Genomic DNA, 42,606 nt, shown 5'->3' on the forward strand with positions numbered 1-42,606 from the left:
CCCCCACCGGCCGCCGGCCCCCCGATCCGCGCCTCCGGCGGGGCGGCCGGCGTGCCCCCGCCGACCACCGCCGGCGTCCCACCAGGCCCCGCCGGGAACCGCCGGTCCGTGGCCATGCCCGGCGCCGGGCCCGCCGCCACCGGGGCGGCGGCGGGACCGGACGGCACGCCGCCGGGCCCGGACGGCCCGGCCGGTGCCCCGGACCGGCGGCGCAGCGCGACCACCACCACGAGGTCGAGCAGCGCCACCGCGAGCAGGACCAGGGTCCACCCGCCGGCCCCGGGCCGGGCCTGGACCACGGCCAGCGGCAGCACCGGCTGCGCGACGACGAGCGCCGCGAACCAGGGCACGGTCAACCGGCTGAGCCGCGCGTACCCGGCGGCGACCGCCGCGCTGGCCCCCCCGACCAGCGCGGCGTACCGGGTGCCCGGCCAGCCGGCCACGCCGAACAGGTCCACCGCCCAGGCGGCGTACCCGTCGAGGACCACCAGCAGCAGCCCCACCGCGGCGAAGGTCTCCGCGGTGCCCCGCAGCCCGCGCCGGGCCGCGACCAGCGGCGCGGCCAGGGCCAGCACGGTGAACCCGGCCAGGATCGCCGCCCGCCCGGCGACCCCCACGGCGGCCCAGGCGACGGCGGTGAAGACCACCGCCGCGGTGCCGAGGAGCAGCCCACCGAGGACGAACAGCAGCCCCTGCACCGTCCGGGTCGAAGTCTCCGGCCGCCCGGGCGGCGCCGGGACCGGGACGGGTCGGACCGCGACCGGCGGCACCGGCCCGGCCGGCACCGGCACCGGCCGGGCCATCTCCGCGCGGACCCGGGCCGCCAGCTCCGCCCGCCGCCGCTGCGCCGCGAGCAGCCGGCCGGACAGACCCTGGTACGCCTCGCGGGCCCGCTCCAGCTCCGGGCCGAGCGCGCGGATCTCCGCGTCCAGCCGGATCACCTCCGCCGCGGGCGGGTACGGCGGCCGGCGGCAGCCGGAGCACCCGCGGACGAGATCGGCGGGCGCGTCGCAGCCGGGGCAGGGATAGCCGGTGTTCTCCACCCGGCCATCCTCACGGCCCGGGCGCGGCCCGCCCAGAGTGCGCGTACCTAGGTACGGGTGTTCTCGTGCACCCAGGCGGCGTACGCCGGCTCCCCGCACTCCACCCGGGACACCAGGATCTCCGGCACCTCGTACGGGTGACCGGCGCGGATCCGGTCGACCAGCGCGGCCACCCGGTCGGGGGCGGTCTTGAACTGCACCGACCACTCGGTGCCGGTCTCCACCCCGGAACGCCACCAGTAGGTGCTGTCGACCTGGCCGCCGACCTGCGCGCAGGCGGCCAGCCGCCCGGCGACCATCTCGGCCGCCAGCGCGTCCGCGACCCGGCGCGCGTCCACCACCGTCGTGACCACGCAGAGCTCTTCCATCAGCGCACCCTACGCGGCGTCGCCACGGGCGGCGCCGGCCGAGCGGCTACCCGTGGGGTCGCCGTCGCGGTTGGCCGCGATCCACGTGTCGATCCGGCCCCACCAGTCGAAGAGCCAGTCGATGCGCTCCTGGCGTCCGGTCGGGATCTCCTCCGGCGGCACCGACCAGAACCGCATCACGATCCGCTTGTCCATCGGCAGCTCCCGCCAGACATCGCCCACGGTGAGCATCCGGTCCAGACCGGTATGCGCCACGAAGATCACCCCGGCGTCCGGGGCGGCGTCCAGCGCGGCGAGCAGACCACCGGGCTGCGGGGCGAGCACGTGCTGCATCCGCTCGGCGCGCAGCGCCATTCGCTCCAACCCGAGCGCGCGGAGCCGGGCGATGGCCCGCAGCCGGCGGCCGGGGGTGAAGTTGCCGCCCTCCGGGAAGATCACGAACGCGTCGTCGTCGTCCAGGTCGGTGGCGAGCTGGCCGATCTGCCGGACCACCGAGTCACGACCGTCCGGGCCGGGCGCGATGAACCGGTTGGGCAGCCGGTTGAGCAGCACGTCGATCGCCGGGTCCCACTGCAGGCTCTTTTTGAGCACGATCCGCGGCTCGCGGTGGAACCAGTTGACCAGCGAGTGGATCAGGATGAACGAATCACCCGGCCCGGCGTGCCGGCAGAGCACCAGCTCGGGCCGGCCGGGCAGGGCGGTGTCCGGGTCGGTGCCGACCACGTCGATGCTCAGCCGCAGCGTCCAACGGGCCTGCCAGAAGAGCACCCGCAGGAAGTGGCCGGCGAGCACGTAGTGCGCCCGCTGGAAGGCCGGCGAACGCTTGCGCAGCCCGAACCCCGAGGCCACCCAGAGCACGAAGAGCGCGGCCAGCGCCGCCGCGTCCCAGACCAGGTAGACGCAGCCGATCCAGAGCAGGCGCAGCGGGCGCAGCCGGCCGGGCACGAAGGGCGACAGCGCCAGGCCGAGCAGCGCCCAGAGCGGCACCGTGGTCAACACCACGACCGCGAGCAGCACCACGCCGGGCGCCAGCAGCATCCGGCGTACCCACCTGGGTGGCAGCGGCATCAGCGGTCCAGCTGGGTCGCCAGGTAGTGCCGGGAGGCGGTGTAGGCGCGGCTGATCCGCCGCCCCACCGCCGCCGTGTCCCGGTACGCCCACGGGCTGTCGTCCCGGGGCTTCAGCCCGCCGGTCGGCAGCACGTGCACCTCCACCCCCTCGGGCAGCGCCGCCATCTCCCGGGCGAACCGGTGCCGCCGGGCGATCTCGAACGCGACCTGGGCGATCTCCCAGGGCCGCCGGGGCGGCGCCAGCTCCCGCTCGATCCGGCCCACCTGGAGTACGAAGATCCGCCGCGCGCCCACCGCGACCGCCTCGCCGATCGGGATCGAGTTGACGATCCCCCCGTCGATGTAGTGCTGGTCGTCGATCCGGGCCGGCGGCAGCAGCCCCGGTACGGAGGCCGAGGCGAGCACCGCCGGCACCAGCGGCCCGCTGACGAACCAGTGCTCGGCGGCCCGCTCGATGTTCGCCGCGCAGCAGCGGAACGGCACCTTCAGGTCGGCGAAGGTGGTCTCCGCGCCCAGCTCCTTCTCCAGCAGCTTGCGCAGCGGCCGGGGCGAGTGCAGGTGGGTACGGGCGGCGAACCGGCGCAGCTGGCGGGCCACCGAGTCGCCGTACACCTCGTTCGCCTCCGGCGAGGCCCAGAGCCGGACCAGCCGGTCGGTGACCGCCTCGGACGGGTCGGCGGCGACCAGCGCGCCGTTGACCGCGCCGATCGAGGTGCCGAGCACCACGTCCGGGCGGATCCGGGCGCGGAACAAGGCGCGCAGCATGCCCACCTCGACCGCGCCGAGCACTCCCCCGCCGCCGAGCACGAACGCCACCGGACCGCCACCCATGTGGTTCATCCTGGCATGTGCCCGCCGCCCGCCCGGGCCCAGCCGCTGGTCACCCCGCTCCGGCCTGCGGGTGGTAGCGGCGCGCGAGGCGTCCACGGCGGAGGGTGAGCGCGGAATCATCGTGGACCTCGGCGCCACCCGGGTCTGACTCCGGTCCGCCGGGCGGCGGATCCGGCGGCGGCCAGTCAGCGGGTGGCGATCGGTGTCGGCTCCCAGGCCGCCTCCGTCGTGCCGAACGCGAACTGCCGGTACACCGCCTCGTAGCCCTGCGCCATACGGTCTCTGGAGAAGTTTCGTGCCGCGTGCGCGACGCACGCCGCCGGGTCGAGCCGGATCGCCGCGCGCAACGCCTCCGGCAGCTCCTCGGCGCGATCCCGGACCAGCCCGGTCACCCCGTCCACCACCAGCTCCGGCACGGCCCCGCGGCGCAGCGCCACGACCGGCGTGCCGGTCGCCATCGCCTCCACCATCACCATGCCGAACGGCTCATCCCACTGGATCGGCATGATCAGGCATCGCGCGTCCACCAGCAGCCGCAGGGTCGCCTCCCGGTCAGCGTTGAACACCACGTTGACGTCCTCGTCCAGCAGCGGCTCGACGACCTCGCCGAAGTAGCGCCACTCGGGGGGCTCGTTGCACTTGCCGGCCAGGGTCAGCGGCAGGCCGGCCGCCCGGCAGGCGCGGATCGCCACGTCCGGGCCCTTGTCGGGGCTGAACCGGGCCAGCCAGAGCACCGGGCCGCGGCCGGGGGCCAGCTTGTGCGGAAAATCCTGCATGTCCATCGCGTTGTGCACGGTCCCCACCCAGGGCAGGTCCGGGTTCAACCGGCGCTGGGCGTGCGAGATGGCCACCAGCCCCACGCCCTGGTCGGTGTCGCTGAGCACAGTGCCGTACTCCCCGACCGGGTTGCCGTGCACGGTCGCCACCGTCGGCACCGCCCGCCGGCCGGCGACCAGCGGGCCGATGGTGGTGTGGTCGTGGATCACGTCGAAGTCCGCCGGGGAGATCAGGTGGTTCACCCGGGCCAGGTGGGCCAGCTCCGGCAGCGCCTCGCCGAGCCGGGGGTACTGGAGGTCCCCGACGGTGGAGACGAAGTCGGCGGCGGTGCCGTGCTGCCGGCCCGCGCCGAAGAGGGTCACCGCGTGTCCATGCTCCACCAGCCCGTCCACCAGCCCCCACACCACCTGCTCCAGCCCGCCGTAGCCGGGTGGCGGCACCGACAGCCACGGCGGGACCACCATCGCGATCCGCAGCGGCCGTCCGGGCGGGCTCTCCGACACACGGTGGGTCACGGCCACAGGTCCTCCCCGTTGCTTCCCCGGTGAGCGGGATCGGCGGCGATTTCCCCGCCCCGGCCGCGCTAAACGGACAACCATCGGGCGCGGCGGGCGTTTCACCCGGTGACCACCAGGCGGTCGTCAACGGCCCGTACGCCCGGGGCCGACCAGGCGACCCGCTCCGCCTCGTCCCGCTCCCACCAGGAACGGACGGTACCGCCGAGGACCACGGTGTCGCCGGCCAGTTCGACGGTGACCGCCTCGGTGCCGGCCCGCCGGCGCAGCGCCCGGCGCAGGTCCAGGGCGGTCTGCTCGGCGCTCGGCGCGGTAGGCGGCACCACCTCGACCAGGTTGGTCAACCCCCGTACGCCCCGCAGCCGGCGCAGCTCCTGCTCGGCGGTGCGCCGCTGGTAGCCGAACTCCACCTCGCCGCGCAGCATCAGCCAGCCGGCGGACACCGTCACGTCCAGCCGCTCGGCGGGCACGAAGCTGTCCCACTCCAGCGCCCGTACGGCGGCGAGGGCGAGGTCGCCGTCGTCCTGGCCGTCGAGGCCGGGCAGGCGTACCTCGATGTCGTCGGCGACCGCGCGCACGCCCCGTACCCGGTGCGCGCAGCGCTGCGCCGCCCACTTGCGGGCGTAGCTGTCCACCCGGCCGGTCAGGGTGACCACGCCGTCGGCGACGCTCACCCCGATCTCGTTCGGCTGGGCCTGCGGGTCCCAGGCCAGCTCGTCCAGCACGTCGCGCTGGATGTCCGGATCGGTGCGGGTGGCCGCTGCCGTCGTCATGGCGTCCCCTCCCGTGCGGTCGGCTCCTGGCGAGGATGCCGACGGATCGGGTGACCCTGGTTCACCCCACCCGGGTGAACCGGTGCCGGGCGGGCCGGGGCGGTGGGGGCACGAGAAAGGCGGCGGGCGACGGAGCCAACCTCCTTGGCTCCGCCACCCGCCGCCCGGTAGGAGGCAGGTCTGGTGTTATGACGTCTCGGCGAGCGTGACGGTTGCCTTCACCTCGGCACCATTTCGCTTGTAGGTCACCTCGACCCGGTCGCCGACCTTGCCGGCCTGCACGGCGCCGACCAGGTCGTTGGAGTCGTTGACCACCTTGTCGCCGAACTTGGTGATCACGTCGCCCCGCTGCAGGCCGGCCTTCTCGGCGGCGCTGCCCGGCACGATCGCGGCGACCAGCGCCCCGCCGTTCTCGGCGGCGTTGACGCTGACCCCGAGGGACGGGTGGCTGACCTTCTCGCCGCGCTGGAGCTTCTCGGCGACGTCCTTGGCCTTGTTGCTGGGGATGGCGAAGCCGACCCCGATGTTGCCGCTGCTGCCCTGCCCGGCGGTGGCGATGGCGGTGTTGATGCCGATCACCTCGCCCCGGGTGTTGACCAGCGCGCCCCCGGAGTTGCCGGGATTGATCGGCGCGTCGGTCTGGAGCAGCCCGGAGATCGAGCTGACGCCCTGCTGCGGGGTCTGCTGCTGCCCGTTCTCGCCGGCCTGGATGGTCCGGTCCCGGGCGCTGAGGATGCCGGCGGTGACCGAGCCCTGCAGGCCCAGCGGGCTGCCCAGGGCGAGCACCTGGTCGCCGACCTGCATCCCGTCGCTGTCGCCGAACGTGGCGGCCTTCAGGCCGCTGACGCCGCTGGCCTTGACCACCGCGAGGTCGGTCTTCGGGTCGGTGCCGACGATCTTGGCCTGGGCGGTCTTGCCGTCGGCGAAGACCACCCGGACGGTGTCGCCGGAGGCGGAGGCGACCACGTGGTTGTTGGTGAGCACGTAGCCGTCGGCGCTGAGGATCACGCCGGAGCCCTCGCCGTTGCCCGTCATGATCGAGACCACGCTGTCCTGCACGGCGGCGGCGATCTTCGGCAGGTCGGCGCTGTTGATCACCGGGGCGGCCGAGTAGGTGCGGGTGATGCCGCCCGAGTCGCCGTTCACGGCCAGGGCGAGCGCGCCGCCGGCCACGCCGGAGCCGAGCATCAGGGCGAAGACCGCGACGCCCGCGCCGACGAACTTGGCGACCTTGGAGGGGCGGGGGCCCGCGGCCCAGGGCGGCACCGGCTGCCCGTCGTGCTGCGGCGGCACCGGCCCATCGGGCCCCTGCGCCCCCGGGTAGCCGGCCGTCCAGCCAGACTGCTGCCCCGGCTGCCCCGGCTGGTAGCCGGCGGCCGGGTACTGACCGGAGGACGGGTAAGGCTGGTAGCCGGGGCGGTAGCCCTGGTCGCCACCGTGCGCCCCACCGGCCGGGTACGGCGCGGCGGACGTCTGGGCGGTGCCCGGGTACGCGGCGCCGGAGGTCTGGCCCGCGCCGGCGTACGGCGCGGCGGAAGTCTGGCCCACCTCGGCGTATTGCGTGGTGGTGGTCTGGCCCGCCCCGGCGTACGGCGTGGTGGGGGCCTGGGCGTCGGGCCCGTACGGCGTGGTGGGGGCGCCCGGGGTGCCGGCCGGCTCCCCCACGGTGCCGGCGGCGTCGCCCGGAGTGGCCGGGCGGGCTTCGGTGGAGTCGGACTGCCCGCGCTCGACGCGGGACAGCTCGGCGGTGGGATGCGACGGCTCCGCGTCGGGGGCGGCCGGCCGCCGCTGCGGGTCGGACTCGAACTCGGTCATGGATCCACTTTCTCCCCTCGCACTGGCACCAGCCTGGAACCGGCCTGAATGTTCTCTGAAAGTCAGTCGGCCTCGCCGTCGGCGTCGGGCAGCAGCGGCAGCCGGACCCGGAAGGTCGCCCCGCCGCCCGGGGTCTCGGCGACCTGCACGGTGCCGTGGTGGGCGGAGACCAGGGCGGCGACGATGGCCAGGCCCAGCCCGGTGCTGGTGATCCCGCTCGCCAGGCGGGTCCGGGCCGGGTCGGCCCGGTAGAAGCGCTCGAACACCCGCTCGGCCTGGTCCGGGCTGAGTCCCGGACCGGTGTCCGCCACCTCGACCACGGCCAGGTTCCCCGGCTCGCTGCGCAGGCGCAGCGTCACCGACGCCTCGGGCGGGGTGTGGGTGAGGGCGTTGGTCATCAGGTTGCCGATCACCTGCCGCAACCGGGCGTCGTCCCCGTGCACCACCAGCGGGCCCGAGCCGGGCTCGATGTCCAGCTCGATGCGCCGGTCGGGGGTGACCACCCGCGCGGCCTGCACGGCGTCGGAGGCGAGCACCGGCAGCTCGACCGGGGCCAGCGAGAGAGGCCGTTCCCGGTCCAGCCGGGCCAGCAGCAGCAGGTCCTCCACCAGCAGCCCCATCCGGGCCGCCTCGTCCTCGATGCGCCGCAGCAGGTCGGCGGTCCGCTCGGGCGCGCGGGCCGCGCCCTGCCGGTACAGCTCGGCGAAGCCCCGGATGGTGGTCAGCGGGGTACGCAGCTCGTGCGAGGCGTCCGCGACGAACTGCCGCATCCGCTCCTCGGAGCGGCGGGCCCGCGCCTCGGAGGCCTGGGCGGCATACGCGGCGTCCCGGGCGCCGGCCTCGGCCGAGCGGGCGGCCGTCTCCGACGCGGCCCGGGCGGTGAACGCGGCCTCGATCTGGGCCAGCATCGCGTTCAGCGCGCGGGAGAGCCGGCCCAGCTCGGAGGTGGCACACTCCCGCCCCTCCTCCGGGTCGGGCACCCGCCTGGTGAGGTCACCTCCGGCGATCGCGCCGGCCGTGCGCTCGATCTCCACCAGCGGTCTGAGGCTGGTCCGCACGATCGCCGCGCCGATCGAGGCCAGCAGGATCAGCACCGCGCCACCGACCAGGAGGTCTATCCAGACCAGCCGCTTGACGGCCAGGTCGACGTCGGTGAGGTGCTGCCCGACCGCCAGCGCCCGGCCGTCCGGCAGCTCTCGGTAGAGCATCCGCCAGCGGTTGTGGCCGTCCTTGGAGCGGACGGTGAACGGCTCGCCCTCCGCGGCCCGGAAGCCGGCCACGTCGGCCGGGACCGGCGGCAGGTCGTCCGGTTCGAGGATCAGGTCGTACCCGATGATCCTGGCCTGGTTGTCGTCGGCCAGCGCCACGACGTAGTCGGTGGGCAGCGAGGCCCGCACCCGGCCCGCCTCCAGGTCGGGCAGCACCCCGCCGACCTGGACGCTCGCCACCTGGAGCTCGGCGTCGACCTGGCCGACCAGGTAGTCGCGCAGGAAGTACGTGGTCAGCGAGCTGATCACCACCAGCGCGGCGGCGACCAGCGCCAGCACCGACGCGACCAGCTTGATCCGCAACGGGACGCTGCGGAGCCGGCCCTTCGCCTCGTGGACGACGCTCACGCCGCCGGCTTGCGGAGCACGTAGCCCACCCCGCGCAGGGTGTGGATCAGCCGGGGCTGGGTGTTGTCCACCTTGCGGCGCAGGTAGGAAATGTAGGACTCGACGATGTTGTCGTCGCCGCGGAAGTCGTAGTTCCAGACGTGGTCGAGGATCTGCGCCTTGCTGAGCACCCGGTTGGCGTTGAGCATCAGGTAGCGCAGCAGCTTGAACTCGGTCGGCGAGAGCTGCACCCGCTGGCCGGCGCGGTGCACCTCGTGGGTCTCCTCGTCCAGCTCCAGGTCGGCGAAGGTGAGCCGGGAGGGGGCGTGCTCGCCGGTGGCCGTACGCCGCAGCACCGCGCGGATCCGGGCGGTCAGCTCCTCCAGGCTGAACGGCTTGGTGACGTAGTCGTCGCCGCCCAGGGTGAGCCCGCGGATCTTGTCGTCGGTGGCGTCCCGGGCGGTCAGGAAGACCACCGGGGTGCGGGTGCCGCCCTCGCGGAGCATCCGGATGACCTCGAAGCCGTCCAGGTCGGGCAGCATCACGTCGAGGACCACGAGGTCGGGGCGGTGGTCCTTGGCGGCGCTCAACGCCGCGCTGCCGCTGGTGGCGGTCGCCACGTCGAAACCGGCGAAGCGCAGGCTGGCGGAGAGCAGTTCGAGGATGTTGGGATCGTCCTCGACGACGAGCAGTCGCGCCTCGGTCTGGGTAGCGGCCATGCCAGCCATCATCCGTGACCCGGCTGCACCAGCGCTGGACGCTCCCTGGAAATACCCTGTGAGCTGCTCAGCGCAGCAGCCGGCGCAGCCCGTCGAGCGCGCCGTCGAGGACCCGGATCGCGGTGCGCAGCTGGTTGTCGGAGAGCCGCTGCGCCCGGACCAGCCCGCCGGCCTCCATGGTGAAGGCGGCCAGCCGCTGGTCGAACTCGGTCAGCAGCGGTGCGGCGGCGGGGGCGGGCGCCGGCGGCGGCACCGGCCGCTCCCAGCGGGTCTGCCGAGTCTGCCGGGCCGCCTCGCGCAGCTCGCGCTTGAGGTCCCGTACCGAGCCGCGCACCTCGGTCTGGATCTCCCCGGCGAGGGCGGAGAGATCCTGCACCGAGGTGGTGATGTCGGCTTCCAGGGTGGCCAGCTCGTCGGCCCGCTGCCCCAGCTCCCCCCGGCCCGCCTCGGTGATCTCGTAGACCTTGCGACCGCCGGCCGCGGTGTGGGTGACCAGCCCCTCCACCTCCAGCCGTTGCAGCCGGGGGTAGATGGTGCCGGCGCTCGGGGCGTACAGGCCGAGGAAGCGATCCTCCAGCAGCCGGATCAGCTCGTAGCCGTGCTTCGGGCCGTCGTCGAGCAGCTTGAGCAGGTAGAGCCGGAGCCGCCCGTGACTGAACACGGCGGTCACGGCAGCTCCTCCTGGTCGTCGTCCACCGGGCGGGCGAGCAGCGCGATACTGCCCGACGTCGCGGACGCCCAGAGCTTACCCTCGCCGGCGCCGAGGACTCCCTCGCTGTCGCGCACCGCGGCGAGCCCACGGCTCGCCAGCACCTGGGGGAAGCCGCTGGTGATGCGGCCGGAGGCGGTGTGCAGCCGGACGGCGAGGTCGCTGTCCTCCCGGACCCGGACGGTGATGCTGCCGGAGATGGTGCTGAGCCGGATCTCGCTGCGCCGGGGGTTGTCGAAGTCGCAGGTGATCGGGCCGGAGACGGTGTGCGCGCGGACCTGGCCCGGGGCGCTGTCGGCCAGGATGACCTCGCCGGAGACGGTCTCCAGGATGAGCTCGCCGGCCACCCCGAGCGCCTCCACCGGGCCCGAGACGATCTTCGCCGCGGTGGTGCCGCGCAGCCCCATCAGGGTGATCTGGCCGGACGTCACGTCGGCCCGGGTGCGCCCGCGCAGCCCGGACGCGACCAGCGAGCCGTCGATCAGGTTGAGGGTGGCGGACACCTGGGCGGGGACCGCGACGGAGACGTCGACGCGGGGCCAGCGGGCCAACGGGCCGGCCCACCGGAGCACCTGCGACCAGCGGAACTTCCGATCCTGGGCGATGGTGAGCCGCCCGTCGCGGTGCTCGACGTGGATCGGCCGGCGCTCACCGCCGGCCTGGGTGATGTCGACCCGGGCCGGGCCCTCGGTGGCGACCACGTTGAGCCGGCCGCTGATCAGCCGCACATCCAACTCGGTGACCGGGTCGTCCAGGGTGAAGCGGCGCGGCTCCTCGACCGTCCAGTTGGTCATGGCGTCCTCCCCTCGGTGCGCGGGACCCCGGCCCGCGCTCAGGAGAGGAGCGTAACGCGATACATCGCGATAGAACAAGACTGTCGCGAGTCGGGTAGGCGTCAGGCCGCCAACGTCAGCTCCCGCCCGTCCGTCGGACCGGCGACGTCCGCCCCGCCGAGACGGTCCGCGCCGGCCCGGAGGCCGGCCCCGGCCCGCACCTCGGCCGCGCCACCCGGGTCGGCCGCCGACGCCGGACCGGCAGCCGCCGGGCGGACCGGGAGGACCACCCCGACGGGACCGGGGCCGGACAGCGCCGCCACCGGGCGGGACGCGGCCGGCACGAGATGGACCGCCGACTCGGCGGCCCGGGCCAGCGCCCGCCGGTCCGCGTCCGGGGCCGGGTGCAGGGCCGCGGCCACCCGCACGGTGACCACCAGGTCGCGGGCGGCCAGCACCCGGCGTACCGACTGCCAGAGGGTGTCGTCACCGAGGAAGGCGGCCGCCGTGGTGGCCTCGCCGGTCGCGGCGCAGCGGTAGCCGACCCGCAGCGGCACCACCGGGGCCCCGGCGTCGATCGCCGCCTGGAACACCGCCGGCCGGAACCCCCGCCCCGGCCGGCAGTCGCCCGCCGTCGGGGTGCCGCACCAGGTCGTACCCTCCGGGAAGACCGCGACCGGATCACCCGCCCGCAGCGCCCCGGCGATCCGGGCGACCGTCGCCGGCAACTCGCGGGGCCGGGCCCGGTCGACGAAGAGCGCGCCGGCCGCGCGGGCCAGCGGCCCGACCAGCGGCCAGGCCCGGACCTCCCGCTTGGCCAGCATCCGGGCCGGCGCGACGGCCAGCACCGCCAGCACGTCCAGCCAGGAGACGTGGTTGGCGACCAGCAGCGCCCGCCGGCGCGGCGGCCGGCCCCGCACCTCCAGCCGCACCCCGAGGGCGCGGGCCGTCAACCGGGCCCACCCCCGGACCGCCGCCGCGCCCGGCGCCGCCGGCAGCACCGGCAGCAGCGCGACCACACCGGCCCCGGCCAGCAGCATCCCGAGTACGCCCAGCAGCCGGGCCGCCTGCCGGGCCAGGGGTACGGCGGGCACCTGCCCCGGCACCGGCAGGCAGTCCGGCCCGCAACCGGAGGTGGGCCGCCACAGCTCGGCGCTCACTCCTGCGCCCCGCCCAGGAAGTGCCGCAGGTAGCGCGGGTTCATCCGGTCCAGGGAGAAGAGCACGTAGAAGTCGGCCACCCCGAAGTCCGGGTCGTACGCCGGCTCCCCGGCGACCCAGGCGCCCAGCCGCAGGTAGCCGCGCAGCAGCGGCGGGATCAGCGCCTGCCCGGCGGCGCCGCCCTCGGCGGTGTCCAGCGGGACCGCCCCCGGCTCGGCGAACCAGGGGCGCAGCGGGCGGACCCGCAGCAGCGGCGGGGACAGGTGCCTGGCCCGCGCCCGGCCCCACACCTCGGCGGCGGTCCGGCCCCCGTCGGCCACCGGCACCGAGGCGCAGCCGCCCAGCCAGCGGGAGCCGCGCAGGTGCAGGTAGCGGGTGATGCCCGCCCACATCAGGTTGATCACGGCGCCGGAGCGGTGGTCGGGGTGGACGCAGGAGCGGCCCGCCTCGACCAGCACGTCACGCAGCGGGTCGAGTGCGGTCAGGTCGAACTCGCCCTCGGCGTACCGGCGGTCGGTACGTCCCGGCGGCAGCAGCCGGTACGTGCCGACCACCGCGCCGGTGCGCTCCTCGCGCACGATCAGGTGGTCGCAGTGGGTGTCGAGATCGTCGACGTCCAGCCCGGCACCGCCGGGGCGCAGGGTCGCGCCGAGCTCGGTGGCGAAGACCTCGTGGCGCAGGCGTTGCGCGGCCGCGACCTGGGTCGGGTCGTCGGCGATCAGCAGGGTGTATCCGCTGGTCGTCAGGGGTGCGCCAGCGGCATGCAGAACGGCCATGGGACCTGTCTAGGTGCCCGGGGTTGCCGGCCACCCGGCGACGGGTGTCGATCCGGTGAACGCCGGCCGGCGTTCGGCCCCGAACCGCCGACCGGGTGGGCTCCCCGACATTCCGCCGAAGCCGGCGTGCGAGGCTGCCCGGGCGGACCCGGCGTGCGAGGCTGCCCGGGCGGACCCGGCGACGGCGCCGGGCACGACGGAGGTGCGTCGATGATCATCGAGTCCCGGTTCAACGGGCCGCCCGGATCGGGCAACGGCGGGTGGAGCGCCGGGCTCTTCGCCGAGGCGTACGGGGGTGACCGGCCGGTCGAGGTGACGCTGCGCCGCCCGCCACCGCTGGAGACCCCGCTGACCATGGCCGACGGCGACGTCCTCGACCCGGACGGGCAGCTCGTCGCCCAGGTCCGCCCGACCGACGACCTGCCCCCGGCGGTCGCCCCGGTGGATCCGGCGGCGGCGGCCGCCGCCGCCGGCGCGTACCCCGGCCTGCGGGACCACCCCTTCCCCGGCTGCTACGTCTGCGGCCCGGACCGCCCGGACGGGTTGCGGATCTTCCCCGGCCGGCTGCTGGACGGCCGGACCGCCGCGCCGTTCCGCGCGCCAGACCGGGTGCTGGCGGCGACGGTCTGGGCGGCGTTGGACTGCCCGGGCGGCTGGGCGGTCATCGCCCCGGGCCGGCCGTACGTCCTCGGCCGGGTCGCCGCGGTCCTCGACGCGCTGCCCCGGCCCGGCGACGAGTGCGTGGTGACCGGCGAGCTGGTGGCCGGCGAGGGGCGCAAGGCGCTGGTGCACACCAGCCTGTACGGCCCGACCGGCGCGCTGCTCGGCCGGGCCCGGTCCACCTGGATCGCGCTGCCCCGCCAGCCGGGGTCTCGTCCCTGAGGACGACCGCCTCCTGCCTGAGTCGGAGCCGAGAGTAGGGACCGCGCCTGTTTGACCCGGTTGCGCGCCCTTGTCAGGCTGTGCCACGGCGCCCTGGAGCAACGGCGCCGCACACCGCGGGGCGTGACGCGCCGCCGCACGAGAGGAGCACGATGTCCGACGGGCAGTGGAGCCCCAGCACCGGGACCGGCCAGATCGTGGTGTCCGGACTGACGAAGCAGTACAAGAACGTCCGGGCGGTCGACAACCTGTCCTTCACCGTCGAACCGGGGCGGGTGACCGGCTTCCTCGGCCCGAACGGCGCCGGCAAGACCACCACGCTGCGCATGCTGCTGAACCTGGTCACGCCGACCAGCGGCGGGGCCACCGTCGACGGTGTCCGCTACGCCGACCTGACCGACCCGCTGCGGCACGTGGGCGCGGTGCTGGAGGCATCCAGCGCGCACAAGGGCCGCACCGGCATCAACCACCTGCGGGTGATCTGCGCGGCGGCCGGGCTGCCCCGGCAGCGCGCCGAGGAGGCGCTCGCCCTGGTCGGGCTGACCCCGGCCGCCCGGCGCAAGTTCAAGGGCTACTCGTTGGGCATGAAGCAGCGCCTCGGCATCGCCGCCGCGATGCTCGGTGACCCGCGGGTGCTGATCCTGGACGAGCCGGCCAACGGGCTGGACCCGGAGGGCATCCGGTGGATGCGCGGGTTCCTCAAGAGCCTGGCCCACGAGGGCCGCACCGTGCTGGTCTCCAGCCACCTGCTCTCGGAGATGCAGCTGCTCGCCGACGACGTGGTGATCATCGCCGCCGGCCAGCTGGTCCGGCAGGGGCCGGTGGAGCAGGTGATCGGTTCGATGGCCCAGGGGGTACGGGTGCGGGTGCGCACCCCGCAGGCCGACGAGCTCACCGCCGCGCTGAAGGCGCAGTCGGCCACCGTCACCCCGGACGAGCACGGCGTGCTGCTGGTGGACGGGGCGGACGCCCCGACCGTCGGCCGGGTCGCCCTGGCCGCCGGCGTGGAACTGCACGAACTCACCACGGAACGACCCGACCTGGAACGGGTCTTCCTGGAGCTGACGGCCGGGAAGGCGGGCATCCGATGAACCTGGTCCGATCCGAGCTGCTCAAGATCCGTACGACCAACACCTGGTGGCTGTTCGGCCTCGGCGCGCTGGTCACGCTGGCGCTGGCGTTCCTGGTCAACGCGGTGAACGCGGCCATGTACCTCAGCGGACCGCAGGACCTGGAGGGCGTGCCGGCGGAGCAGGCCGAGCAGCTCCGGGCCTCGGCGAACGAGGTCTACCAGGCGGCGAACCTGTTCACCTCGGGGCAGTACTTCGGGCTGCTCTTCGTGCTGCTGCTCGGCATCATCGTGGTGACGAACGAGTTCTACCACCAGACCGCGACGACCACCTTCCTCACCACTCCGCACCGGACGGTGGTGGTCACCGCCAAGCTCGTCACCTCGGCGCTGATCGGCGCGTTCTTCTGGCTGGTCACCACCGTGCTGACCGTGCCGGCGACGTTGATCTTCTTCGCGGTGAAGGGGTGGGACGCGCACCTGGGCGACTGGGACATCACCCGGGCGATGCTGCTCAACCTGCTGGCGTACGTGCTCTGGGGCATCTTCGGCGTCGGCTTCGGCGTGCTGATCCGCAGCCAGATCGGGGCGACCATCACCGCCGTGGTGCTCTACCTGGTCGGCACGACCGCGGCGAACGTGATCTTCTTCCTGCTCCAGCAGTGGCTGGAATGGGACTGGATCGGCAAGCTGGCGGTGATCGTGCCGTCCACCGCGTCCGCGCTGATGATCAGCGGCACCGAACTGCCCGGCAACCCGCCACAGTGGGTGGGCGCGGTGGTCCTGATCGCGTACGCCGTGGTGACCACGGCGGCCGGCAGCCTGATCATGCGACGCCGCGACATCGCCTGAGCGGACCCGGCGACGGCCCCGGCCGGTGGCGACCACGTCACCGGCCGGGGCCGTCGGCGTTTAGCAGGAGGCGACCAGACACGCACCGTTTGCCGAAGATCTGGCATCTTCTGTGAAACAGGCCACCCGCCGGAGGCGGAAATGCCTGCGGCATTCGTACGGCGTAGCCTGGGAGCCGTCTTCCCACGCCCGTAACCGGGCATGGGTGCCGAACCCGCGTGAAAGAGGCGATTACCGGCCGTGTCGACCCAGCAGACTTCGCAGGAGAACCCGTTGGCGGGTTTCGGCCCGAACGAGTGGATCGTCGAAGAGATGTACCAGCGCTACCTCGCCGACCCGTCGAGCGTCGACTCGGCCTGGCACGACTTCTTCGCCGACTACCGGCCGGCCCCGGGCGCCGCGACGCCGCGCCCGGCCGAGGAGAAGGCCCCCGCCAAGCCCGCCCCCGCCGAGCCGGCCGGGCAACAGGAGGCCGCCGCGACCGTGACCCAGCCGGCCGCCCCCGCCAAGCCGGCCGCCCCCGCCGCCAAGGCCGCGCCCGCCAAGCCGGCGCCCGCCAAGGCCGCCCCGGCCAGGCCGGCCGCGAAGGCTCCGACCGCGGGCGGCGCGGGCACCACCCCGCTGCGCGGCGTGGCCGCCAAGATCGTGCAGAACATGGACGCCTCGCTGGCCGTCCCGACCGCGACCAGCGTGCGCGCCGTCCCGGCCAAGCTGCTGGTCGACAACCGCATCGTGATCAACAACCACCTCACCCGCGGGCGCGGTGGGAAGGTCAGCTTCACCCACCTGGTCGGGTACGCGATGGTCCGGGCGCTGGTCGAGCACCCGGAGATGAACAACTCCTTCGCCGAGGTCGACGGCAAGCCGGCGATGGTCCGCCCGGAGCACGTCAACCTGGGCATCGCGATCGACCTGGCCAAGCCGGACGGCTCCCGCAACCTGGTGGTGCCCTCCATCAAGGCCTGCGAGCAGATGGACTTCCGGCAGTTCTGGCAGGCGTACGAGGACGTGGTCCGGCGCGCCCGCCGCAACGAGCTGACCATGGAGGACTACACCGACACCACCATCTCGCTGACCAACCCGGGCGGCATCGGCACGGTGCACTCGATCCCCCGGCTGATGCAGGGGCAGAGCGCCATCATCGGCGTCGGCGCGATGGAGTACCCGGCGCCGTACCAGGGCATGAGCGAGGCCACCCTCGCCGAGCTGGCGGTCAGCAAGATCATCACGCTGACCAGCACGTACGACCACCGGATCATCCAGGGCGCGCAGTCCGGCGAGTTCCTCAAGGTGATGCACGAGCTGCTGCTCGGCGAGCGGGGCTTCTACGACCAGATCTTCACCTCGCTGCGCATCCCGTACGAGCCGGTGCGCTGGGTCCGCGACGTCGCGGTCGACTCCGAGGGGCAGATCAACAAGACCGCACGGGTCCACGAGCTGATCCACGCGTACCGGGTGCGCGGCCACCTGATGGCCGACACCGACCCGCTGGAGTTCAAGATCCGGAAGCACCCGGACCTGGACGTCCTCCAGCACGGACTGACCCTGTGGGACCTCGACCGGGTCTTCCCGGTCAACGGTTTCGCCGGCCGGCAGCGGATGAAGCTGCGGGAGATCCTCGGCGTGCTGCGCGACTCGTACTGCCGCCGGGTCGGCATCGAGTACATGCACATCCAGGACCCGGAGGAGCGGCGCTGGATCCAGGAGCGGATCGAGCGCCGGTACGAGAAGCCCTCGGCCGACGAGCACAAGCACGTGCTCAACCGGCTCAACGCCGCCGAGGCCTTCGAGACCTTCCTGCAGACCAAGTACGTCGGGCAGAAGCGCTTCTCGCTGGAAGGCGGCGAGTCGCTGATCCCGCTGCTCGGCGAGGTGCTGGAGGCCTCCGCCGGGGACGGGCTGGACGAGGTCGTCATCGGCATGGCCCACCGCGGCCGGCTCAACGTGCTGGCCAACATCGTCGGCAAGCCGTACGAGAAGATCTTCTCCGAGTTCGAGGGCCACCTGGACCCGCGCTCGACCCAGGGCTCCGGCGACGTGAAGTACCACCTGGGCCAGAACGGCAAGTTCACCACCCCGGCCGGCGACCACGCGGTCAAGGTCTCCGTGGTGGCGAACCCGTCGCACCTGGAGGCCGTGGACCCGGTGCTGGAGGGCATAGTCCGCGCCAAGCAGGACCGGATAGACCTCAAGCTGGAGGGTTACACCGTGCTGCCGCTGGCGGTGCACGGTGACGCCGCCTTCGCCGGCCAGGGCGTGGTCGCCGAGACGCTCAACCTCTCCCAGCTGCGCGGCTACCGCACCGGCGGCACCGTACACGTGGTGGTCAACAACCAGGTCGGCTTCACCACCGCCCCGGAATACTCGCGCTCCAGCCTCTACAGCACCGACGTGGCCCGGATGATCCAGGCGCCGATCTTCCACGTCAACGGCGACGACCCCGAGGCCGTGGTCCGGGTCGCCCGGCTGGCCTTCGAGTACCGGCAGGCGTTCAACAAGGACGTCGTGATCGACCTGGTCTGCTACCGCCGGCGCGGGCACAACGAGGGCGACGACCCGTCGATGTCCAACCCGCAGATGTACAAGATCATCGACTCGAAGCGTTCGGTGCGCAAGCTCTACACCGAAGAGCTGATCGGGCGGGGTGACATCACCGTGGAGGACGCCGAGGAGCTGCTGCGCGACTACCAGTCGCAGCTGGAGCGGGTCTTCAAGGCCACCCGGGACGCCGCCACCACCCCCCGCCAGCTCAGCCGGCCCCGCCGCGAGGAGGAGCCGGAGCCGCAGGTGGAGACCGCCATCGACGCCGCCGTGGTCAAGGCGATCGGCGAGGCGCACCTCAACCTCCCCGAGGGCTTCACCCCGCACAAGCGGATCCAGCAGCTGCTCGACCGGCGGGCCAAGATGTCCGTCGAGGGCAACATCGACTGGGGCTTCGGCGAGATCATCGCGTTCGGCGCGCTGCTGCACGACGGGGTCACCGTCCGGCTCGCCGGCCAGGACTCCCGCCGCGGCACCTTCGTCCAGCGGCACGCCGCGGTGGTCGACGCCAAGACCGGCGACGACTACCTGCCGTTGCAGACGCTCACCGGCCACGGCGAGCGGTCCCGCTTCTTCGTGCACGACTCGCTGCTCAGCGAGTACGCCGCGATGGGCTTCGAGTACGGCTACTCGGTGGAGAACGTCAACGCGCTGGTCTGCTGGGAGGCCCAGTTCGGTGACTTCGTCAACGGCGCCCAGTCGGTGATCGACGAGTTCATCTCCTCCGGCGAGGTGAAGTGGGGCCAGCGCTCCGCGGTCACCCTGCTGCTGCCGCACGGCCACGAGGGCCAGGGCCCGGACCACACCTCCGGTCGCCCGGAGCGGTTCCTCCAGCTCTGCGCCGAGGACAACATGCGGGTGTCCATCCCGACCACCCCGGCGAACTACTTCCACCTGCTGCGCCGCCAGGCCCTGTCGCCGAAGCGCAAGCCGCTGGTGGTGTTCACGCCGAAGTCGCTGCTGCGGCACAAGCTCTGCGTCTCCCCCGTGGAGGACTTCACCACCGGCACCTTCCAGCCGGTGCTGGCCGACACCTCCGCCCCGGCGCCGGAGCAGGTGAAGCGGGTGCTGCTCTGCTCGGGCAAGGTCTACTACGACCTGTTCCAGGCCCGGCAGGAACGCGGCGTCACCGACACGGCGATCATCCGGATCGAGCAGCTCCACCCGATGCCGGTCGAGGAGATCCGGGCCACACTGGCGCAGTACCCGAACGCCGAGGACTTCGCCTGGGTGCAGGAGGAGCCGGCGAACCAGGGCGCCTGGTCGTTCGTCGCGCTCAACCTGCTGGAGCACCTGGCCGACGTCCGGTTGCGGCGGATCTCCCGCCCGGCCGCGGCGGCCCCGGCGGTCGGCTCGGCCAAGATGCACGAGGTCGAGCAGACCGCGCTGATCGAGGCGGCCCTCCCCCGCCCGTGAGCTGACCGCACCGCCGAGACCGGGGCAGCGCCGTCCGCGTGACGGCCCTGCCCCGGTTCCGTCGGCGGCCTTCCGACAAGGACGTACGGATGTACTTCACCGACCGTGGCATCGAGGAACTCGTCGAGCGCCGGGGCGACGAGCAGATCAGCATCGAGTGGCTCGCCGAGCGCCTGCGCGACTTCGTCGACCTCAACCCCGAGTTCGAAACCCCCGTCGAACGCCTCGCCACCTACCTGGCCCGCCTGGACGACGACGAAGACGAATGACCCCTACCCCCTTCCCCGCCTCGTCGATCATGAAGTTGTCACCACCCGAGCCCGGCGGGTCGTGGCGACACCTCCCTGATCGACGGGGCCGGGCGGGGGCCGAACGGGCCCGCAAAGGCGGGGCGAAGGTCCCGGGCACGGGAGCGCGTGATCTTCTAGGGTGGGGTGCGTGGCCCGCAGCGTCTACCTGACCAGCGTGGGGTCCGGCGGGGGGAAGTCGACCATCGCCCTCGGCCTCGCGGAACTCCTCTCCCGACAGGTCGAGCGGATCGGCGCGTTCCGGCCGCTGGTCGCCGACACCGGCCCCGACCCGATCCTCGCCCTGCTCACCGACCGCTACCGGGTGGACCTGCCGCAGCGGGAGCTGACCGGCGCGACGTACGCCGAGGCGGGCGCGCTGGTCGCCGACGGCCGCCGGGAGGAGCTGATCTCCCGGATCGTCGAGCGCTACCGCAACGTCGAGCGGCGCTGCCCGGCCGTGGTCGTGGTGGGCAGCGACTTCGCCGACGGCGGCGACGGCGCGGGCCCCCGCGAGCTGGCCTTCAACGCCCGGCTGGCCACCGAGTTCGGCAGCGTGGTGGTGCCGGTGGTCGACGGTTTCGGGCAGGAACCGGAGGCGATCGCGGCGGCGGCGCGCGGGGCGTACCACGATCTGGAGGACCTGGGCGCGACGGTGCTGGCGGTGATCGCCAACCGGGTGTCCGGGCCGATGACCCTGCCGGAGCTGCCCGTTCCCGCGTACGCCATCCCGGAGGTGCCGACCGTGTCGGCGCCGACGGTGGCCGAGGTGGCGGCGGCGCTCGGCGCCACCCTGCTCGCCGGGGACGACGCCGCGCTCGGCCGCGACGTGCTCGACTACGTGGTCGGCGCCGCGCACGTGCCCACCCTGCTCGACCACCTCACCGACGGGGCGTTGGTGATCACCCCGGGCGACCGGGCGGACCTGCTGGTCGCCGCCAGCGCCGCGCACGTCGCGGGGCAGGTCTCGGTGGCCGGGCTGGTGCTCACCCTCGGCGAGCAGCCCGACCCCCGCGCGATGCGGCTGGTCGAGGGGCTCAACACCGGGCTGGCGGTGCTCTCGGTACCCAGCGACAGCTACGACACGGTGGCCGCGTCCAGCCGGATCGAGGGCCGCCCGAGCCCGGCCAACCCGCGCAAGGTCGAGGCGGCGCTCGGCGCGTTCGAGGGCAACGTGGACACCGTCGACCTGGCCCGCCGGCTGCGGGTCAGCCGGTCCGAGCGGGTCACCCCGCTGATGTTCGAGTACGACCTGATCGACCGGGCCCGGGCCACCCGCCGCCGGCTGGTGCTGCCCGAGGGGGCCGAAGAGCGGATCCTGCGGGCGGCGGAGGTCCTGCTCCGGCGGGGGGTGGCCGACCTGACCCTGCTCGGCCGCCCCGACGACGTCACCCGCCGCACCCGGGAGCTCGGCATCGACGTCACCGGCGCGGACGTGGTCGACCCGGCCACCAGCGGGTGGCGCGACGAGTTCGCCGTCGAGTACGCGCGGCTGCGCACCCACCGGGGCGTCAGCGTCGAGCTGGCGCACGACATCGTGGCGCAGCCCAACTACTTCGGCACGATGATGGTGGCCACCGGGCACGCCGACGGCATGGTCTCCGGGGCCACCCACACCACGGCGGCGACCATCCGCCCGGCGTTCGAGATCATCCGTACCGTGCCCGGGGTCTCGGTGGCCTCCAGCGTCTTCTTCATGCTGCTCGCCGACCGGGTGCTGGTCTACGGCGACTGCGCGGTCAACCCCGACCCGGACGCCGCCCAGCTCGCCGACATCGCCATCTCGTCGGCCGACACCGCCGCCCGGTTCGGCATCGAGCCGCGGGTGGCGATGCTGTCGTACTCCACCGGTGACTCGGGGACCGGCGCGGACGTGGAGAAGGTCGCGGCGGCCACCAAGCTGGTCCGCGCGCGCCGCCCGGACCTGCTGGTCGAGGGCCCGATCCAGTACGACGCGGCGATCGACCCTCAGGTCGCGGCGACGAAGCTGCCGCAGAGCACGGTGGCCGGCCGGGCGACGGTGTTCATCTTCCCGGACCTGAACACCGGCAACAACACGTACAAGGCGGTGCAGCGCTCGGCCGGCGCGGTCGCGGTCGGCCCGGTGATGCAGGGCCTGCGTCGGCCGGTCAACGACCTGTCCCGGGGCGCGACGGTCGCCGACATCGTCAACACCGTGGCGATCACCGCCATCCAGGCCGCCGCGTCACCCGAGGAGACCCCGTGACCGATCGCGTGCTGGTGCTCAACTGCGGTTCCTCGTCCGTGAAGTACCGGCTGTACGACGGCGAGACCGTCCGGGACAAGGGCACCGTGGAGCGGATCGGCGAGCCCGGGGGCGGGCCGGCCGACCACGCCAGCGCCGTGCGGCAGATCCTGGACCGGCTCGACCTGACCGGGCTGGGCGCGGTCGGGCACCGGGTGGTGCACGGCGGCCGGCGGTTCAGCGAGCCGATCCTCATCGACGACGCGGTCTTCGCCGCGATCAGGGAGCTGGTCCCGCTCGCGCCACTGCACAACCCGGCCAACCTGACCGGCATCGAGGTGGCCCGGGAGGCGCTGCCCGATGTCCCGCAGGTCGCCGTCTTCGACACCGCCTTCCACCACACCCTGCCCGAGGCGGCCGCCACGTACGCCGTCGACCGGGAGATCGCCCGGCGCTACGGCATCCGCCGGTACGGCTTCCACGGCACCTCGCACGCGTACGTCTCCCGGCGCACGGCCGAGCTGCTGGACCGGCCGTACGAGGCGCTGCACACGATCAACCTGCACCTGGGCAACGGGGCGAGCGCCTGCGCCGTCGCCGGCGGCCGCAGCGTGGCCACCTCGATGGGGATGTCCCCGCTGGAGGGCCTGGTGATGGGCACCCGCAGCGGGGACCTGGACCCGACGGTCATCTTCCACCTGCGCCGCGAGGCGGGGATGGGGGTGGACGAGATCGACGACCTGCTCAACCATCGCAGCGGGCTGCTCGGCCTCACCGGCGTGAACGACATGCGCGAGGTGCTGGAACGGCGGGCCGCCGGGGACCCGGCCGCCACGCTCGCCTTCGACGTCTACTGCCGCCGGATCACCGGGTACGTCGGGGCGTACTACGCGCTGCTCGGCCGGGTGGACGCGGTCACCTTCACCGCCGGGGTGGGCGAACACTCCGCCGAGGTCCGGGCCACCGCGCTGGCCGGCCTGGACCGGCTGGGCATCGCCGTCGACCCGGCCCGCAACTCCGGCCACGGCGACCGGGTGATCTCACCCGACGGGGCCGAGGTCACCGTCTGCGTGGTCGGCACCGACGAGGAGCGGGAGATCGCCCGGGAGACCCGCGCGGTGGTCGAGGCCCACGCCTGACTCCGGCTGCGCTCGGCAGGCGGCCACAACCCGGGCGGCCCTGAGCCCGAGCCGTGACGGAAAGGCTCAGCCCAGCGCCAGCCAGGCGGCGACGGCGACCAGCAGCACCGCCACCACGGCCGCGCCGACGAGCAGCGGCAGACGGGAGGCCACCTCGGCGGGCGCGGCGGGCGCGGCGGGCTCCGCGTGGGCGAAGGCGCGGAACTGCTCGGTGTTGCCGCTGGGGTCCATGTACTCGTCAGACATGCCGGAGACCCTAGCGAAACCGGGTACCCCGCACCGGCCCGGCGCACCCAGGGGTGACGTCTCCGGTCCGAGCGGTGGACGGGAACCGGCCGGGCGGCGGGCGCCACCCGGTCCGGACGGCGGGGCCGCAGTGGGCCGCCGGCCACCTACCGTTGCGGAATGGGGGTGCAACGGGCGGTTGCCGCGCTGATCACGGCGCTGCTGGCCGGCTGCGGCCCGGCCACCGCCGCGGTCGGCGGGGCGCCGCCGGCCGGGCACGCTCCGGACCGGCTCCACCCGGTCGCGGTACGCACCCTCACGATCGACCCGACCGGGCCCCGGCCGCTGCCGGTGACGCTCTGGTACCCGACCGAGAGCGGGCGGGTCGCCCCGGGGCGGTTCCCGGTGGTGGTCTACAGCCACGGCCTGTGGAGCCTGCCCGAGCTGCACGCGGGGCTCACCACCCGCTGGGCGGCGGCGGGTTTCGTGGTGGCCGCGCCGGCGTACCCGCACACCAACCTGCGGGCCCGGGACTTCACCCGGGCCGACGTACGGCACCAGCCGGCGGACGGCTGGCGGCTGATCCGGCACCTCGCCCGCCTGGACGCCCGGCAGGGGGACCCGCTCGCCGGGCACCTGGACGCCGGCCGGGTCGCCGCCGCCGGCCACTCGGCGGGAGGCTTCACCACCGCCGGCATGTTCGTCTCGGGCCACTCCGCCCGGCTGCGCTGCGGCATCGTGATCGCCGGCGGCGCGCTGGCCGGCAGCTTCGCCGGACCGGCCGTTCCCCTGCTCTTCGTGCACGGAACCGCCGACCCGATCGTGCCGCTGGGCGTCGGTCGGGCCGCATACGACCGCGCCGGCCCGCCTGCGGCCTTCCTGAGCCTGCTCGGGCAGGGGCACGGCGAATACCTGACCCCGGGTCGCCCGGGCTTCGACCAGGTCCTCGCCACCACCACGGACTTCCTCCGCTGGACCCTCTACGACGACCGGGACGCCGCCCGGCGCCTGCCGGCCGACGCCCTCCGGCCCGGTGTCACCGCCCTCGACGACCGCCTGCACCCCTGAGCCCGGCCACCGGCGGACCGGCCACCGGCGGTCCACGGCAGGTCACACCCGTGTCCAACAGTGGCCGGACACGCCGGCGGGCGGGGCACAATCGGACTCATGTCCCGTCGCCGCACCCCGGTCCTGCTCGCCGCCGCGCTGCTCTCCGTCGGCCTCGCCGGCTGCTCGGCGGCCCCCGCCCCGACCGCCCGGCCGGCCACGCCGCAGCCGCCGAAGGCCACCACCCCCGCGCCGCGGGTCCCCGCCGGCACCGCGCCGCAGGAGACCTTCGCCGTCGGCGTACGCCAGGTGAAGCTGAACCGGGACGGCAACCGACCGCTGCCGGTGACCCTGTGGTACCCGGCCCGGGGCGACGCCGGCGGCGCGCCGGAACGAGGGGTGACCGCAGCGGACGGGCGGTTCCCGGTGGTGATGTTCAGCCACGGCCTGAACGGCCGGCCGGACGACTACTTGGAGCTGCTGACCCGCTGGGCGGCGGCCGGGTTCGTGGTGGCCGCGCCCGCCTTCCCGCACACCAGCCGGGGCGCCGACGGCAACGTGCTCGACGTGCTCAACCAGCCCGCCGACGTCTCGTACGCGCTGGACAACGTGCTCGCGCTGGACGGGAAGGCGGGCGACCCGCTGCGCGGCCGGCTGGCCACCGACCGGGTGGCCGCGGCCGGGCACTCGGCCGGCGGGGTGACCACCATCGGGCTCTTCACCGCCGGCCGGGACGAGCGGCTGGACGCCGGGGTGGTCTTCGCCGGTACCGCGCTCGGGGTCGGCACCGCCTTCGCCGGGGCCGCCGCGCCGCAGCTCTTCGTGCACGGCGAGGCCGACGAGGTGGTCGACTACGCCGCCGGCAAGGCGGTGTACGACGCCGTGCCGTGGCCGAAGGCGATGCTGAGCCTGCCGAAGGGCGACCACGGCCGAGCCCTGCTCACCGACGGCGCGGCGCTGCGGGTGGTCTCCGACACCACGCTGGAGTTCCTCCGCTGGACCCTCTACGGCGACGCGGCGGCCCGGGACCGCCTCCCCGCCGACGCCACCCGCGGCAACCTCGCCACCCTCGACGACCACCTCTGACAGCTGCCCGGCTGGCGGTGTCACGCGGTGTGGTCGACGACCACCTTGCCGAAGACGTCACCGGAGCGCAGGCGGGCGAAGGCGTCCTCAACCCTGGTGAACGGCACCATGCTGTCCACCACCGGGCGCACCTCGTGCTCGGCGCAGAAGGCCAGCAGGTCGGTCAGCTCGTCCGGGGTGCCCATGGAGGTACCGAGGATCTCCAGCTGCATGGCGAAGACGCGGCGCAGGTTGATCTTCGGCTCGTGCCCGGCGGTGGCCCCGGAGACCACGATCCGGGCCAGCGGGGCGGCGGACTTCAGCGAATGGTCGAAGGTGGCCTCGCCGACCGTCTCGATCACCACGTCGACCCGCTCGGGCAGGCGCGCGCCGGGTTCCACCGCGGTCGCCCCCAGAGCGGCGATCCGCTCCCGCTTGCCGGCGTCCCGGCTGGTCACGTACACCCGCTTGCCCATCCCCACACCGAGGGCGACGGCCGCCGTGGCGACCCCGCCGCCCGCGCCCTGGACCAGCACCGACTCGCCGTCGCCGATCCGCCCCTTCGTGGTCAGCATCCGCCACGCGGTCAGCCAGGCCGTCGGCAGGCAGGCCGCGTCGGTCGCCGGCAGGCCCGTCGGCAGCGGGATCAGGTTCATCCGGGGTACGGCCACCCGCTCGGCGAGGGTGCCGGGGAAGTGTTCGGAGAGGATGGAGACGCCGCGCGGGTCACCGGGGGTGGGCACCACCGGGTAGATGACCACCTCGTTGCCGTCCGGGTCGGTGCCGACCGCGTCGCAGCCCAGGATCATCGGCAGTTGGTCGCTGGACAGCCCCACCCCGCGCAGCGACCACAGGTCGTGGTGGTTGAGCGAGCTGGCCCGCACCTGCACGGTCACCCAGTCCTCGTCCGGGTGGGTCGGCTCGGGGCGCTCGCCGACGGTCAACGCGGCGAGGGGATTGTCGGTGTCGAAGCTCGAGGCATAGGCGGCACGCATGGTCGGCACCGTAACAAGCAGAACGCCCCCGAGACACCACACGCCCCCACAACAACCCGTCCCCGGTGGCCGGCGGGTTTCCGCGTACGCGGAAAGTGGTCTCCCGGCGTCGGGAGACCACTTTCCGCCGGAGACCGCGCGGATCCGGATGGGAGGGATGTGCGCCCGGGTCAGGCGCGGGCGACGCCGTCGCGCCGGGCCGCCTCGGCGACCGCCGCCGCCACCGCCGGGGCCACCCGGGGGTCGAGCGGGGAGGGCACGATCGCGTCGGCGGTCAGCGACTCGTCCACCACCCCGGCGATCGCGTCCGCCGCGGCCACCTTCATCCCGTCGGTGATCCGGGTGGCCCGGGCGTCCAGCGCGCCCCGGAACACCCCGGGGAACGCCAGCACATTGTTGATCTGGTTGGGGTAGTCGCTACGCCCGGTCGCCACCACCGCGACGTGCCGGGCGGCCACCTCGGGGTGCACCTCGGGGTTGGGGTTGGCCAACGCGAAGACGATGCCGCCGGGCGCCATCCCGGCGATCGCCTCCTCGGGGATCTGTCCGCCGGAGACGCCGACCAGCACGTCCGCGCCGCGCAGCGCCTCGGTGACGTCGCCCCGCCGCCCCTCAGCGTTGGTGGACTCCGCCAGCTCGGCCTTGGTGCCGGTCAGCCCGTCGCGGTGCCGGCCGATGATGCCCTTGGAGTCGCAGACCACCACCTGGTCGGGGTTCACTCCGCCGGCGATCAGCATCTTCGTCACCGCCACCCCGGCCGCGCCAGCCCCGCTGACCGCCACCCGCAGGTCGCCGAGCTTGCGGTTGAGCAGGGCCGCCGCGTTGCGCAGCGCGGCCAGCACGACGATCGCGGTGCCGTGCTGGTCGTCGTGGAAGACAGGGATCGCCAGTGCCTCGTCCAGCCGGCGCTCCACCTCGAAGCAGCGGGGGGCGCTGATGTCCTCCAGGTTGATCCCGCCGAAGGAGGGGGCGAGGGCGGTCACCGTCGCCACGATCTCGTCCACGTCCTGGGTGTCCAGGCAGATCGGTACCGCGTCCACGCCGGCGAACTGCTTGAACAGCACCGCCTTGCCCTCCATCACCGGCAGCGCGGCGCGCGGGCCGATGTTGCCAAGGCCGAGGACGGCGGAGCCGTCGGTGACCACCGCGACAGTGTGCGACACCCACGTGTAGTCGTCGACCAGGGCCGGGTCGGCGGCGATCGCCTCGCACACCCGGGCGACGCCCGGGGTGTACGCGAGGGAGAGATCCTCCCGGCTGGTCAGCGGGACCGTCGAGGCGACGGCCATCTTGCCGCCGACGTGCAGCCGGAAGACGGGATCGGCGGGATCCACGGTGGACGCAGACATGGTGACTCCAGGATCTGTCGAGCAGACGGAGCGGCCGGACGCGGGCGCGAGGTGAGGCGCCTGGCGGCGGCACGCGGTGCGGGGGTCACCCGGGCACTTCCCGAGCATAGTCTCGCCAGGGATGCGCCGATGTGAGCAGGGTCATAACGGGGTGCGAGGCAGCCGGCCGGGACGGGGCCAGTAGCGGAGCACCACCCGGCCGAGCACGTCGGCCACGCCGTACGCCCGGGAGTCGTCGGTGACGAGTCCGTTGTCGCCGCGTACCCACCAGCCGCCGTCCTGCGGGCGGACCGCGCGCTTGACCACCAGCAGCTCCGGCCGGGTCCGGAAGACCGCGACCACGACGTCACCCGGACGGACCGGCCGGCCGCCGCGACGGACCAGCAGGGCGTCCCCGTGCCGCAGCGTGGGCGACATGGACGGGCCGGTCACACCGACCGCCGTGAGCCACCGACGCAGCCGCGTCGGCGGGCCCGTCCCCTCGACCATCACCAGGTTTCCCCTCCGCCCCTGCCGGGGACGTCCCCAGGAGTAGTGTCGGCTTGGATCATCGCAAACATCCCGTGGAGGACTCTGATGCGACTTCCCCGCATCCTTTCGCCCCGTCTGACCGCAAGCGCCCACTGCGACCTGCCGTGCGGCGTATACGACCCGGCGCAGGCCCGGATCGAGGCCGAGTCGGTCAAAATGATCTGCGAGAAGTACCAGGCCAACACCGACCCGGAGTTCCGCACCCGGGCCATCATCATCAAGGAGCAGCGCGCCGAGCTGGTCAAGCACCACCTGTGGGTGCTGTGGACCGACTACTTCAAGCCGGCCCACTTCGAGAAGTACCCGCACCTGCACCAGCTCTTCAACGAGGCCACCAAGCTGGCCGGCGCCACCGGCGCCAAGGGCAGCGTGGACCCCACCAAGGCCGACGAGCTGCTGCAGAAGATCGACGAGATCTCGAAGATCTTCTGGGAGACCAAGAAGGCGTGACCCCCGCTGCTTCGGCACCGACGATCCGGCCGGCGCGTCCCGAGGACGTGCCGGCCGTCGTCGCGATGGTGCATGAACTCGCCGACTACGAGCGCGCGGCCGACCAGTGCCGGCTCACCCCCGAGCAGCTCACCGCCGCCCTGTTCGCGACTGCTCCAGGTCGCGGCGCGGCGTCAGACGCGCCGAGCTGGAGTAGTCGTAGCCCCGCGCCGGCGTTGTTCGGGCACGTCGCGGTGGACGACCGGGACTCCCCGGTCGGGTTCGCGCTCTGGTTCCTCAACTTCTCCACCTGGGCCGGCGTGCACGGGGTCTACCTGGAGGACCTGTACGTCCGTCCCGACCACCGGGGCACCGGCGCCGGCCGCCTGCTGCTCGCCGCGCTCGCCGCGATCTGCGTGGAACGCGGCTACGAGCGGCTGGAGTGGTGGATGATCAACTGGAATCCGGCGGCCCGCTTCTACGCCTCCATCGGTGCGGTGCAGCTGGACGAGTGGGTGCCCTACCGGCTCAGCGGGCCGGCGCTGCACGGGCTGGCCGTCCAGTCGGCCACGGCCCCCGCCCGGCCGGCCGCCTGAGAGGGTAGAGTCCCCGACCGGGGGGATGAGGCGTGACTCAACTGACCGGCCAGGCGACGACCGACGACGACGTCGTGCACCTCACCGTGCCCGCCGACGGCGGCTACCTCGGCGTGCTGCGCACCGCCACGGCGGGGCTCGCGGCCCGCCTCCAGTTCGCCCTGGACGAGATCGAGGACCTGCGCATCGCGGTCGACGAGGCCTGCGCCATGCTGCTCGCCATCGCCACCCGCGACGCCGAGCTGGAGTGCCGCTTCTCGGTCACCGAGGACGCGCTCACCGTCGAGGTGACCGTGCCGACCGTGCGGGGCGCCACGCTGCCGTCGGAGTCCTCGTTCGCCTGGAAGGTGCTCACCGCGCTGACCACGGCCGCGTCGGCCGACGCGGCCGACGGTCGGGCCACCATCTCGTTGCTGACCCGCCGCTCGTCCGGCTACTGAGCCGCCGCGCGGCCGCCGCCCGTCCGGCGGCGCGCTCACTCGAAGCCGAGGGCCCGCGTCGTGGGCGAGCTGACCAGCAGCGCGCAGACACCGACACCGAGCACCATCAGCGGTACGCCGAGCCAGCCCATGCCGCCGGAGATCATGAACCAGCCGACCGGCAGCAGCATCAGTTCGAGCACCATCGCCGGCGCCCGGGCTCCGGCCCGGCGCCGGGCCAGCGCACTGCCGAGGGCCCACAGGGCGGCGGCGCCGGCGACCGCGAACCCGGTCACGAAGAGTGCCGACACCAGATCGGTCTTGGCGGCGGTCAGGTCGGCCCAGATCAGCCAGGCGGCCAGCAGCGCCAGGGCGACCGCCTCGCCACGTAGCAGCCGTACCGCCCAGCGGAGGGTGTCGGGCACCGGGTCGGAGTCGATGGTCACGCGCGCCACGATACCCGTGGTGGATCGCGGTACAGTGCCGCCCATGCGGGCCGTCCTGGTGGTCAATCCGAAGGCCACCACCACCAGCGAGCGCAGCCGGGACGTGCTGGTCCGGGCGCTGCGCAGCGAAGTTGACCTGTCGGTGCGGTACACCCGGCGACGGGGTCACGCCACGGACATCGCCCGGGAGGCGGCCGCGGAGGGGGTGGACGTCGTCGTCACCCTGGGTGGCGACGGGACGGTCAACGAGGTGGTGAACGGCCTGATGACGGCCGAGCCACCGGCCACCCGCCCCGGCGGTACGCCCGCCGAGCGGCTGCCCGCGCTGGCCACCGTGCCGGGCGGTTCGACCAACGTCTTCGCCCGCGCCCTCGGGCTGCCCCGGGAGTGGCCGGAGGGCACCAGCATGATCCTGGAGGGGCTGCGGCTGGGCCGCTCGCGGACGATCGGGCTGGGCCGGGCCGACGACCGCTACTTCACCTTCTGCGCGGGCTTCGGGGTGGACGCGGCGGTGATCCACCGGGTGGAGCAGGCCCGTCGGCGCGGCCGGGTCTCCACGCCGGCGCTCTACTTCCGCTCCACGCTCAGCCAGTACTTCGTCGGCTCCGACCGGCGGCACCCGGCAATCATGCTGGAGCGCCCCGGTGAGGCGGCCGAGGCCGAGCTGGCGACGGTCATCATCCAGAACTGCGCCCCGTGGACGTACCTGGGCGACCGGGAGATCAACCCGAACCCGGAGGCGTCGTTCGACCTGGGGCTGGACGTGCTGGCGCTGCGCCGGCTCCGGGTGGCCAGCACCACACGCACGGTGACGCAGTTCCTGTCCGGACACCCCGATCCGCGGGGCAAGCAGGTGCTCCGGCTGCACGACGTGGCCGAGTTCACACTGACCAGCGCCCGTCCCCAGGCGTTCCAGCTCGACGGCGACTACCTTGGCGAGCGGGAGAAAGTCAGATTTACATCCGTTCCCGAGGCACTGAGAGTAATCTGCTAGGTCTCGGGTAACGCCCTAGGTCGGGCGGTCGTCACATCGCACGACGCGGTGGTCGCCACGCCGAGGGGTGGTGCCGGAAATGTCAGCAATGTCATGCGGACTGTACTATATTGATCCCCAACTGTGGTACGCCGGGTAACCAGGGACGCCTGGAATCCGGACAAAAGGGTCGTGAGCTTGCTCACCGTGCGGAGTTTTTCCTCGCGCCACCCTTGACATCGACGGCGTTCGTGAAAGTATTCACAAGCGAACTTGAGTTACCGGGACATTGCCTGGATATGCTCGGCAGGTTGAGCCGTTCCAGCAGGTCCAGAGACTGAACGAGCCTGCTCACGCACTGCCGAATAGTCGGACGCGAACCGTTACGACCGGCACTGCGGATGCATATGGGAAAAGCACCAGCATTATCCGCCACCCATCCAGAATGAGGAGTGTTGCCGCCATGGACTGGCGCCACGATGCCGTCTGCCGTGACGAGGACCCGGAGCTGTTCTTCCCGATCGGGACGTCCGGTCCGGCCCTCCTGCAGGTGGAGCAGGCCAAGGCCGTCTGCCGGCGCTGCCCGGTGACCGACCAGTGCCTGCAGTGGGCGCTGGAGTCCGGTCAGGACGCCGGCGTCTGGGGCGGGATGAGCGAGGAGGAGCGCCGCGCGGTCAAGCGCCGCGGCGGTCTCCGGGTGCTGCGCGCTCACTCCGCCTGACCGACCACACAGCAGTACGCCCCGGCCGGGTCCGACCCGCCGGGGCGTACTGCTGTCCGGACGCCGCCCGGCCACCCGGTACCCGGGCGGCGCCGGATCGATCATGAAAGCGGCGGCGAACCCGGTCACCACCGATCCCCCGGGTCGGCCCGCCGCAGCACCAGCTCGGCCAGCTCGGGCGCGTCGGTCAGCGGCCCGCTGACCGCCACCGCGCCGGCCTCGCCGGCGGCCGCCACCACCCCGTCGTGGAAGAGCCCCGGCGCCAGGAAGTACGCCGCCACGGCCACCCGCCGGGCCCCGGCGGCGCGCAGCCGGGCCACCGCGACGTCCGCCGTGGGTGGCGCCGCCGAGGCGTACGAGACGGTGCAGGGCACCCGCAGGTCGGCGGCGAGCGCCGCGGCGACCCGACCCACCGAGGCGCGCGCCCGGGCGTCCCGGGTGCCCGCCGCCGCCAGCACCAGCGCGTCGAAGCCGCCCGGCTCCGCCTCGGCCAACCGGCGGCGCAGCCCGGCCAGCAGCCGGGCATCGACCGTGCCGTCGGCGGGGCCGAGCACGTCGGCGACCCGTACCGCCAGTTCCGGCGCGGTCTCGCGGGCCGCCGCCACCGCCGCCGGGATGTCCACCCGCCGATGGTGGGCGGCGGTGAGCAGCAGCGGGACCAGCACCGCCCGGGTGTGGCCCGCCGCTGCCAGCGCGCGCAGCACCGCCGTCGGGTCGGGTGCGGTGTGGTCGAGCCAGCTCGGCAGGACCGCCGTCCCGGGCCGGGCCGCCACCACGGCTCGCGCCAGGGCCCGGGTCGCCTCGGCCGCCCGAGACTCACGGCTGCCGTGCGCCACCAGCACCACCGGCGCAGGGCCGCCGCCCGGCGCCGGGTCGGGGCCGGACGCGATCCCCGCCGCTGGACCGGGAGGTCCGTCGAACGGCGCGGGCGGCCCCGCGCCGGCCCCCGCCCCGGTCAGACGTGCAGGCCGCACTCGGTCTTCTCGAACATGGCCCAGCGGCCGGCCCGCGGATCCTCGCCCGCCTTCGTGCGTCGGGTGCAGGGCCAGCAGCCGATCGAGCCGTAGCCGCGGCTGAACAGCTCGTTGACCGGGATGTCGTACCGGGAGATGTAGGAGTCCACATCTGCCTGGGTCCAGGCCGCGATCGGGTTGACCTTCACCTTGCCGCGCCGGGCGTCAAAGGTCACCACCGGCGTGTTCGCCCGGGTGGGCGATTCGTCCCGGCGCAGCCCGGCGGCCCAGGCGTCGTACCCGGCCAGCGCCCGCTCCAGCGGCTCCACCTTGCGCAGCTGGCAACAGTCGTCCGGCGAGCGGTTGAACAGCCGCGGGCCGTACTCGCCGTCCTGCTGGCCCACGGTCTGTCGGGGCCGGATCGAGCGGACGGTGACCGGCAGCCGCCGGGCCACCTCGTCGCGCACCCGCAGCGTCTCCGGGAAGTGCAGCCCGGTGTCGAGGAAGACCACGTCCACGCCGGGGGCGACCCGGGAGACCAGGTGGGCCAGCACCGCGTCCGCCATCGAGCTGGTCAGGCAGAACCGGTCGCCGAAGGTCTCCGCCGCCCAGCGGGCGATCTCCAGCGCCGGGGCACCCTCCAGCTCCCGGCCGGCCCGCTCGGCCAGCGCGTGCAGCTCCTCGGGGTCGCGCCGGGCCGGTTCGGCCGGCTTCGGTCCGCCGACACCGACCAGGCCCAGGGTCACCGCGGACACCAGGTTCATCGGGCCACCACCTTGCCGAGCAGGCCGGCGAACTTCACAGTAAAGACGCGGGCACAGGCGTGGCACTCCCAGGCACCGTGCCCGGCCTCGTTCGGCCGCAGGTCCTCCTCGCCGCAGTACGGGCAGTACAGCGGCGCGGAACGGGTTTCGCTACTCATCGGAGCTCCTCCTCGTCGACCCTGATCACCCAGTTGGCGAACGTCTCGCCCTCGGTCCGGCCGGCCAGGTAGCGGCGGGCCAGTCGTTCCACGTACTCCGGAAGCTCCTCGGCGGTGGTCTTCAGGCCGCGCAGCTTGCGGCCGAAGCCGGCGGTCTGCCCCTGGGCCATGCCCAGCCCGCCGCCGAGGTGCACCTGGAAGCCCTCCACCTGCTGACCGTCCGGACCGACCACCAGCTGCCCCTTGAGGCCGATGTCGGCCACCTGGGTGCGGGCGCAGGCGTTCGGACAGCCGTTGATGTGGATGGAGATGTCGGCGTCGAAGTCGCGCAGCCGCTGCTCCAGCCGGGCCACCAGCTCCTCGCCGCGCGCCTTGGTCTCGACGATGGCGAGCTTGCAGAACTCGATGCCGGTGCAGGCCATGGTGCCGCGCCGCCAAGCCGACGGCCGGGCCTCCAGGCCGATCCCGCGCAGCGCGTCGACCAGGGACTCCGTCCGTTCCGGCGCCACGTCGAGCACCAGCAGCTTCTGGTACGGGGTGAGCCGTACCCGGTCGCTGCCGTGCGCCTCGACCGCGTCGGCCAGCCTCGCGAGCTGCCCGCCGGAGACCCGCCCGACCACCGGGGCGGCCCCGACGTAGTTGCGGCCGTCGCGCTGCCGGTGCACCCCGATGTGGTCGACCGGCTTGTCGGGCAGCTGCGGGGCCGGGCCGTCGAGCAGGGTGCGGCCCAGGTACTCCTTCTCCAGCACCTCGCGGAACTTCTCCACGCCCCAGTCGGCGACCAGGAACTTCAGCCGGGCCCGGTTGCGCAGCCGGCGGTAGCCGTAGTCGCGGAAGATGCCGACCACGCCGGCCCACACGTCCGGCACCTCGGTCAGCGGCACCCAGACGCCCAGCCGCTTGGCCAGCATCGGGTTGGTGGAGAGGCCGCCGCCGACCCAGACGTCGAAGCCGGGGCCGTGCTCCGGGTGGTCGACGCCGAGAAAGGCGATGTCGTTCGCCTCGTACGGGGTGTCGACCAGCCAGGAGATCGAGGACTTGAACTTGCGCGGCAGGTTGGAGTACCGCTGGTCGCCGACGTACCGGCGGACGATCTCGTCGATGGCCGGGGTCGGGTCGACCAGCTCGGCCTCGGCCACGCCGGCCACCGGGCTGCCCAGCACGATGCGCGGGCAGTCGCCGCACGCCTCCGTGGTCTGCAGGCCGACCGCCTCCAGCCGGCGCCAGATCTCCGGCATGTCCTCGACCCGGATCCAGTGGAACTGGACGTTCTGCCGGTCGGTGAGGTCGGCGGTGTCCCGGGCGAACTCGCGGGAGATGTCGGCGATCGTCCGCAGCTGGGCCAGGTTGAGCTGCCCGCCGTCGACCCGCACCCGGAGCATGAAGAACTCGTCCTCCAGCTCGTGCGGCTCCAGCACGGCCGTACGCCCGCCGTCGATGCCGGCCTTGCGCTGCGTGTAGAGGCCCCACCAGCGGAACCGGCCGCGCAGGTCCTGCGGGTCGATGGAGGCGAAGCCGCGGTGGGCGTAGATGTTCTCGATCCGGGCCCGGACGTTCAGCGGGTCGTCGTCCTTCTTGATCCGCTCGTTGGCGTTGAGCGGCTCGCGGTGGCCGAGTGCCCACTGCCCCTCGCCGCGCACGCGTCGGGGTGCCCGGGCGGCGGGCGCCGTCGGGGTCTCGGGGCGGGCCGGGGTGCTGCTGACCGCCATCGCGGCGTCCTCCGTTGTCTGCTGTGCCCGGGAGCGCGTACGCGGCGGCCGGCCCTGGCGAGGGCCGAGGACGGCGATGTCGATGACGGCCGGCGCGGAAGCGCGCCCGAGACGGATGGGTCGGGCGTCGTCAGTAGGCCGGACAGATCGCGCTGCGCACGCGGCCGTAGTCGACGTGGCGACGGGCCACGAAGCGGCGGACGACGGCGGCGGTCATGGGCCACATGCTCCCACAGCCCACGATGGCCAGCCAATGACCGAGTGTGTGATCCCACATCACGGGCATGGGTGGCCGCACCGCGAATCGGCGGACCCGCGCGGTGGACCTGTGTGACGCTGCGACAGGTGACCACTCCTGCGTCGCCCACACCGGCCGGGACCCCGGACGGCCGCCGGACGTGGTGGGTCGAGGCGGTGCCGGCGCTGGTCACGCTCGCGGTCACCCTCGCCGGGATCGGGCACGCGCAGCCGTGGCGCGACGAGCTGGCGACCTGGAGCGCCGCCACCCGCCCGGTCGGCGACCTGGTCCGGCTGGCCGGCACCATCGACGCCGCGACCGGGCCGTACTACCTCCTGATGCACGGCTGGACCGCCCTGGCCGGGACCTCGCCGACCGCACTGCGGCTGCCGTCCGCGCTCGCCATGGCCGGGGCCGCCGCGCTCACCGCCCGGCTCGGCGAACGGCTGGTCACCGCCCGGGTCGGGCTGCTCGCCGGGCTGCTCCTCGCCGTCGTGCCGAGCACCTCCCGGTACGGCCAGGAGGCCCGCCCGTACGCCCTCGCCACGCTGTTCGCCATGCTCGCCACGCTGCTGCTGGTCGGGGCGCTGCGGCGGTCGACCGGGTGGCGCTGGACCGGGTACGCGCTGGCCGTCGCCGCCCTCGGCCTGACCCACCTGATCGCCCTCACCCTGCTCGCCGCGCACGGGCTCGTGGTGCTGCTCGCCACGTGGCGCGGCCCGGCGGCGGCCGGCCTCGACTCACCGGCCCTCGACCAGGCCGCCAACGCGACGACCGGCAGATCGCGTGGTGGGCTGGTCGGGTGGTGGGTGGTCGCGTTGCTGCCGGCCGCGCTGCTGGTCACCCCGCTGGTGCTGCTCGCCCGGGAGCAGCGGTCCCGGCAGCTCGACTGGGTGCACCTGGCCCGCCCGGCCGACCTGACAGCGCTGCCGGGCGGGGTGGCGCAGAGCGGGGTGGTGGGCGGGCTGCTGGTCGGCCTCGCCGCGCTCGGCGCGGGGCGGCTCGGCCGGCGGGCGCTGCTGCCCGGTGCCGCCATCGTGCTGCCCGTACTGCTGCTCTTCGCCGCCGGGACACTCGTGCCGCTCTGGGTGACCCGCTACCTGGTCTTCACCGTGCCGTTCGCCTGCCTGCTGGCCGGGGCGGCGCTGGCCGGCGTACGCCTGGCGCCGGCGCTCGCCGTGGTAACCCTGGCCGGGGTGCTCGGCCTGCCCGACCAGGCGGCGCTGCGCCGTACGCACGAGTGGCCGCGCAGCGCCCCCGTCGACTACCGGGGAGCGGCCCGGGTCATCACCGCGCACCGGCAGCCGGGCGACGCGATCGTCTACTCGCCCCGGCAGAGCTGGCTCTTCCTCGACCTGGGGATCGCGTACCACCTGGGGGCGCGGTCGCCCCGCGACGTGCTGGTGGTCCGCGATCAGCGGCAGCGCGCGGACCTCTGGGCCAGCGAGTGCGCCCGGCCGGCGGACTGCCTGGCCGGCGTACCCCGGGTGTGGCTGGTGGTGTCCGGGCAGCGGACCGACCCGCTGGCCGCCGTGCCCGGCGAGAAGGGCTTCGCCCTGCGGGATGATTTCACCGTCCACCAGGTCTGGCCGCGCCCCGGCATCACCGTGGCCCTCCTCACCCGCTGACGCCGAGCCGCCGATGAAGGTGTGCAAGCCCGTGCGGGTGCTCACGCCGCGCCTGCCGAGAGGCGTTCGGCTGACGGGGGAGGATGTCAGACACCTGCCCTTCGAACGACGTCGCTCACCGGGATAACGGGGATTCCCCGTGCGGCGATGGCGTCCATGATCATATTGAAGGCGGTTTGCGTGATCTCAGCCGGGTCGGTGGGCGCACCGGTCACGATCTGGTGGAAGACCAGGTTGAGCCAGCCGCCGTTGCTTGCCACCTTGTCGAGCATTCCGCCCGCCCCGGTCAATTTGGAGGGCTTGTTCGGACCGCTTGCCAGGGAGCTAATTGAGGACATGCCGCGCATCCGGTGCGGCATTGCCGCCGGAATCGCGTCGATCGCCGCGTGCGTCGACACCCCTACCTCGGACAGGATCGTCCGCGCTGAGCCGAAGTAGCGGGCCACCAGTTGGTCGACGGGCACCCCGTCGACGGTGTTCTCGTACCGGCCGCCCGGGTACGCGAAGCTGTCACCGTGGAAGCCGTTGCCGACCAGCCACGCCTTCAGGTTGCGGGCGTCGTCGTCCACCTGCTGTGCCGTCAGTTTCGGGTAGCGGGTGGCGTGCGCCGACGACGCATACGAGTGCCCGGCGATCTCCCAGCCGGACATGGCCTGCAATGACCGCAGCTCGGCGAGGGTGAGCTTGCCCGGCGTTCCGATCGCGTCTGCGATCGTGTACTGCGTGCCCCGGAAGCCCAGCGTGTCCATCTTCTGCACGGCCAGCCGGGCGGAGTCGTTGGAATCGTCAAAGGTGATGGAGATGATGCCTTTCGGCCAGGTCGACACCGCCGAGTCGATGACCTCGACCGCTTGCAGCCACAGGGTGACCGGGCCCGTGCCCTTGTCGGACACCTGGATCTGCATGTCCGTGAACCCGCTGGTGGTACTCGGCGCACCCGTCGGCGACAGGGCGTAGGCGCCCGCAACGGTGTTGATCTCCGACCATTGGAGGGTCACCGCAACCCAGTCACCGGCCAGGCCGATTTGCGACGAAGTGGTGTTGGCGTTGAAACGCCACTTGAAGTTGTTCCCCAGGCTGGACGTGCCGACGAAGAAGCTGAGGGTGTTTACCCGGGTGTAGTTGTCCACCCGCACCAGCAGGCGCAACGCCTTGCCGGTCAGGTTGATCGCCGGCAGGCCAATCCGGCGCAGCGTCGCCGTAGCACCCGCCCCGTCAGTCGTGACCGACGCCGACTGGCTGCCATGGACGAAGACCGCGCTGTCGTTGAGGTTGAAGCCGCCGACCCTGCCGCTGGTTGTCCACCCGTGCCCGGCCTGCATCGACGTGACGATGCTGGAGGCGTCCCGCCCCCCCGACGGGAAAGCTGGGGCGATCATCGGTTCTCGTTCGCTGTCCATCGACAATGGCACGCCCAGCGCGATAGCGGTCGCGGGCACGGCCGCCCCGAGAACACCGACGGTGAGCAGGCCCCGCCGGGAAACCTTCACATGCCTCATGGCCCTATAGTTCGCGCACACCGGCTCGCTAAAGGCGGAACGCCTCGTCAGTGCGCGTGACTCCCCTCGTATCGAAGAAGCGCTTCGCCTTCGCAGCAAGAAGGTCAGCGTCGTACTCACGATGGTTCTGGACCAGGATCACGAGGTCAGCCGAGGCGACGGCGCCTTCCAGATCGTCAACCCGCATGACACCGACGCCTGGCTGCCACTCCGCAACGAACGGATCGTGGTAGCTGATCTTCGCACCGAGATTGCTCAGGTCACGAGCGAGCGGGACGGCCGGGGACTCGCGCTCATCTGCGATGTTCGCCTTGTACGTGACACCCAGCAGCAGGATGTTCGCGCCGGTTGTCGCCAGTCCGGCTTCGTTGAGGAGGTTCTGGGCCCGCCTTGCCACATAGGCCGGCATCGTGGCGTTGATTTCCTGCGCGAGTTCGACAAACCGGAACGGATAGCCGAGTCGTACGCGCACGTTGTGACTCAGGTAGTTCGGGTCGATCGGGATGCAGTGACCGCCCACGCCCGGCCCCGGGTAAAAGGCCTGGAACCCGAACGGCTTGCTCGACGCGGCGCGGATGACATCCCACAGGTCGATCCCGAGCCGGTGGCAGAACTTGGCCATCTCGTTGACGAGCGCGATGTTGACGTGCCGGTAGGTGTTCTCGAGCAACTTTGCCGTCTCGGCCTCCCTGGTGCCCTTGGCACGCACCACGGTGTCGACGAAACGCCCGTACAGGGCCGCCGCGGCTTCCGTGCACGCGGGCGTGTGGCCGCCGACGACCTTGGGCGTGTTGCGGGGACCGAACTCCTTGTTGCCCGGGTCGATGCGCTCGGGCGAGAACGCCAGGTGGAAGTCCTTACCGGCGATGAGGCCGCTGGTCTCCACGATGGGACGCACCAGTTCGTCGGTGGTGCCGGGATACGTCGTCGATTCGAGGACGACGAGCATCCCGGGCCGGAGATTGCGCGCAACGGCCTCCGTGGCCGACTGGACGGCACCGAGATCGGGGCCACCCTCCTCGAACAGCGGCGTCGGTACGCAGATGACGGCCGCCTTGCCCGCGGCGATCTCGGACTCGTCCGACGTGGCGCGGAAACCACTCTCCATCATCTGGACGATGTCGCCGTCGGAAAGATCATCGACGTGGGACCGGCCGGCGTTGAGAGCCGCCACCAATTCCTTGTTCACGTCGAAGCCGATCACGGACATGCCCGCCAACGTCGCTTCGCGAGCCAGCGGGAGCCCTACGTATCCGAGCCCAAGTATGACTACGTCGACAGCCACGGTTGCTCCTTTGCTGGGTGACTAGGCCCCGTATGCCCAGCCGGATCGAACCAGTTCAGGCAGGTAGGCCCGAACCGAACTTTCGTGCCAGATTCCAACTGCTGCAGCAGACGCTCCACGCACCGCCGCGACGCGATCCGAGCTAACCACCGGGAAGACAGGCCAGGTACGGAACAACCGACTTCTTGAAGGTCTTCAGGTTGCGGGGGGTGTCATCGAAACGCCAGTCCGCACTGGAATGCGGCGGCGGCGCCTGGGTCCAGATCAGTCCGATAACGTTCGGATGGGCGCGCATCCAGGGTCCCAAACTCGTCATCCATTGGGCCTTGTTGATCCCAGCCACACCCGTCTCGGCAAGGACGACCGGTTTGGAGTATCGATCCAGAAGCTTCATGGTGGCATCGAACGTCTCGCCCGCTGCGGACTCGAACCCGAAGGCGGAACTCCCGACCCCGTAGCCGGTGAAGCCGACCAGGTCGACCCAGCCGTCGCCCGGCCAGAACTGGTCGATGCCGCGCACGGTCGCACCACGAACAATGTTCGGAGCCCAGAGCCACAGGACGTTGGTCGCCCCCGCCTCTCGGAACAGCGTCACCACGTGCCGCCAAGCCTTGACGTACTGGGCCGGGGTATTGCCGTTGACACCGGCCGCCCACGGTGACCAGTTCCCATTCATCTCCGGCGCATACCGGATCACCACCGGGTCGCCATATTCCACGACGGTGTCCGCAACGGCACGGAACTGGGAATCGTGCTTGCCCGAGACGATCGACGCGAGCGACCAGGACTTCTGCTTGACGACCGAGCCCAGGTCCTTCGGCTGCATCGTCAGGAAGGGAACACCTGCGGCATCGGTCAGCCTGGACAACTCGAACGGAGCCCCGAGGGACGCGTAGACGCCTCGCCACACCGGTCGGCATCCAGTCTCTTTCACGATCTGGTCAGACTCTTCTACGGCGTTCTTGTCCGACGTGATGCCAAACACGGGCCTGTCCGCCCGGAGCATGGAGACGTTGGCATGAATCGCGCTAGCGCGTAAAGCCGGATCTGTCGCGCTCACCGCGGACTGACGGCCCTGGAAAGAAGATGACGGTTTCATCGCGCATCCAGCCAGTAGCAGCAGCGGAAGCACCAGCAAGTACCTCTTCATGATCACCTCCGATCGCGACCTCAATCTGCTGCCGGGTGCCCCACTTGAAGCGCATGCAGGAGGCAATAGCCCAGAGGCGCCACACCCGCAATACCGACCACTGCCACAGGGTCGCGACCGGCGCAAGGAGAAGGAACCAACCCAATTGTGCCGGCCTCGTCTGATCGGACCGCCGAACCGTGAAGATCCGCAACAGTTGGACGTAGCCGAACACGACTAGCATCCCAAGCGTCAGCAGGAGCATCTTCGCGTCCGCTATCAACGCACCAGTTCCCGCACCCCGCAACCAGGCGACGGCATCGGCTACCGGCTTTACCACGACAAACCAGGACACGATGATGGTCGATGCGATGGCCTGCACCCACTTCAGTGCGTGCAGCCAATATGCGATCCGGTACACAGGCAGGTACTTGAAACGCCAGAAGGATCTGATGAATGATCCACGCAACCAGCGCAGGAACTGCCGTCGGTGGTTTGAGAGGCGTTCCGGCATGACGCAGAACGCAAAGGCATTCGCCTGCTGGACGGTCTTGCCCCGGAGCAACGCTTGAAGCGTCAGGTAGGAGTCGTCAGAGAATTCGACGCGACGTCCGAAGAACTCCTCATTCGCGTAACCATGGCGGCATTCGTCGATCACCCGCGCGCGGTACAGCGAGATCCCGCCCGAGTTGACGAGCACCGACCCCCACGGCCCCGGCGTTGTTCGGGAGTGTCCGGTTTGATCATGGTTTGTTAGATGCCGTAGACGGCGAAGACGTCGCTGCGGTCGTGTAGGTCGCGGCGGGCGTGGGCGATGTTCGCGCGTCCGGCGAGGCGGAAGGTATTGAGGGACAGGTTGCGGTAGGTGGCCATGGCCCGTGGGGCGGTACCGGTCCTGAGCTGGGAAGCGTCTTCGTGGAAGGTCACGTCCCGGGTCCAGTGCAGGCGATTTTCCACGACCCAGTGCCCTCTGGCGTAGTGGTTGAGGTGGTCCGGGCCGGCCAGGTCGGCGTCGACGCTGACGATGCCGTGGATGATGTCTTTGCTGGTGCGCACGCCGTCGAGACCGCCGGTGTCACGGCGGAGCCGGAAGACCTGCCGGGCGCCGGGGAACAGCGTGTCGTCGCAGGG

General features: G+C 72.9%; 43 protein-coding genes (1 of these 43 running past the window's edge). 16 read left to right on the forward strand and 27 right to left on the reverse strand.

The window, feature by feature from the left end; translation table 11 throughout:
- The 4 genes in view from ABZ807_RS06560 to ABZ807_RS06575 are tightly spaced (at most 47 nt apart) and all read right to left on the reverse strand, a layout consistent with a single transcriptional unit that may run on beyond the window.
- Positions 1-1,043, reverse strand: the 5' portion of a protein-coding gene (locus ABZ807_RS06560) for a hypothetical protein (protein ID WP_357153632.1). 2,551 nt of this gene lie to the left of the window's left edge; only the first 1,043 of its 3,594 coding nucleotides appear in the window; it begins with the start codon at positions 1,041-1,043; the stop codon falls past the left edge of the window.
- A gap of 47 nt (positions 1,044-1,090) precedes the next feature.
- Positions 1,091-1,411 (reverse strand): divalent-cation tolerance protein CutA, encoded by a 321-nt coding sequence (gene cutA, locus ABZ807_RS06565; protein ID WP_357153634.1) that lies wholly within the window; start codon positions 1,409-1,411, stop codon positions 1,091-1,093.
- A gap of 9 nt (positions 1,412-1,420) precedes the next feature.
- Positions 1,421-2,479, reverse strand: coding sequence for a 1-acyl-sn-glycerol-3-phosphate acyltransferase (locus ABZ807_RS06570; RefSeq protein WP_357153636.1), 1,059 nt, complete (start codon positions 2,477-2,479; stop codon positions 1,421-1,423).
- Positions 2,479-3,312 carry a patatin-like phospholipase family protein gene (locus ABZ807_RS06575; RefSeq protein WP_357153638.1) on the reverse strand — a complete coding sequence of 278 codons (834 nt, stop codon included), beginning with the start codon at positions 3,310-3,312 and terminating at the stop codon, positions 2,479-2,481. Before ABZ807_RS06575 ends, ABZ807_RS06570 begins: the two co-directional genes overlap by 1 nt.
- Between ABZ807_RS06575 and ABZ807_RS06580 the strand changes: the two genes are divergently transcribed.
- Positions 3,311-3,460: a hypothetical protein gene (locus ABZ807_RS06580; RefSeq protein ID WP_357153640.1), complete on the forward strand. Its 150-nt coding sequence runs from the start codon at positions 3,311-3,313 to the stop codon at positions 3,458-3,460. The genes ABZ807_RS06575 and ABZ807_RS06580 overlap by 2 nt on opposite strands.
- Before the next feature lie 37 nt (positions 3,461-3,497).
- Here ABZ807_RS06580 and ABZ807_RS06585 read toward each other — a convergent pair whose 3' ends face one another.
- From ABZ807_RS06585 to ABZ807_RS06625, 9 genes are all read right to left on the reverse strand, one after another.
- Positions 3,498-4,553: a glycosyltransferase family 4 protein gene (locus tag ABZ807_RS06585; protein ID WP_357153733.1), complete on the reverse strand. Its 1,056-nt coding sequence runs from the start codon at positions 4,551-4,553 to the stop codon at positions 3,498-3,500.
- A gap of 152 nt (positions 4,554-4,705) precedes the next feature.
- A complete protein-coding gene (locus tag ABZ807_RS06590; protein WP_357153642.1) occupies positions 4,706-5,377 on the reverse strand; it encodes a BON domain-containing protein in 672 nt (223 codons plus the stop codon).
- 186 nt (positions 5,378-5,563) lie between these two features.
- Positions 5,564-7,192, reverse strand: coding sequence for a trypsin-like peptidase domain-containing protein (locus ABZ807_RS06595; protein ID WP_357153644.1), 1,629 nt, complete (start codon positions 7,190-7,192; stop codon positions 5,564-5,566).
- Positions 7,193-7,254: 62 nt separating this feature from the next.
- Complete coding sequence (locus ABZ807_RS06600) at positions 7,255-8,808, reverse strand: ATP-binding protein (RefSeq protein ID WP_357153645.1); 1,554 nt, start codon at positions 8,806-8,808, stop codon at positions 7,255-7,257.
- Positions 8,805-9,506, reverse strand: a complete 702-nt coding sequence (locus ABZ807_RS06605) for a response regulator transcription factor (RefSeq protein WP_357153647.1) — start codon at positions 9,504-9,506, stop codon at positions 8,805-8,807. The genes ABZ807_RS06600 and ABZ807_RS06605 overlap by 4 nt, the downstream gene beginning before the upstream one ends.
- Positions 9,507-9,573: 67 nt before the next feature.
- Complete coding sequence (locus ABZ807_RS06610) at positions 9,574-10,176, reverse strand: PadR family transcriptional regulator (RefSeq protein WP_357153649.1); 603 nt, start codon at positions 10,174-10,176, stop codon at positions 9,574-9,576.
- Positions 10,173-11,009: a DUF4097 family beta strand repeat-containing protein gene (locus ABZ807_RS06615; protein ID WP_357153651.1), complete on the reverse strand. Its 837-nt coding sequence runs from the start codon at positions 11,007-11,009 to the stop codon at positions 10,173-10,175. The genes ABZ807_RS06610 and ABZ807_RS06615 overlap by 4 nt, the downstream gene beginning before the upstream one ends.
- Before the next feature lie 101 nt (positions 11,010-11,110).
- Complete coding sequence (locus ABZ807_RS06620) at positions 11,111-12,148, reverse strand: lysophospholipid acyltransferase family protein (protein WP_357153653.1); 1,038 nt, start codon at positions 12,146-12,148, stop codon at positions 11,111-11,113.
- Positions 12,145-12,924: a GNAT family N-acyltransferase gene (locus tag ABZ807_RS06625; protein ID WP_357153655.1), complete on the reverse strand. Its 780-nt coding sequence runs from the start codon at positions 12,922-12,924 to the stop codon at positions 12,145-12,147. The genes ABZ807_RS06620 and ABZ807_RS06625 overlap by 4 nt, the downstream gene beginning before the upstream one ends.
- Before the next feature lie 210 nt (positions 12,925-13,134).
- Here ABZ807_RS06625 and ABZ807_RS06630 point away from each other — a divergent pair, with 210 nt between their 5' ends.
- The 7 genes from ABZ807_RS06630 (at position 13,135) to ABZ807_RS06660 (ending at position 23,316) form a co-directional block, all read left to right on the forward strand.
- Positions 13,135-13,806: a hypothetical protein gene (locus ABZ807_RS06630; protein ID WP_357153656.1), complete on the forward strand. Its 672-nt coding sequence runs from the start codon at positions 13,135-13,137 to the stop codon at positions 13,804-13,806.
- A 152-nt stretch (positions 13,807-13,958) separates the two neighbouring features.
- On the forward strand, positions 13,959-14,897 hold the full coding sequence (locus ABZ807_RS06635; RefSeq protein ID WP_357153658.1) for an ATP-binding cassette domain-containing protein: 939 nt from the start codon (positions 13,959-13,961) through the stop codon (positions 14,895-14,897).
- On the forward strand, positions 14,894-15,727 hold the full coding sequence (locus ABZ807_RS06640) for an ABC transporter permease (RefSeq protein ID WP_357153660.1): 834 nt from the start codon (positions 14,894-14,896) through the stop codon (positions 15,725-15,727). The genes ABZ807_RS06635 and ABZ807_RS06640 overlap by 4 nt, the downstream gene beginning before the upstream one ends.
- 240 nt (positions 15,728-15,967) lie before the next feature.
- Positions 15,968-19,684 carry a multifunctional oxoglutarate decarboxylase/oxoglutarate dehydrogenase thiamine pyrophosphate-binding subunit/dihydrolipoyllysine-residue succinyltransferase subunit gene (locus ABZ807_RS06645; RefSeq protein ID WP_357153662.1) on the forward strand — a complete coding sequence of 1,239 codons (3,717 nt, stop codon included), beginning with the start codon at positions 15,968-15,970 and terminating at the stop codon, positions 19,682-19,684.
- 89 nt (positions 19,685-19,773) lie between these two features.
- The gene (locus tag ABZ807_RS06650; protein WP_357153663.1) at positions 19,774-19,953 is read left to right on the forward strand and encodes a DUF6104 family protein; all 180 of its coding nucleotides are present in this window, start codon (positions 19,774-19,776) and stop codon (positions 19,951-19,953) included.
- A gap of 160 nt (positions 19,954-20,113) precedes the next feature.
- Positions 20,114-22,198 (forward strand): phosphate acetyltransferase, encoded by a 2,085-nt coding sequence (gene pta, locus ABZ807_RS06655; protein ID WP_357153665.1) that lies wholly within the window; start codon positions 20,114-20,116, stop codon positions 22,196-22,198.
- Entirely contained in the window at positions 22,195-23,316 is a 1,122-nt protein-coding gene (locus tag ABZ807_RS06660; RefSeq protein ID WP_357153667.1) for an acetate kinase, read from the forward strand. Before pta ends, ABZ807_RS06660 begins: the two co-directional genes overlap by 4 nt.
- 66 nt (positions 23,317-23,382) lie before the next feature.
- Here the strand turns inward: ABZ807_RS06660 and ABZ807_RS06665 are convergent, their stop codons facing one another.
- Complete coding sequence (locus tag ABZ807_RS06665; protein ID WP_357153668.1) at positions 23,383-23,562, reverse strand: hypothetical protein; 180 nt, start codon at positions 23,560-23,562, stop codon at positions 23,383-23,385.
- Between the two features lie 159 nt (positions 23,563-23,721).
- Here ABZ807_RS06665 and ABZ807_RS06670 point away from each other — a divergent pair, with 159 nt between their 5' ends.
- Both ABZ807_RS06670 and ABZ807_RS06675 read left to right on the forward strand, forming a co-directional pair.
- Positions 23,722-24,609 (forward strand): alpha/beta hydrolase, encoded by an 888-nt coding sequence (locus tag ABZ807_RS06670; protein WP_357153670.1) that lies wholly within the window; start codon positions 23,722-23,724, stop codon positions 24,607-24,609.
- A 99-nt stretch (positions 24,610-24,708) separates the two neighbouring features.
- Positions 24,709-25,674: a chlorophyllase gene (locus tag ABZ807_RS06675; protein ID WP_357153672.1), complete on the forward strand. Its 966-nt coding sequence runs from the start codon at positions 24,709-24,711 to the stop codon at positions 25,672-25,674.
- A 20-nt stretch (positions 25,675-25,694) separates the two neighbouring features.
- Here the strand turns inward: ABZ807_RS06675 and ABZ807_RS06680 are convergent, their stop codons facing one another.
- The 3 genes from ABZ807_RS06680 to ABZ807_RS06690 form a co-directional block, all read right to left on the reverse strand.
- Positions 25,695-26,657 carry a zinc-binding dehydrogenase gene (locus ABZ807_RS06680; RefSeq protein WP_357153673.1) on the reverse strand — a complete coding sequence of 321 codons (963 nt, stop codon included), beginning with the start codon at positions 26,655-26,657 and terminating at the stop codon, positions 25,695-25,697.
- 161 nt (positions 26,658-26,818) lie between these two features.
- On the reverse strand, positions 26,819-27,997 hold the full coding sequence (locus ABZ807_RS06685; protein ID WP_357153675.1) for an NADP-dependent malic enzyme: 1,179 nt from the start codon (positions 27,995-27,997) through the stop codon (positions 26,819-26,821).
- A gap of 141 nt (positions 27,998-28,138) precedes the next feature.
- Positions 28,139-28,486, reverse strand: a complete 348-nt coding sequence (locus ABZ807_RS06690; RefSeq protein ID WP_357153677.1) for a S24/S26 family peptidase — start codon at positions 28,484-28,486, stop codon at positions 28,139-28,141.
- Positions 28,487-28,573: 87 nt separating this feature from the next.
- Between ABZ807_RS06690 and sodN the strand changes: the two genes are divergently transcribed.
- The 3 genes from sodN (at position 28,574) to ABZ807_RS06705 (ending at position 29,993) form a co-directional block, all read left to right on the forward strand.
- Entirely contained in the window at positions 28,574-28,978 is a 405-nt protein-coding gene (sodN, locus tag ABZ807_RS06695; protein WP_357153679.1) for a superoxide dismutase, Ni, read from the forward strand.
- 65 nt (positions 28,979-29,043) lie between these two features.
- Positions 29,044-29,553, forward strand: a complete 510-nt coding sequence (locus tag ABZ807_RS06700) for a GNAT family N-acetyltransferase (RefSeq protein WP_357153735.1) — start codon at positions 29,044-29,046, stop codon at positions 29,551-29,553.
- Positions 29,554-29,585: 32 nt separating this feature from the next.
- Entirely contained in the window at positions 29,586-29,993 is a 408-nt protein-coding gene (locus ABZ807_RS06705; protein ID WP_357153680.1) for an ATP-binding protein, read from the forward strand.
- A gap of 35 nt (positions 29,994-30,028) precedes the next feature.
- Here the strand turns inward: ABZ807_RS06705 and ABZ807_RS06710 are convergent, their stop codons facing one another.
- Entirely contained in the window at positions 30,029-30,418 is a 390-nt protein-coding gene (locus tag ABZ807_RS06710; protein ID WP_357153682.1) for a hypothetical protein, read from the reverse strand.
- A gap of 43 nt (positions 30,419-30,461) precedes the next feature.
- Here ABZ807_RS06710 and ABZ807_RS06715 point away from each other — a divergent pair, with 43 nt between their 5' ends.
- Both ABZ807_RS06715 and ABZ807_RS06720 read left to right on the forward strand, forming a co-directional pair.
- Positions 30,462-31,412 (forward strand): diacylglycerol kinase family protein, encoded by a 951-nt coding sequence (locus ABZ807_RS06715; protein ID WP_357153684.1) that lies wholly within the window; start codon positions 30,462-30,464, stop codon positions 31,410-31,412.
- Positions 31,413-31,854: 442 nt separating this feature from the next.
- Complete coding sequence (locus ABZ807_RS06720; protein WP_073834718.1) at positions 31,855-32,112, forward strand: WhiB family transcriptional regulator; 258 nt, start codon at positions 31,855-31,857, stop codon at positions 32,110-32,112.
- 125 nt (positions 32,113-32,237) lie between these two features.
- Here the strand turns inward: ABZ807_RS06720 and ABZ807_RS06725 are convergent, their stop codons facing one another.
- From ABZ807_RS06725 to ABZ807_RS06740, 4 genes are all read right to left on the reverse strand, one after another.
- The gene (locus ABZ807_RS06725) at positions 32,238-33,002 is read right to left on the reverse strand and encodes a CbiX/SirB N-terminal domain-containing protein (RefSeq protein ID WP_357153737.1); all 765 of its coding nucleotides are present in this window, start codon (positions 33,000-33,002) and stop codon (positions 32,238-32,240) included.
- A 65-nt stretch (positions 33,003-33,067) separates the two neighbouring features.
- The gene (locus ABZ807_RS06730; protein ID WP_357153686.1) at positions 33,068-33,829 is read right to left on the reverse strand and encodes a phosphoadenylyl-sulfate reductase; all 762 of its coding nucleotides are present in this window, start codon (positions 33,827-33,829) and stop codon (positions 33,068-33,070) included.
- Positions 33,826-33,987: a hypothetical protein gene (locus ABZ807_RS06735; protein ID WP_357102191.1), complete on the reverse strand. Its 162-nt coding sequence runs from the start codon at positions 33,985-33,987 to the stop codon at positions 33,826-33,828. Before ABZ807_RS06735 ends, ABZ807_RS06730 begins: the two co-directional genes overlap by 4 nt.
- On the reverse strand, positions 33,984-35,696 hold the full coding sequence (locus tag ABZ807_RS06740; RefSeq protein WP_357153688.1) for a nitrite/sulfite reductase: 1,713 nt from the start codon (positions 35,694-35,696) through the stop codon (positions 33,984-33,986). The genes ABZ807_RS06735 and ABZ807_RS06740 overlap by 4 nt, the downstream gene beginning before the upstream one ends.
- Positions 35,697-36,110: 414 nt before the next feature.
- On the opposite strand from ABZ807_RS06740, the gene ABZ807_RS06745 reads away from it, so the two are divergent.
- Positions 36,111-37,562 (forward strand): glycosyltransferase family 39 protein, encoded by a 1,452-nt coding sequence (locus tag ABZ807_RS06745; RefSeq protein WP_357153739.1) that lies wholly within the window; start codon positions 36,111-36,113, stop codon positions 37,560-37,562.
- Between the two features lie 86 nt (positions 37,563-37,648).
- On the opposite strand, the gene ABZ807_RS06750 is transcribed toward ABZ807_RS06745, so the two are convergent.
- The 5 genes from ABZ807_RS06750 to ABZ807_RS06770 all read right to left on the reverse strand — a co-directional run.
- Positions 37,649-39,052 carry a polysaccharide deacetylase family protein gene (locus tag ABZ807_RS06750; RefSeq protein ID WP_357153690.1) on the reverse strand — a complete coding sequence of 468 codons (1,404 nt, stop codon included), beginning with the start codon at positions 39,050-39,052 and terminating at the stop codon, positions 37,649-37,651.
- Between the two features lie 37 nt (positions 39,053-39,089).
- Entirely contained in the window at positions 39,090-40,346 is a 1,257-nt protein-coding gene (locus tag ABZ807_RS06755; protein ID WP_357153692.1) for a nucleotide sugar dehydrogenase, read from the reverse strand.
- Between the two features lie 142 nt (positions 40,347-40,488).
- On the reverse strand, positions 40,489-41,331 hold the full coding sequence (locus ABZ807_RS06760; protein WP_357153694.1) for a glycosyl hydrolase: 843 nt from the start codon (positions 41,329-41,331) through the stop codon (positions 40,489-40,491).
- 43 nt (positions 41,332-41,374) lie between these two features.
- Positions 41,375-42,175, reverse strand: coding sequence for a glycosyltransferase family 2 protein (locus ABZ807_RS06765; RefSeq protein WP_357153696.1), 801 nt, complete (start codon positions 42,173-42,175; stop codon positions 41,375-41,377).
- Positions 42,176-42,228: 53 nt separating this feature from the next.
- The coding region (locus ABZ807_RS06770; protein ID WP_357153698.1) for a transposase at positions 42,229-42,606 on the reverse strand (378 nt) is incomplete at its 5' end.

The organism is Micromonospora sp. NPDC047548 (assembly GCF_040642975.1).
GTDB lineage: Bacteria > Actinomycetota > Actinomycetes > Mycobacteriales > Micromonosporaceae > Micromonospora.

Coding starts and splice junctions, on each gene's coding strand:
- ABZ807_RS06595 (WP_357153644.1), bottom strand. CDS start 7,192: ATGACCGAGTTCGAGTCCGACCCGCAGCGGCGGCCGGCCGCCCCCGAC.
- ABZ807_RS06635 (WP_357153658.1), top strand. CDS start 13,959: ATGTCCGACGGGCAGTGGAGCCCCAGCACCGGGACCGGCCAGATCGTG.
- ABZ807_RS06670 (WP_357153670.1), top strand. CDS start 23,722: ATGGGGGTGCAACGGGCGGTTGCCGCGCTGATCACGGCGCTGCTGGCC.
- ABZ807_RS06700 (WP_357153735.1), top strand. CDS start 29,044: ATGGTGCATGAACTCGCCGACTACGAGCGCGCGGCCGACCAGTGCCGG.
- ABZ807_RS06615 (WP_357153651.1), bottom strand. CDS start 11,009: ATGACCAACTGGACGGTCGAGGAGCCGCGCCGCTTCACCCTGGACGAC.
- ABZ807_RS06690 (WP_357153677.1), bottom strand. CDS start 28,486: ATGGTCGAGGGGACGGGCCCGCCGACGCGGCTGCGTCGGTGGCTCACG.
- ABZ807_RS06580 (WP_357153640.1), top strand. CDS start 3,311: ATGTGGTTCATCCTGGCATGTGCCCGCCGCCCGCCCGGGCCCAGCCGC.
- ABZ807_RS06715 (WP_357153684.1), top strand. CDS start 30,462: ATGCGGGCCGTCCTGGTGGTCAATCCGAAGGCCACCACCACCAGCGAG.
- ABZ807_RS06730 (WP_357153686.1), bottom strand. CDS start 33,829: ATGAACCTGGTGTCCGCGGTGACCCTGGGCCTGGTCGGTGTCGGCGGA.
- ABZ807_RS06605 (WP_357153647.1), bottom strand. CDS start 9,506: ATGGCCGCTACCCAGACCGAGGCGCGACTGCTCGTCGTCGAGGACGAT.
- ABZ807_RS06650 (WP_357153663.1), top strand. CDS start 19,774: ATGTACTTCACCGACCGTGGCATCGAGGAACTCGTCGAGCGCCGGGGC.
- ABZ807_RS06685 (WP_357153675.1), bottom strand. CDS start 27,997: ATGTCTGCGTCCACCGTGGATCCCGCCGATCCCGTCTTCCGGCTGCAC.
- ABZ807_RS06665 (WP_357153668.1), bottom strand. CDS start 23,562: ATGTCTGACGAGTACATGGACCCCAGCGGCAACACCGAGCAGTTCCGC.
- ABZ807_RS06735 (WP_357102191.1), bottom strand. CDS start 33,987: ATGAGTAGCGAAACCCGTTCCGCGCCGCTGTACTGCCCGTACTGCGGC.
- ABZ807_RS06640 (WP_357153660.1), top strand. CDS start 14,894: ATGAACCTGGTCCGATCCGAGCTGCTCAAGATCCGTACGACCAACACC.
- cutA (WP_357153634.1), bottom strand. CDS start 1,411: ATGGAAGAGCTCTGCGTGGTCACGACGGTGGTGGACGCGCGCCGGGTC.
- ABZ807_RS06585 (WP_357153733.1), bottom strand. CDS start 4,553: ATGGTGGTCCCGCCGTGGCTGTCGGTGCCGCCACCCGGCTACGGCGGG.
- sodN (WP_357153679.1), top strand. CDS start 28,574: ATGCGACTTCCCCGCATCCTTTCGCCCCGTCTGACCGCAAGCGCCCAC.
- ABZ807_RS06575 (WP_357153638.1), bottom strand. CDS start 3,312: ATGGGTGGCGGTCCGGTGGCGTTCGTGCTCGGCGGCGGGGGAGTGCTC.
- ABZ807_RS06570 (WP_357153636.1), bottom strand. CDS start 2,479: ATGCCGCTGCCACCCAGGTGGGTACGCCGGATGCTGCTGGCGCCCGGC.
- ABZ807_RS06675 (WP_357153672.1), top strand. CDS start 24,709: ATGTCCCGTCGCCGCACCCCGGTCCTGCTCGCCGCCGCGCTGCTCTCC.
- ABZ807_RS06740 (WP_357153688.1), bottom strand. CDS start 35,696: ATGGCGGTCAGCAGCACCCCGGCCCGCCCCGAGACCCCGACGGCGCCC.
- ABZ807_RS06630 (WP_357153656.1), top strand. CDS start 13,135: ATGATCATCGAGTCCCGGTTCAACGGGCCGCCCGGATCGGGCAACGGC.
- ABZ807_RS06720 (WP_073834718.1), top strand. CDS start 31,855: ATGGACTGGCGCCACGATGCCGTCTGCCGTGACGAGGACCCGGAGCTG.
- ABZ807_RS06590 (WP_357153642.1), bottom strand. CDS start 5,377: ATGACGACGGCAGCGGCCACCCGCACCGATCCGGACATCCAGCGCGAC.
- ABZ807_RS06625 (WP_357153655.1), bottom strand. CDS start 12,924: ATGGCCGTTCTGCATGCCGCTGGCGCACCCCTGACGACCAGCGGATAC.